This is a genomic window from Enhygromyxa salina, from assembly GCF_000737335.2.
Taxonomy (GTDB): Bacteria; Myxococcota_A; Polyangia; order Nannocystales; family Nannocystaceae; genus Plesiocystis; species Plesiocystis salina_C.
The window spans coordinates 1-56,505 of record NZ_JMCC02000034.1; the positions used below are offsets into that span (position 1 = coordinate 1).

Consider the following 56,505-nt stretch of genomic DNA (forward strand, 5'->3'; position numbering starts at 1 on the left):
CCTGCACCGGCAGTTTTAGTTGTCGTCGACCGGCAAAAATAAATGTCGTCGATCAGTCGGGTACAACACCGCATCGAGACCCCAGAGCCGGTCCTCACCGGGGATGCGGATGTATCCTTCGAGGGAAAACCAGCCCCAGTCTCGCGCGAGTTGGGAGACCATGGCGCGGTTGAAGTCCCCGGGTTCCGGCGATATGTCGATGCGGTCCTCATCGCATCGGCCTCCCTCGACGGACAGCTGCATCGCGGCCCCTTCACCGCGAAATCCGAAGTCGTAGTCCTCGACGAGCCGTTCGAGAGTCTCACCCAGGACCTCGAGCGCGGTGTCGAGTCGGGTCTTGGTGAGGACGATCGCGGTTGGGTGGTTCTCGGACATGTCAGTGCTGGCGATCGAATCTCGCGCTCGCAATCACGCGGATTTTCGGCATCGTCTACAGTTCCTGGTGTTGAGCCGGGCGGGTCCAGGCATCGAACACCGCCAAGCAGTCGTTCGAAGCTGGGTCATTCTCGTGCGGAAAGTGCCGGACGAAATCCATCGCGTCCCTCGCGCGTCCCTTCGATGAAGTCCCCACTATCCAACTGTGCGACACCGGTTTGCAGGGCAGCACGCAGCGAATCCACTCGCTCCTGTCGCTGACGAAGAACGGAAAACGCGTCTCGCAGGACCTCGGTTGCGTTGGCGTACCTGCCGCTCCGCAGTTGCTCGTCGACAAACTCCCGGAGGTCGTCGGGCAGCTCGACAGACAAAGGTTGGGCCGCGGTCATGCCACCGAGGCTAGCCTCGAGCGCCTTGGGTGGCCAGCGCCTGGGCAGCGCGATCCGTGCCCTCGGGCAGCGGCCGCCGATCCCAGGCGAGCTTAAAAAAGCAGCGCCCCGTCCCAGATCCCCAAATTTTTGGCGCCCTGGTTTTCGAGACGAGTTTGCAGGAGGTGGCGCCGGCGAGGGCAAGCAGGCATGGCTCGATCCAACGCGGCCCGGCGCGTTGATCGTGGCTTCGCTTGATCTCGCGGACTCGGAAGCTCGTGAAGGTCGAAGGGCGCGGCGATCCGCCGTATACTCCGCTCGCATGTACACGCTGACTCAGGCGCTGCCCTACATCGACGAGCTACTCCCGGCCGTCTCCGCGAGTCTCCGCGGCGCGACCCCCGTGCAGATTAGCGAACTCGAAGAGGCCGCCGAGCGCCCACTGCCGCCACCTCAACGGGAGCTCCTCGAGCTCATGGGCGTCGATCCGGGCCCATTCTTCGTGAGCATGGCCGCCGACATCCGCGCCGAGCGACTCCTCCGCTACTACCGTGAGGTCGGCTGGCGACCTCCCGAGCGCTTCAGCTTGCTCGGCCTCGACAAGAGCCTACCCCACTCGTTGTTCCTCGACGCCGAGAGCACGCCACCCTTCGCAGTGGTCGCGTTCGAGCTCCCGCTGCGGGACCTTGCCAACCGCGCCGAGCCCTGGCGACACGCCAACCGCTTCGCCATGTCCTTGCCCGAGCTCGTCATGCGCAACGCGTTCTCCGTGTTCGGGTGGGTGAACTTCGAGCTCGAGGGCTACGCGACGATCGAGCCCCAACCCGAGCTACTTGGCCGCCTCGATACTCTGCTGGTCGAGCTGGGCTACGGCCGGCATCCCTTGACCGGCGGCTTGACTGGCCTCTACGGCCGCGAGGGCGTGGCGACCGTGACAACATCACAACACGATGCCGACGAAATCGCACTGCTCCATGTACGGACCGACGACCGCAGCGAAGTCCAGCGGATCGTGAGCGCGCTGCAACGATCGATGGTCGTGCAACTACACTCGCTCGAGGATGCGCTGATCCAGCGACCCTATGTGCGTGAGCTTCGCGCCACATTCGTGTGAGTGATCAGGTCAAGTGCTCACCCGTACGAGGCTCAGATGATCATCGAGCAGCGCAAAGATCTGCTCCACACGCCCTTCATCTCGTCCGCCGATCTCGACGCCCAACCCGTGCCCTTCAGGTCGGTGCACGACAACCGAGACCGTGGGCGCATGAAAGTACAGATGATCCCCGGTCGACCGCGGGTGCTCGGGCAAGCCGAGTTTGCGCAAGAGGTCGACACTCTTCTCCAACATTCCCTCGAGATTGGTGGCCTTGCTGGCATCAATCACAATCGGTGAGCCTTTAATCTGACGCAGGAAAAAGAACATCATGAACACGAAATCGGGCAACGATGGCGCCTCGATCTCGTAGTCCTCTGGATTTTCGTTGACGAGGGTGGGAGGTCCACCCTTGTAGAACGACGCCACGACCGGCGGGTTGGTGCGTTCGTCCAAAAAGTACTCCGCTCCGAGCCCAGACACATCCATCCCGAGCATCGTGAACGGCAGCCGTGGACGCCAGCGAAACCCCTCGTAATAGTCGATGACGCGCTCGGCCCGGAAGTCCGTGTTGGGCATCGGGATACCCCAGGCATCGCCCATGAGCCGTAAAAACGTACGATACACTGCCGGCAACGGTCGGCCGCACAGCGCTTGCAATCGCTCAATCGTCCCCTCATCGACGCCTCGAATGTCGTTTCGGTAGCTGGGGTCGATCTGACAGATTTCGTCGATCACTTGGACGAGTGGGTCGATGGCGTTCATGATTCAGGAGGTTTTTCTGGGCAGAGCATCGCCGGTAGGAGTTTCTTGCACGTGTCGCATGATTCCGCGTGAACACCGTGCGCGTGCGATCGCCCGCTCGGCGGCGGCGCACCGTGCCACGACTCGGTCATGGCCACGGGGGTGAGGCCTCGGACACGAGCCTGGAACACCAATTTGGGGCCAGCGCAAGCGCCAAGTTTCGAGCTTCCCTTCACCTTCTTGACATTGTAGTCCTGACCCCCTCGGCTCTTGCCGACTCCACCTGGAGATTGGTGGTTGGGAATGCTGCCGCCGGTCGGCTTGCTCGAGTGTGCGGTCAGCATCACGATATCACCGTTCTTGTGGCGGCACTTCATCGCCCCGATCATGTAGCCGTAGGGATCGCCTGGTCGATGCAAGGGTTCGGTCGTGTGTAGTTCGGCGATTTGCGTCTCGGTGTCCTCGTCGGACGGCAGAGGGTGTCCATGCGGGGCGCCACATATTGGACACGGCGCATCACCGCCATAGCTCAGCCCTGGCGAGCCCGTGTTGGGCTGACCACCGGTATTGTCAGTGTTCCCGTTGTGCAAGCAAACATCGAGAAACCGAATGACCCCTTTGCCCTCGAACTTGACGTCCGCGCTGGCGCTCGCCCACTTCATCTTGCCCTTGGTCTTCGACGAGACCAAACCACCGCCAGCCGTCCCGGCCTCGTTGCCGGTGCTCGTCCTGATGTTGGCGCCCTCGATAGCTACGGACTCACCTGCGATCTTGACCTTCTTGGTGCCCTTGGCGAGGTCACTCGACTTGGCGACGTTGACGTAGGGCACCGGCACGGGCGGGCCTCCGGGGGATGGAGTCTTGCACGCGTCGGGGACCGGGCAGGTCTGGGCTCCGCCATCACCCGCATGGACGATCGCGCGCCCGTTGGCGAAGGCCTTACTCATGCGGTCACCTGTGACTGGGCGTGTGCATGGGCCGGATGCAGGACCTGCAGTTGTTCGACGATCGGCCAACACGTGCCGAGCCTCAACGACCATCGTGCGCGGACGCGCAGATCGAGCAGGGCGCGTCGCCGCCATGTCGAGGGCAGATCGGGATCGAGGATCTCTTCGATGAGAGCGAGGGGGCCAGCGAGGCGTCCGCGGCGATAGGCACGACCCGGATCGAAGCCGGAACCATGCGCTCGCCACCACGCGGCCCAGCGTTGTGGGTCGATGCTGACGCGCTCGATGACCTCTGGCGGTTCTTCGGGGTCGAGCGAGTTGCTGATTTGTTCGCGGAGGCCGGCCCCGCAGGTCTGCTCGAGCGCCGCGGCGATCACGACGGCCAGCTCCGCGTCGTTGGTCTCAGACAGGGCTGAGAGCAGAAGTGGCACGCTGCCGGCGAGCCCGATCCGGCCAAGGGCCTCGAACTCCTGCGCGCACAGACCCTCACTCGCCCGACTCGAGATCAGGGTGGCATCCTGAGCATCGCCGAGGACGCCCAGATAGGGGGCCAGCTCCCGAGCGAAGTCGTGGCGTCCTTGCAGGCAGCGACGCAGCGTCTGGAGCGGCGCGAGGTGACCGAGCCAGAGCGAGGCCTCGACGACGGGCCCACGCATGGTGAGGGAGGCGAGTCGCGCCAAGAGGGTGTCGGTCCGGTCTCCCCAGCGGGCAGCATGAAGTAGGGCGAAGTCATGCTCGGCGGAGCCGGCGGCCAGGCGGTCGAGCAAGTGAAGTGTACGAGCGGTGTCGCACTGGCAGCACTCGTCGAGCGCGCGGATCCCAAGCATGGCGACGGCGTCATCGGGGTGATCGAGCATGGATGCGAAACTCTGGAGAGCAACACCTGACCATCGCCCTCCCCACACGAGCCCGTCGCACCAGCGCGGACGCTCGTCGGCACCGACGCTCGAGAAAATGGCGATGAGTTCCTCGCAGTCCTCGGTCGTCGCAGCTCGGCTTGCGAGCAGGGTCGCACCCGCGGCGAGTTCGGCATCCGACCCGGTGAGCGCAGCTCGGGTGGCCACGTGTGCCAAATCCCCGTAGTGGGACAGCGCTTGCCTGTGAGCCTCGATTCGTTGCTCGAGGCTCTCTACCTCGTGCCAGCCGACTGGCTCGCGCAGCAGGTCGCTGCGAAGCCCGAGAAGGATGCCGATCTCTTCAAGATGCTCGTCGCAACGCTCACGATGAAAGTCCGGTGCGTGATGGTGCCGGTGAAGGGACGTTTCGGGGCGTTCGTAGTTTTTTGGGGCGAGATCGCCTGCACTGAGCACACAAGCGCCAGATTCACCCGTGTCGCTGACGCCAAGCACGAGGCTCCGTCGACCCCGGGCTTCGGCGCTCATCGAACGCGAGGCCAGGGCCACCGCGATCGCGCCAGCTGCAGCACCGGTATCGCCGAGGCCCATGGACACAGACTCGGGCTCGAAGGGCTCGGGACACAGGGTCGCGTTGCGCAGGTAGGCCCACGCAAGTTGTGTCGCCCAGCGTGTTTGGTTGGGCTGGCACGAGAGCAAGCCATCGACGCGAGCGCCATCAGGAGCTTCTTGGAGCCGAAGCTCACGGAGGACCTCGGATAGGTCGTCGGCGTGGGATGGATCCGCGCGAGCTCCATCGCTGGGCACATCTCGAGCCGCGAGCGTCCACAATCGGGGCGAGACGTGGCCTCGCTCGTGCATCGACGATTCTGGCGACAGCCACACAAAGCCCGCGGCCTCGCCAGCAATCCGACCGTCGATGTTGTCGCCACCCAGCAGTTGCCTGTTGGCGCTCGCCTGAACGAGGGAGGTGGTGTCGCATAGGCTGTCGACGCCACCGACGATCGCCATCTGTATGTTCCCATGGCGGAGTTGCTGTGCAGCGTCCCGGAGGGCCAGGAATACGGCCGCACGACCATGGGGGTAAACGCCGCGGGGAGGTAGCACGAGATCGAGGGGAGCCGCAGCGGCCCGCAGCTCGGCGAGCAGTCGTTCCACGGCGCTCGAGGGAAACTCGCCGAGCGGTGGAAGTCCAAGAAAAAGAGGGATCTGGCGGTGCCCGGAGCGTCGGATAGGCTCGCACAGCTCGCCGAGGGCTGTCCTTCCGAGGAGCGCCATTCGTCGACCGCGGCCCGCTCCTGAGGTCAGTATTGGGAGTCGAGCGGCACGTACGGCCTGATAGTCAGCTCCGAAGACCGGGGTGTCCTCGAACAGGCAAGTACCAGCATTGAGCTCGACAGCCGTCGCGTCGAGATCGAGACCAACACAGGTGCAGACCTCGGCCGCGAGCACAAAAATGGGCGGGGCGCTCATGACGGCGTGTCCTCCCAGGTCTCGAGCTCGCGGACGCAGGTGGAATGGTGATCTGCCGGCGTGCAGGGGATCGTTACGCGCCAGATCATCATTAACGAGCGACTTTCGAAATTTAGATCGACGACGTCGAGCACCATCCGCCGTCGTTCCAATCCTGCACGAGTGATTGTGCGGGCGAGCAGCCGGGTGTCGGGAAGTTCGAAGAGAAGATCGCCGTCGGGAGACCAACCGCTGGCGACGACCAGCTGCGGGCCTCGCAGCTCTCCGGTGGCCGTCAATCCGGGTGACGCGGAAGTGAACAGTCGCGGGTCGAAGTCCAGCGGCCAAAGCGGCGCGCGCGTCTCAATCCAGTCCTGGTCATAGGTGCCGGCCCACGAGACACGAGGCTGCCAGTGTCGCGGGATCGGGCCGAACCCGACGGGCCGAACCCGACTCGGGAACTCGGTGAGCGGCGCCTCGATGGACTCGATGTTCGGTAACGGTTGGTCCACGGCCTCGGCTTGGGTCGCGTAGAGCCCTCGGCCGACGGGGTTGTGGCCACAGATTTCCCGGTCGGTGGTTCCGCCGTAGCTGTGCTCGTAAGTGACGGGGAGCGACTCGAAGCGGGCAGGCCTGGACGGTCGCAGGCCGAGCGCGGCTCGTTGCCAAACGCGGGCGCCTGTGACGAGCGCGGTCTTCATGAGTGGGCCCACGCGGATTCCGAGCTGCATCACGTCCGTCGGCCTACCGCCGGGTGCCCACGCTCGGCCGGACACGTGCACGTCGGTGCCCACTCGCGTGTAGGCCGACTGTCCCTCGCTCCGCAGGCTCGACATTCCCGGTTCGCCCCAATGCAGGTCTTCTCGCGGCGGCGACGGCTGGGATTGTTGAACACGCAGAGGGCCGATCGAACTTCGACCCGCAGGCGGGAGCACGAAGGTCTTGGCCGCGAAGATGACCACCAGCGGTCTGCCGTGGTGATCGAAACTGGGGAGGCCAAAGGCACCCAACTGGCCGTAGAGGATGACGTGCATCGCTCTGCTAGTTGATGGCCACGCTGCCGCCCGCAATGCGCTGACGTCGTCGCGCTAGGCTCTTGATGTCACGTCCGCGGAGCTTGATCGTCCCGTCAGCGCGCAGCTCGATCGATGCGTCACCACAGCGCAGTTCAATGTGCTCACTGCCTTCGAGGATCAGCCGGCGACCGTCGACGCGCACCTCGAGCGGGTCGTCGGTCGACTCAGGCATCGGATCGCTGAGCTTCAGCGTAGGCTGGTCTGGGGTCTCGTCTGGAACCGGGCAGATGGAGAGGACCATGGGCAGCGCGGGATCGCCATTCTCGAACACGAGTACGACCGGCGAGCCGCTGCGCTCGGCCTGGCGGAGCATGTCGTCGGGGATGACGCCGATGCGCCGGGCACGAACCGGCCCAGACTCGTTGCCCGAAAACTCGACCGACAGGTCTCCGGCCGTAGTGATGCCAGCGATCCGACCGATCGTCGCGCCTTGGCGAAGGTCCGCGGGGCCAGCGAGGGTGTGAGCGACCAAGTTGACGGCGGTTTCCGACACCACCGGATGCTTGCATGTTGGGCCAATTTTGAAAAGTGGTCGCCACAGATTCGGATCGCACATGGTGATGAAGCGGGCCCGATCCGCCCCTTCGGGTGGACGGGATCTCGAATAGCGACTCGAATACGCGCATTGCACGCGAGATCTGACGCAGTGGGGGTACTCGAGCCTGGCTCTTGTCTGAACCAGATCACCGAGTCGCGCTCACCCGTGCTACCTGAGGTCGATGTCGCAGAAAGAACTCTGGGGGTTGCTTGCGCTTGGATGTCTGGCCGTGGCCGCGGGGATGGCCGCGTCTGCGATCGCCCCAAGTGAGCAATCAGAGAACGAGTTCGATTGGGAAGATCTATTCCGGCCTGGTCGCGCGCACGAGGTCCAAGTGCTACGGGTCTCGAAAGCAAAGCACCCGCGTTCAAGGGTGCTCGACAACCCATGGATCGAGTACAGGGACGGCAGCCGAGGGCGCCCGGATAACGTTGTCGTCGATCGGCTTGGTCGTGTCGAACGAGTCGTTGAGGCCAAGGATGTTCACCGCCTACAGTCCTCGCACGTCTTCCAGACGGCGAAGTATGACCGAGCTCTGGGTCCGACAAGGGGATCGATCGTTGCGATCGCCAGCCGTACCCAGGTGTCTGATCGCGTCGCATCGCTCGCCGAACTCATGGACATCAAGATTCGTCGGGTTTGACGTCGTCCATCGAACTCAAGCATGACGTCGAACGAATTCTCTCTCCATGGGATCGAGTTCGCTGGCGCTTCACGGATCGATGTTGAAGTCCTAGCGGGCGACGAAGATCTTCCCCTGCTTAGGGTCATTATCGAGCACCCGGACCGTGACGACGCCGCGCATGCTGTCTTCGCTGAACAATGAGGCTCGATCGGTGTTCGGCAACCTGTGCGAAGTGGTTTGGGAGCGCAGGCGATGAGCGGGGCTGGGTTCGGCCGTCATGTTCGCCCTTGCCGTCGCTTGTTGGTGACCACGAGAAAGCGCGGAATTCTGATCAGCGGGACGTCCGCCCCTTACCCCTCGGTTTCGCGGCCTTCCCCGTCACCTGCTCCTCGGCGTCAATCTTCGCCTCGCGCAGCCGATAGATCTTCCCCTTGATCGTGATGACGCTCGCGTGGTGGATGACCCGATCGATCAGCGCAGTCGTGCAGGCCGAGTTCGGAAAAATCGACGGCCAGTCCCGAAACGCCAAGTTCGTGGTCAGCACCAGGCTCCGGGGTTCGTAGCGACGGCTGACCACCTGAAACAGCAAGTCCGCGTTGCGAGCGTCGTAGGACAGGTATCCCAGATCATCAATATGTGGAGCTCCACACAAATTGATGATCTCGGACTGCGGCCGCTGACCGGCGATGAGCCTCTCAATCTCTACGAGGGTGATCCGCTGTCGCTACGAACGAGGCTCGATGATCATCACCTCGAACCAAGCGATCGAAGAGTGGTCGCCGCTCTTCAACGACGCCTTGCTCGCGGGGGCTACGATGGATCGGCTGCTCCATCACCGGCAGGTGATCGAGATCGAGGGTGACTCCTTCCGCAACCCGCCAGCGAAGGGCAAGCGGGCCGCGTGAGTGACGCGGGTGGGTCAGATGATCCGATCCGAACGCGAGTGCGGGGAGTGCTCCGATGCGGGGTCCCGGGAGCGCTCGTGGGGGGTGGACCAGATCATCCGATCTGAGGTGGACCACTTCGCCCGATCTTTGACACCCAGACGATCCCTTGGTCCCGAGCCCGCGATCCACGGGCGGCAACGGCTCGCACCGGCACCACAAGGCCGGCACGATCGTCGGCATCCCCCACCGCCGCTTCCACGACGCGCGCCGCACCTTCATCTCGCTGGGCCCAGGCCGCCGGCGCCCAGCGGAGGACCTGGTCCCCGTGACCCACTCCAGCGGCTGCCTTCGACCTCTAGACGACGATCCCCCGGGCCGCGCGCGAACGCGGTCGCCCTCTTCCGCCCGGCTCCGGCTTCCAACTACAAAGAGTTGGCAAGCTGGATCCTGGCAAAAGAGGGCTGCTACGCGAGTTGCTACGTAGCAAAGCAAGTCCCTGAAAATACAGGGGAAGTGGTAGTGGAGGCGCCGGGAGTCGAACCCGGGTCCGCGAGCCTTCCGATGAGACGTCTACATGCGTAGCTGGTATATTTGAGTTTAGCCCTCGAGCATGCCCGCCAGCAGGCCCTCTCGGAGGCGAGTCCCTATGTTTCACGAGCTGGCCGGGACTTCCGGCTCGCTAGCTCCCGTGTTGACGGCTACGTGCTACTAGAGCACCTCACACGCAGACGTGTCGCCCTTAGGCGGCAACGGCCATACGGCCGTAGTTGCTGTCGTTGGCAGCTGTGTTTTTCGAGCGTTTGTAACGCGGCGCAAGACCCGCGACACGCAGTCATCACCTTTCGTACCCACGTCGAAAGCCAGTGCACCCCCAGAGTTGGAATCGAGCGGCTTGAACGTGTTCCGGTCCCACATATGGCCTGTTTCCGGCGGGCGTGCAACCCCTGTCTGGGGAGCGAGATGCGCGGTGGGCGTGGCTGCGCGACAACGCGCGTGCGCTCGAAGTCGCGCGGTGACCACGGGTGGGTCGCGTCGCTCCCGTCCAAGCTGCGCGGCGGCAACCGTCCGAATTTGGGCGGCAGCGCGCGGGATGAGCGTCGCAGCGATTCTCTCTTTCGAATACCCAGCCAGCGCTTTAACGTGAGTGAGTGGCCCCGCAGGTAGGTGACGAGCTTCACGCCCGGATCGAGGTGCTCGCCAACCGCATCGCAACGTCACACGCCCGGCTGGACACGACGCGGGTCGAGTCGTCCGCGGCGGGGGTACGAGTCGAGCCAGCGCCGCGGCCAACGGCAGAGCTCGAGGCGCTCCAAGCCAAACTCCGGGCCGCGGAGTCCAGCGCCAGCCTGCAGGCGGCGCGCAGCTCGGCCCTCGAAGATCGCGTCGCCGAGCTCGAAGCGGCGCTGGTCGGCGCTCGGGATCAACGTGCCCGCGCCGAAGCCCAAGCGGAGAGCGCCCGCGCCGAGGCCGACCGCGCGCTCGACCAGCTCGAGCGCCAAAAGAGCGAGCGCTCGGGCAGCAGCGCGCCGATCGATCCAACCTTCACCGAGGCGTTCCAGGCCAAGCTGCTGGAGATCGATCGCCTCGTCAGCGAGCGCAACGCCCTGCGCCGATCCAGCGACGAGTGGCGCACGAAGGCGCGCACGCTCACGCGCGAGCGCGACGACTCGACGCTGGCGCTCGCCCGCACGGAGTCGCAGCTGCAAGACCTGCGCGAGCGCGAAGCGGCGGCAAAGCGAAAGCTGGCCGAGCTCGAGAAACTCGTCGGTGAGCAACAAAAAGAGCTGGAGATGGCCGAGCGCCGCGCGAAGCACCTGCGTCAGCACATCGGCGGCGCGGCCCGCTGAAGCTGTTTTCAGCTCGGGCGAGGGCTTCTCGCCCGCTTGCGGACACCTTCGTAGGCTGGTTCACCGAGGGCAGCGGACTGCTTTCAGCTCGGGCGAGGGCTTCTCGCCCGCTTGCGGACACCTTCGTAGACTGGTTCACCGAGGGCAGCGGACTGTTTTCAGCTCGGGCGAGGGCTTCTCGCCCGCTTGCGGACACCTTCGTAGACTGGTTCACCGAGGGCAGCGAACTCACTCGGGCACGCAGAACGCCAGCGCGCACTGCATGCCGGGGCAGCAGTCGTTGAACAGAATGTTGCAGGCCCCGAACAGGCCCACGCACTCGTCGACGGTGCAGCCGCTGGTGTTGATCTGGCAGCCCTGCGTGCACGACAGCACGCCGCCGTCGTAGCCAAGGCTCTGGCAGGTCTGGCCGCCCAGGTTGCCGCCGTCGCAGGCCTCGCCGACATCGAGCACCCCGTTGCCGCAGGTTGGCGCCTGCATGCAGCCGGCCTCGATCACATCGGAGCAATCGGGCGCGCACGCCAATACCCCGCCCACGTAGCCAAGATCGCTGCAGGTCAACCCACCAAAGTTGGTGCCGTCGCAGGCCTCGGTCGCGGCGAGCTGGCCGTCGCCGCAGGTCGAGCAGGCGTTGGTGAACAAGGTGCAGTCGTTGGCGCAGACCAAGACGCCGTCTTGGAACCCAAAGTCCGCGCAATTGAGGCCGCCGAGATCCGTGCCGTCGCACTCTTCGTCGCCTGCCTTGGTGCCGTCGCCACAGACGCTGGGTTGCCCGGTTGGGTCGCCGTCGCCGTCGCCAGGCTCGCCGTCGCCGTCGCCCATCCCCATGTCGGTGCCGGACTCGCCGGAGTCACCGTCGCCGTCGCCGTCGCCGGCCATGGTCATGGTGGCGCTGCTGCCGACGCTGGTGCTGAAGAAGTTGGTGTCCCCTTCGATGCTCTCACCCACCGCGCAGGCGCCAACGCCGACAAGGAGTGCCAAGCAAGCAATGCAGAGTCGAGCGCGCACGAGGGGATCGTGCAGCAATCCGTGCACGCCAGGCAATAGGCGTGGACGTCGTGCCGCTCACACCCGGTCGGACTGCGGCCGTGCTCGCAGCTTTGCTGCTACGCGCCGGGCCGAACCCGGAAGCTGTAGCTGAAGGTCGCCTCGCCGTCGCGCCGATCCGGCTCGGCGAGCTGCAGGCCATCGAGCGCCGTCATCACGCAGGTGGCCAGGAGCTCATCAACGGTGGTGCGGTTGTTGTCCCAGCTCAGGTCAATGATCTCGCCGGTCTTCTTCTCGACCGTGAAGGTCACGGTCAGCTTGCCTGCGAGGTTGGGGTTGCGGACCAGCGCGGCGTCGTAGCAGCCGCGCAGCTGGGCCTGGCGGGTGTCGAGCAGCGCGGAGGTGTCGCGCTCGTAGGTGGGCGTGTCACGGGCCATGAAGCTGCATCCAGCGCACCCGAGCGCCGCCCCCAGAGCGAGGAAGGTGACGAGCGAGTTCGAATTCTGGCGTGGCGTCACGGCTGGTCCTCGCTGGCTTGGAGCTTGTCCTCGGTCTCGACGCGCTCTTTGCCGGTCGCCGGATCGATCGTCCTGGTGGTCTGCTTGTACGCCTGCTCGAGGATCGTGAACTCGACGCGGCGGTTGGCCTCGCGGCCGGCTTCGGTCTCGTTGTCGGCGATCGGGCGATCGGGCCCGTAGCCCTCGGACTCGAGCCGCGCCGGGTCGACCTTGCCGCGCTTGACGAGATGATCGAGCACGGCCTTGGCGCGGCGCTGCGAGAGCTCGACGTTGTAGTCGTGGTCGCCCTCGGCGCTGGCGTGGCCCTCTACGCGGAGCTTCTTGATCCGCGGGGTCTCGTTGATGACCTTGGCCACCTCTGCGAGCAGCTCGTCGGACTCGGGCCGGATCTGGGCCTTGTTGTAGTCAAACTGGATCTTCTCGTGGATGACGATCTTGTCATCGGTGATCTCGACGCGGGGCGGATCGGGCGCGGCCTCGGCGACGGGCGGCGGCGGCCCGGTCTCAATCACCTTGGCGCTGCCGGCCTCGAACACCCGCGGGCCGCAGGCGCTCAACGCCAAGCCCAGCACCAGGCAGGTTGGAAGGTCTGGTCGCACGCCCCCTTTGTGCCATCACTAGAGCCGCCGCGCAGGGCCTGGCCGAAGTTTTCACGCAAAACCCGGCCAAGCTGCCAACATTGCCGGCCCACACACCAACATGTCCGACATGACGAGGCTGGTCTTCATCAGCGATACCCACGGCTTTCACGACATCGCCGTTCCGGCCGGCGACGTGCTGATCCACGCTGGCGATGGTTGCAGTCGCGGCACGCTCGACGAAGCCCAGCGGTGGGGCGCGTTCTTGGGGGCGCAGCCGCATCGGCGCAAGCTGGCGATCGTCGGGAACCATGATCGCATCTTCGAGAGCGACCTCGAGCTCGCTCGCCAAGCGCTGCCGGCCAGCGTCACCTTCTTGCACGACAGCGCCTGCGAGCTCGAAGGTGTGCGCTACTGGGGCGCGCCGTGGCAGCCATGGTTCTTGTCGTGGGCGTTCAACCTGCAGCGTGGGCCAGAGCTCGCGCAGAAGTGGGCGCTGATCCCCAACGACACCGACGTGCTCGTCACCCACGGACCGCCGCTCGGGATCCTGGATCGCACCGACGGGGATCTCGAGGTCGGCTGCGAGGATCTGCTGCAGGCGATCCAGCGCGTGCGACCCCGGATCCACGCGTTCGGCCACATCCACGAGGGCTACGGGGTCGCGGAACACGAGGGCACGATGTTCATCAACGCCAGCACCTGCACCCTGCGCTACCGGCCCACCAACGCGCCGATCGTGGTGGACCTCCCGAGCGATCGAGCCCGCCCGCCCCTGCTGATCTCGGGCGGCTGAGCGGCCGTCCACCCACGATGAGTGCGCTGCCCTTGGTGAACCAGTCTACGAAGGCGTCCGCAAGCGGGCGAGAAGCCCTCGCCCGAGCTGAAAACAGATGAGCCCCCTCCCAGGGGGCCAATCATGCCCTAGCGAACAAACGACCCCGAGGAGCGAAGCGACCAGACGCACCAGCGGCTGCAGTCGGCGAAGTTCAAGGTCTATGTGGGGGTCTTAGGGCGTTGGTTCGACGGCGCCTTCGCCCGGCTTGGGCGCGGGCGTGGGCTTGGTCGGGGCGTCGGCGGTTGCCTCGCCGGCACCTGCCGCGGTCCCAGGCGGGGGCGCGGTGGGGCTGTGGGCGTTACCGGGGCCACCCATTGGCGGGCCTCCCTGGGTCTGAGGCTTGTTGCCTGGCGGGTGCCCCTGCCGCTCGCGGTTTTGCTTGCGACGCTGCGCGCGGGGATCCGGGCCCAGGAGATCCTCCATGATGTTCTTGACCTCGTAAGCTTCCATGAGCTTCTCTTTGAGGTCGCGCCGGCCCTGGTGGAGCTTGCGGGCGCTGAGCCGCTCGACGATCTGGTCTTCCAAGGCCTCGCGCGGGAGATCGCCGGGCGGGTACTTGCCGTAGACCTTGATGATGTGGAAGCCGAACTTGGTCTTGATCGGCTTGCTGATCTCGCCGGGGTCGAGCGCGAACGCGGCGTCGGAGAACTCGTCGACCATGCGATCCGCAGAGAAGATGCCCAGGTCGCCGCCCTTGCGCGCGCTGGGGCCCTCGGACGCGTCGATCGCGAGTTGGTCGAAGTCAGCGCCCTCGGCGGTCGCCTTGGCGTAGAGCTCTTCGGCCTTGGCCAGGGCTTCGGCTTCCCACTGCTTCTTTTGAGCTTCGTCGGGCTCGGCGACGGGCTCGCCGGGGGCCGGGCGCTCATCGGGCCCAACGCGAACGAGGATGTGAGCGGCACGGACCCGCTCCTTGTCCTTGTTGTAGTTGGGCTTGACCTTCTCGTACTCCTCTTCGATCTCGGCCTCGCTGACGGCGAGCAAGCCGTCCGCCTCGAGCAGCGCGCGCTCGAGCAGCTCGGCGACGTAGAGCTGACGCAGGCTGTCTTCGCTCTCGCCGCGGCGGCGCAGGTGCTTGTCCCAGTCCTTGATGCCACGCTGCTGGGCCTCTTCGCGCTCGGCGAGGGCGGTCTTGTCGTAGTCGATCTTCCGCTTGGCGGCCTCTTGGCGCAGGATCTCTTGATAGATCAGGCGGTCGACGATCGACTTGCGGTAGCGACGGTCGGCGGTCTTGGGGATCTCGCGCCCGCGGTCGGCGTACTTTTGCAGCTTGAGATCGTAGATGCCGTGGAAGTCAGCGGAGGTGATGTCCTTGCCGTTGACGACCGCCACTGGGCCATCGGGGATCGCTGGGAGCGAGCTGCCGACGTTGCCAGCGCCGCCGCTGTCCGCGGCTTGGATCTCGCCGACGTCCTGGGCCTTGGTGACTTCGGGAGCCTTGGTGCACGAGGCGGACAAGGCGAGACAGGAAATGCTGAGGAAGATCGGACCGACGCGGCGCATGGGTGCTCCGTGGAATGGCGGGTGTGGCCCGCCCGGGCGCGCATTGTAGTGCGCGGGTCAGCACGTGACTACCCCGGCCGTGGGGATTCGCCAACGCGCTTCGCGCCGACCCGGGGTGCGTGAAGCTGGCACGATGGCTCGCACACCAGCTTTGGCGTAGGCTCGCGCGCCCATGGCTCGGCTGACAACAAAGGACCCGGCGGCGCCCGAATCCGGGGCAGCTGGACTGGTGCAGATCCGCCGCTCCGGGGCCGCTCACGCCGCGCAAGCCGGGATCGACGCCGCGGCGCCAGCCACCAGCGGCGACGGTCCCCGGATCTACATGGAGACCTTCGGCTGCCAGATGAACGAGGCCGACACGGCCCTGGTGCTCGGCCGGCTGGGCGCCGACGGCTGGGTCCACGTGAGTGAGCCCGCCTTGGCGGATCTGATCTTGGTCAACACCTGTGCAGTCCGGGAGAAGGCCGAGTCGCGGGTCTACGGGCGCACATCGCAGCTGCTCATGCACCGCGAGCAAAACCCGAACTTGGTGGTTGGCATCACCGGGTGCATGGCCGAGCACCTGCGCGACAAGCTCGAGACCCGGGCGCCGCACATCCAGCTCGTGGCCGGGCCCGACAGCTACCGCAACATCGCGGCGCTGGCTCGCAAGGCGCTCGCGGGCGAGCGAGCGGTCGACGTGGAGCTCGACAAGCACGAGACCTACGAAGGTCTGGACGGGGCGCTGGCCGGACCGCGCGAGGGCGACGGGATCAGCGGCTTCATCACGATCCAACGCGGCTGCGACAAGTTCTGCAGCTTCTGCGTGGTGCCCTTCACCCGCGGGCGCGAGCGCGGCGTGGCCCCGCGCGAGGTGCTTCGCCAAGCCCAGCGCATGGCGGCGGCGGGGATCCGCGAGCTGACCTTGCTGGGGCAGACGGTCAACTCCTACGTGTGGGAGGACGTCGACTTCGCCACGCTGGTGCGGGCGGTCGCCCAGATCGAGGGCATCGACCGGATCCGCTTCACCTCGCCCTACCCCGTCGACTTCTCGCCGGCGCTGATCGAGGTGATGGCGACCGAGCCCAAGGTCTGCCCCTACGTGCACTTGCCGGTCCAGGCTGGCTCCGACGTGGTGCTTGAGCGAATGCGGCGGGGCTACGACGTTGCTGGCTATAAATCGATCGTCTCGCAGCTGCGCGCGGCCGTGCCCGACATCGCAATCTCGACCGACATCATGGTTGGGTTCTGCGGCGAGACCGAAGAAGACCACGCGCAGACGCTCGCGCTGATGACGGAGATCGAGTTCGACTTTGCGTTCATGTTTGCGTACAGCGATCGCGAGATCACCTACGCAAGCAAGAAGCTGGTCGACGATGTGCCGCACGAGACCAAGCTCCGGCGGCTGCGCGAGGTGATCGAGATCCAAGAGCGACACACCCGCGCCAAGCACGACGCGCGGGTCGGCGTCGAAGAAGAGATTTTGGTGGTTCGGCCAACCAAGCGCGGCAATAAATTGATGGGCCGAACGCAGCGGTTTCAAAAGGTGATGCTGCCGCTGGACAGCGCGCGATCGGGGGACATCGTGACCCGAACGATCACGGGCTCGACGGGGCACTCGCTGATCGCAGATTGAAGTGCAGCGGCGCGGGATCAGGCTGTGCGCAATCGAGTCTGAGCGATTGGGGTATATTGGCGGCATGCGTCGCTACCTGTTCCCCTCGCTCGCGCTCGCGCTGTTCTCGCTCGCCGGTCTCGCTTGTGGCCCGCACGGTGAGACTGGGATCCCCGAGGGTCAAGCCAAGCCGTGGGCGGAGCTCGATGACGGCGAACGCATGGCGCACATGGGCGCGGTCGTGATGCCGCGGATGCAGGCGGTGTTTCAGGGTCACGATCCCAAGCGCTTCGCCGACTTTGGCTGCGTGACCTGTCACGGCGGCGGCGCGGCCAACGGTGACTTCACGATGCCCAACCCGGCCCTGCCAACCCTCGATGCTTCCAATCTGTACAAGAAGCACCGCAAAGAGTCGCCCGAGATGACCAAGCTGATGTGGAAAGAGGTCGAGCCGGCGATGGGCGAGTCGCTGGCGCTGACCTACGGGCTGGGCGACGCGCAGTTCTCTTGCGCGAATTGTCATATCGTCGAGAACGCGGACTAGAACACGCAAGGTAGAGCCACCAGCATGCGACAGCTTCACCGGAAGGATCTGTGGTCGTGGTCGGTGTTCGACCAGGCCCGAAATTTGGACTTCAACTCGCTCGCGTGGATCCGGGCAGATGGCAACGTGCTCGTCGATCCGCTGCCGATCTCGGACCACGATCTGCGCCACCTCGAGGAGCTTGGCGGGGCCGCGTGGATCGTGGTGACCAACTCGGATCACACGCGGGCGGCCGCCGAGCTGTCGCTGCGGTTCGGGGCCAAGCTGGCCGGGCCGGCCGGTGAGCGCGGGCAGCTCCCGTTCGCGTGCGCACGGTGGTTGAGCGAGGGCGACGAGCTGGTGCCGGGGCTCGCCGCGATCGAGCTGCACGGGTCCAAGACCCCGGGCGAGCTCGCGCTGGTGCTCGAGGACACCACGCTGATCACCGGGGATCTGGTCCGCGGCCAGGCGCTGGGCAAGCTCAATTTGTTGCCAGACGCGAAGCTGGCGGATCGGGCGGCGGCGCTGGCCTCGGTCCGGCGGCTGGCGGCGCTCGGCCAGGTCGAGGCGGTGCTGGTGGGTGATGGCTGGCCGATCGCCCACGGCGGCCACGCGCTGCTGCGGGCGCTGGTGGCCGAGCTCGATTGATTTCGGTTGAACGCCGTGATCAATCCACACGAAGTCGGCGCCGAGGCGGAGCTGGTGACGCCCAACCAACGGCGCCGTCGCTGACCTCACCCCAGCGCGTCAACCCAGGTTGCGATCGCCCGGATCGCCGTGGCCGCGGCCTCGACCATGGGGGTCGCCTGGAACACGTGGACCTGCTCCGCATAGACCTGCAGTTCAACAGCGACCCCGGCCGCGAGCGCTTTGTCAGCGGCCCTGCGCCCGTCGTCGAGCAAGACCTCGTGGCCGCCAACTTGGATCAGCATTGGCGGCAGGTCCTCGAACCGACCAAACAGCGGGGACACTCGCGGATCCCGGCGCGACAGACCGCCAGCGTAGCGCCCCGCCATCAGCTCGAGCCCGGGTCGCTGCAGCATCACTTCGTTCTCGGCCAGCGTGTCGATCGAGGCGCCCGACATGCTCAGATCCGTCCACGGCGACAGCAACACCACGCCCGCAGGCAGCTGCTCGCCCGCGTCGCGCAGCGCCATGCTCAGCGCCAAGGCCAACCCACCGCCGGCCGAGTCCCCCGCCAGGATCGCCTGCGCCTGCGTTGCGCGAGGGAGCGCGCGCCAGACCGCGAGCACGTCTTCGAGCGCGGCGGGGCACGGGTGCTCGGGCGCGAGCCGGTACGCGGGCATGATCGCTGGCGCGCCAACACGATGGGCGACGCGGGCCGCGAGCGGGCGATGGGCCTGCGGCGACCCGAGCGAGTAGCCACCACCGTGCACGTACACGAGCTCGCGCGCAGACCGGAGCTCGACCGGGGTCAGCCGCAGGCACGCGACGCCGCCAAGCTCGAGCTGCGCGACCTGGTGATCGGGCATGCCGATCTGCGTGAGCTCGAGCAGCTCCGAGAACGCCTCGCGCTGCTCGGTGACCGGTCGATCGAGCGCCATCCGCCCCCCGGTCCGCCGCCGGAGCTTGCCCAAGTTCGCCCGGCGCAGCTGGCCGAACACCGCTGGCCCGTGCGCCCCCGAGTTGTCTGGATCCTCGCTCACAGCTTGATCATCCACTTCAGCGCGGCGCGGACCAGCGCGGCGGGGGCGAGCTTGTCACCGCGATACGCGAGCGTGGCCTGGGGTCCGACCGGCCAGTGGGTGCGTCGGCGCGTGCTGGTCGCGGCCAGCCACACGACCTGCGCGACGTCGGCGGGCGTCAGCCGAACCCCGAGCACGTCCTCGGCGCTGAGCTTGTTGGTGCCGCTCAGCAGCTTGGTGTTCACGAACGCGGGCATCACGTCGCACACGCGGATGTCGTAGCTCGCCCACTCGAGCTCGAGCGCTTCGGTGAAGCCGCTGACGGCGTGCTTGGTCGCGCTGTAGCTCGCCATCTGTGGGACCCCGTGGATCGCGGCGACCGATGACATGTTGATGACCCGCGCGCCCGCGGTCTGGCGCAGCAGCTCGAAGCTCGCGTGGGTCAGCTCGATCACGCCCTGCAAGTTGACGGCGACCGTTCGCTGGTGCTCCGCGGCGCTGACCGACTCGAACCGCCCCACGTGCATGACCCCCGCGTTGTTCAGCAGCACGTCCATGCGACCGTTGGTGTGCGCGGCAAAGTCGGCGACAGCCGCGACGACCCGATCGTGATCGCGGACGTCGAGCAGGGCGTGGCAGCAGCGGTCCGCCCCCCAGCGATCAGCGATCTGCGCGGCCGCGGCCGCCAGCCCGACAGGCTCGAGATCGTAGAGCCCGACAAAGTAACCAGCGTCCGCGAACCGCTCGGCACACGCCAAGCCGATCCCGCGCGCGGCTCCGCTGATCAAGATGCAGGGACGATCTCGCCTCGACACGATCACGATTGTCGCACGCCAGCTCCCAACCGCGCTTCCTAGCGCATGGCGCCCGCCGGGCCGCGCGCGGCGCTGTCCAAGCCCGCGAACTCGGGGTAAGACCCGAGGAAGATGAGCACCCGCCGCATCGTCGCTGCGCTGGTTCGCCACGGCGACTACCACCAGCCAGACCAGGTCCCAAGCGCTCAGCTCCCCCACCCCCTGACCGAGCGCGGGGTTGAACAAGCGACGGCGCTGGGGCAAGCGCTGCGCGACCAGTGCGACGCGCTCGGCCTGACGCTCGACCCAGTAATCGACTGCTCGACCTTGCTGCGGGCCTCGCAGACCGCTTCGCTGGCGGCGGGCGTGCTGCATCGCCTCGACTCCGCGCAGAAATTTTCGATCGCGGAGTTTCCCGAGCTTGGCGAGCGCAGCGTTGGCGCGGGCGCCAACCTCACCGTCACTGCGATCGCGCAGGCGATCGAGGCGGACCCCCGCTACCCAGCCCTCCCCGACGGGTGGAAGGCCCACCCACGGTTTCGGCTGCCCTTGCCTGGCGCAGAGTCACTCATGATGGCCGGCGCCCGCGTGGCGGCGCACGTCGAGCAACGCGCACACGAATTGCGTGCCACCAGCGGGCCCAGCGTCCTCAAGATATTCATCAGCCACGGGGGTGCGCTGCGCCACGCGGCCGTGTGCATGGGCGCCCTGGCGCTCGATGAAGTTCCCGGCCTGTCGATGCACCATTGTGGCCATGTGTTGATCGAGCACGTGCCGGATGCTGACGGCGGCCCTGGGCGCTGGCAAAAAGTCGGCGGCGCCTGGAAGATCCGCCCTGCAACCAAAGCCGCCGATTGAGCGCAACCGAGTCAGCGACCATGCCCCACAACGCTCTGGCCTACACCCCGCCCACGGACCGACTTCGCAGCCGGTATGTGCCTGATTACCAGGGCGCGGCGTTTTGCGAGATGCCGCTGCCGGTGACCACGGAGCCGTGGCCCAAGTTTGGCGGCGCGCGGCTGCGCGACCTCGCCAACGATCACTACGACGCAGCCTGCGATCACCTGCGCGCGCGGATCGGCGCCAAGCCGTTCGTGTGGCCCAACCGGACCCTGTACTTCTTCTGTGACGTGCACGCCGACGCCGACGCGTGGCGGCGCTCGCTGATCGCCTCGGGTGGTGTCCGGTGGTTCGGGGCCGGCGACAACGACTACGAGCTGAGCGAGACCGGCCGCACCGCGCTGTTCGTGATCGCCGGCGACTGCTTTGACAAGGGCCCCAGCAACCTCCGGCTGCTGCGCGCGATCAAGCTGTTGATCGACAAGGGCGCCGACGTCGAGATCCTGGCCGGCAACCACGACATGCGCACGCTGGTCGGGCTCGCCTACCTTGGCCGCAAGGAGCCGCGCTTCGCCCACTTGTTCGTGCGCATGGGCAAGAAGACGATGCCGCTGTTTCAGGAGATCCGGGCCGAGTACCTCGAGCCCGGTGACACCAGCGAGCTGTCCGAGGCCGCCCTGCACAAGCTGTTGTTCCCCGACGAAGCGTGGTTCCGCGAGTTCCCCGAGGTCGCCAAGGGGCTGGTGCCCGACAAGAAGATCGGCAAAGAGCTCAACCGGATCCGCGAGAAGATGGTCGAGCTCCCGCGCAAGTGCGAGCAGCTGGGCATGACCCTGGGCGACATCCACCGCGCGGCCACCCGCGCGCTCGAGTTGTTCTTGCACCCCGACGGCGAGTTTCACTGGTACTTCGAGCGCATGGACGTCGCGCTGCGCTGGGGCTCGTTCTTGCTGGTCCACGCGGGGGTCGACGACGTCACGGCCAAGCTGCTCGCGCAGACCAACGTCTCGGGCGCGAACACCTGGTTTCACCGGCTGCTGGCCGAAGATCCCTTCGAGCTCTATCACGGGCCGGTCGGCAACATGTTTCGGACCAAGTACCGCGACTTCGACCACTCGTTCACCGACGTCGGCGTTCAACACATGTACGAGGCCGGCCTCTACGGGATCGTCCACGGTCACCAGAACATCCTGCGTGGCCAACGGGTGCTGATGCGCGAGGGGCTGTTGAACTTCGAGTGCGACGCCTCGGTCGACTGCAACACCCGCAAGCTCGAGGGCCTGCGCGGGCCGGGGGGCGCCGTCGTGGTGTTCCGGCCCGACGGCGTCGCGCTGGGGATCAGCGCGGACCATCCCCACGTGAAGGTGTTCGAGGCCGCGCGCGTGTTTCCGTGGCTGACGATCGCTTAGGGCGTACTGGAAGTTTCGGCGACGAAGAGCTCGGCGGAAAGACCAAGCGAGGCGGCGTGAGGCGTTGCACCACGGGCTCCTAGGTTAGACTGGGCGCAGATGCGCTCGCCCAAGTTGCTCAGCTGGTCTTCGCCGCGGTCGCTCACTCTGGCCTGCGCGCTCGCGTGCGGCGTTGGCCTGCTCGTGCCGACCAAGACCCAGGCGTTCTGCGGATTCTATGTCGCGGGCGCCGACGCCAAATTGTTGAACAACGCCACGGTGGTCGTGCTGATGCGCGACGGCACGCGGACCGTGCTGTCGATGCAAAACGACTACCAGGGCCCGCCCGAGGCGTTCGCGCTGGTGATCCCGGTCCCGGTCGTGCTGAAGGAGGCCGACGTCAAGACCCTGCGCCCCGAGCTGTTCGATCGGGTCGACCAGCTCGCCGCGCCGCGCTTGGTCGAGTACTGGGAGGAAGATCCCTGCATCCCCGACAGCGGCACGATCGGGCTGGGCAACATCGGCACGATCGGCAAGGGCGGCGGCGGCGGATCGGGCTATGGCCTTGGAAGCGGCTCGAGCACGGTCACGGTCGAGGCCGAATTCGCGGTCGGCGAGTACGAGATCGTGATCTTGTCAGCGACCGAGTCGAGCGGGCTCGACGACTGGCTGCGCGAGAACGGCTACAACATTCCCGCGGGCGCCGAGCCGCTGCTGCGCCCGTATGTCCAGCAAGACATGAAATTCTTCGTCGCCAAGGTCAACCCCAAGAAGGTGACCTTCGCTGGCAACGGCCGCGCCAAGCTGTCGCCGCTGCGGTTTCACTACGACAGCAAGGACTTCACGCTGCCGGTCCGGCTTGGGCTGATCAACGCGCCAGATCCCGCCAGCGGCGGCAAGCAGGATCTGCTGGTTCACGTGCTGGCGCCGGGGACTCGCTATCAGGTTGCGAACTATCCCAACGCGACGATTCCGACCAACCTCAACGTAAAAGCTGCGGTCAAAGATCGGTTTGGGGACTTTTATGTGTCGCTGTTCGATCACACCCTCGAGCAAAATCCGGGCGCGGTGGTGACCGAGTATGCGTGGGGGGCCGGATCCTGCGATCCCTGCCCTGGGCCCGAGGCGGCGCTGACCCAGCAAGAGCTGCTCGAGCTCGGCGGTGACGTGATCTCGAGCGGGTCGAGCACGCCTGGGGCGACCCGATCCACCGGAAGCCTGCCCCGGGTCGTTGTCGAGCCGCCGCGGGTTGGAGGCCCGCTCGACAAAGACGTCATCCGTCGAATCGTGCGCGCGCACATGAACGAGGTCAGCTCTTGTTACAACGCGGGGTTGGCCAAGAACCCGAGCCTGGCCGGCCGCGTGGTGGTTGACTTTGTCGTTGATGGTCAGGGACTGGTCTCGACCGCGAAGGTCAGCGACACCACCCTGGGCGATGCGACGGTCGGACAGTGCATCGCCCAAGCGGTCAAACGCTGGAAGTTTCCCAAGCCGCGCGGGGGCGGTCTGGTCACCGTCAGCTATCCCTTCGTACTGGCCCCAAGCGTCGGCTCACCGCGCGCCAGCGGTCCGGCAGGCGGCGGGCGAGGATCGTCGGCCAGCACGTTCGTGCTGACCCGGCTACACGCGCGCTACGATGCCAGCAGCCTCGCGGAAGACCTCGTATTCGAGGCCGCGCCCGCGATCACTGGCGGCCGCGAGACCCCCGGCCAGCTCGGGCGTGGCGCCACGCTCATCCAGGGTGGGCTCAATAGTTTTCAGGCCAGGTATGCGATTCGCCACGAGTGGGCGGGTGACATCGAATGTAGCGACCCCGTGCGCGGCCGCTGGGGGGGTCCGAGCGGTGGCGGTGCGACCCAACCCACGCTGGCCCAAGAGCTGACCCAAGTCACCCGCGGGACCTCGCTGAGCAGCTTCGTCACGGCGTCGGCAGGAGAACAGCTGGGGATTGGAGCCGTGGAGATCGGCGAGCCCCCACCGGCCGCCCGGCCGGTGAAGGATGCTACACCCGCGCCCACCCAGCCGCAGGCCGCACCAGCATCCACATCCACATCCACACCCGCTCCGGCACCCAGCAGCGGCTGCGCGTGCGCGAGCACGTCACAACCCGATCGGCTCGCGGCGCCCTTTGCTTTGCTCGCGCTGCTCGGGCTACGCCGTCGGCGGTGACCCGTTCACGACGCCGTCGGTTGCAGGCACGAACCCTCCCCGACTGAAAGTGTCAAACTCGGGCGCGTGGAAGCGCGCGACGTGGTATGGCATGACCGTGCACAGCCGTACCGGAACATTGGTGGGAACCCTCGGTATGTCCCTCGTCGCGGCCTTCGTCGGCGCCTCGGGCTGCTCGAAGACCATCGAGTGTTTGGATCTCCCCGGCGGGTGTGCAGACGACGGTTACACGCACAGCGAGACCGTTGGCGAGACCGTTGGCGAGACCGAGGGCGACCCAACCAACCAAGAGCCCGGCCTCACCGTGCTGACGGTCAACAAAGACGTCGATATCCTGTTCGTGATCGACAATTCAGGGTCCATGGGTGAGGAACAGGCGCTCCTCGCGACCAGCGTGGGGGCGATCATCGACGTCCTCGAGGATCCCGACGTCGGCGCCAACTACCGCATTGGCATCACGACCACGGACAACGGGAACCCCTGGTGTCCGTCCGGCGCGACCACGCCCGAGGCTGGCAAGCTGGTCGCGAGTTCATGCAAGAGCCGGCTTGGCGACTTCTCGTTCAACAACAGCGTCGATGTCCAGGATCTGGCGTGCAACGACATCTGCCCGCTCTCGCAGGCCGAGCTCGAGATCCTGCCAACCACCACGGACGTCGACGCCAACGCCAAGCCGCGGCCCTGGCTCGAGAGCATCGCGGGCGCCAAGAACATCCCCGACGCAATCAGCATGTCCGACGCGTTCGCCTGCATTGCGCCGCAGGGCATCAACGGCTGCGGGTTCGAGTCCCAGCTCGAGTCCATGTACCTCGCCCTCATTCGGACCCAGAACGCCGACGAGGCCAGCTACGGGTTCCTGCGCAGCTCGGCGATCCTGGCCGTGATCTTTTTGACCGACGAGGCCGACTGCTCATACAACAAGTCGTACAGCGAGATCTTCGAGCAAGACGGCAACAAGGTGTTTTGGTCCGACCCGGCCGCCAGCTTCCCGACCTCGGCGGTGTGCTGGAACGCTGGCGTCGAGTGCTCCGGTGATCCAAGCAACTACGCCAGCTGCGACGCGGTCAACAAAGACGTGAACGGCCAGAGCAACGTGAGCGACGCAAACGCCGTGCTCCACCCCCTCAGTCGCTACATTGGCCTGCTCGATGATTTCGAGCAACAAAAGCAGGAGTTGAACGCCGAGCAAGAGATCATCGTCGGGCTGATCGGCGGCGTCGACAACACGGGTGAGCCCTACTACGCCGACGTGGGTGGTACGAATCCGGTGTTCCAAAACACCTTTGGGATCGGCCCCGGCTGCGAAGCGCCCAACCCCTCCAACCCTAACGAGCCGGCCCAGGCCGTCCCGCCCGTGCGGCTCCGCGACGTGGTCGAGGCGTTCACGCCGGGCAACATGTTCTCGATCTGCGAGTCGGACTACTCGGGCGCGCTCGACAGCATCGTCGATCGCATCCGGGACCAGCTCCAGCCGGCCTGCTACACCCAGTGCGTGCTCGACAGCGATCCGGCCACGCCGCTCGTCGAGCCCACCTGCACGGTCGAAGAGGATCCACCTGGAAACGCCAACACCACCGCGATCGAGGAGTGCCTCCGCGACGCCAACGGCTACGTGATCGATCCGCAGACCAACGACTACACCATGCCCGGCGGGCAGGCGAACGTCTGCTACGCGCTGCTCAGCGACAAGACCGGGCTGACGCCCAGCGCTCACGACGACATGTCCGCGCAGTGCATCGACGCTGCGTTCAACCTCGAGTTCAAGATCGCCCGCCGCCCTGGGTTTCCGGCGGTTGGGGGCACCTCGATCACGGCGACCTGTTCGGTTGCCGAGTTTCCAGAGGTCGACTGCCCTGGCATTGGCGGATAGCGGGCTAGCGGGCTAGCGGGCTGACGCTCCGCCGCCGCGGCGGCCCGCGAGCGTCCAGACGAGCCCCCCAACGATCATCGCCGCGGCGACGCCCGCGACCCCCACCGCCGCGAGCTTCGAATACCGCACGACGTGAGCCCGCGTCTCGCTGCCGAGCTCGTCGAGGTCGGACGCCAGCAGCCGCTCCCTCGCCTCGAGCTGCCGCTGCAGCTGAGCTCGTGTGGGCTCGCGCGTAGGCTCGTGGTCGGGTGGTCCGGCTGCCGCCGAGCCGGCAGACACTGCCCGTGGAGGTTCTCGACCCTGCGTGATCGGCAGCGCCTGCGCGCGCTTGGACTCGACTTCGGGCGGCTTGTCGCCAAAGCTGACCAGCTTCGGACGAACCCGCGCAAACAGTCCACCAAGCCCGATTACGGCGACACCCACGATCAGCATCCCCAAGCTGAGGTGCCCGAGCGCCGCCCCGATCGCCAGCGCGGCGGCGATCAACGTGAACAAGCCGCCAACACCGACCAGGCACGCGGCGACCACCTTGCAGATCGCGGGGTTGAGCGTTTTTTCGACATAGGACAGCAACTCGAGCTTGAGCAGCTCGGCTCGCAGCGAGACGACATCGCCAGCGACCTGGGCGATCTCGGCGGGCAGCGAAGGCGCAGCGGCCGAGCCCCGGTCGCGGGTGCTTGGGCGAGGCATCAGCCCTTGCCCGCTTGGATCACGCCGCACGCGATCCGGGGCTCGGGTTTGGCTGGGTCAGGATCATCGGTTTGTTGGTGGATCACCAGCGCGGTCCCTTTGTCGCTGAGCAACGATCGGGGCCCCTTCTCATCGAGGTTGGCGCCCTTCACCATCGCCTCATACTTCACGGTGCCGTCGGCTGCGACTTGCAGGTATGGCAAGAAGCCGACCTCGTCCGGGCCGGGGCTCGCGTTCGTTGGGTTGAAGTGTTCGCCCGCCGAATCAAAGCTAGGCGGGTCACATTTTCCAACCTCGTGAATGTGAAACCCGTGGCTGCCAGGCGTCAGGCCATGACCGTTGAATTCGATCTTGACACCCGTCGCCCCCATCTCGAATGTGGCCTCGCCGACCCCCTTCCCGTTCGAGTCGGTCAGCTTGGCCACCGCCTCACGGGGTTTGGCGTCATCGTCCTTGGTGCAGGCGCCAAGCGCCATCAGACACAAGGTGACGGCGGCACAGCAGATCTTGGATGCTCGCGGCTTGCTCATGATTGTCTGGGTCTAATCGCAAACGCGAGGCGCTACCCTCGACCCAGGATCCAGGCCGAAGAACGCCCGTGCGCTGACTTGGCCGATCCGTGCCCAGCACTCGCGCATCCGGCGCAAAGCCCGAGTCAATCCGCGTCAACAACACAATGGATGCCCACCCTGCCGAATCTTCGCCCACACCACGACGGATCGAGTCAACGTTGCGCGGTGGGGCTTCATCATGAGGGCGTCATGGACCGCTGGGCCCGACTGTAGGCGTACGCACCCGCGATCAGGATCACCCCGATCCCAGCGAAGCCCAGCGCCCGCCAGACCACGTCCGCGTCCGCCAGGTCAAACCCAACGATCTTCACGGCCGCGAAGGCGAAGCCCGCGAGCGCGAGGTGGCGCCAGCTGCCCTGGCGCAGTCGCAGCCCAGCGACCAGCAACACCAGGCTCGTCGCGGCGATGCACAGCGTGTAGCACAGCTGCGCGAAGCCTGGCCCGGCCCCAACCACATCCATGACGACCGAGGTCACCAGCGCGAGCGACAGCCCAAGCGAGAGCGCGACCAGGATCCCGAGCGGGCCGGCCTCCGCGTCGTCTTCGAGCCGCTCGAGCTGCTTGGCTTGGATCACCCGCCAGATCAACGCACCCCCGAGCCCGGCGAGGGTGAGCAGCGCGACGACGAGCAGCGCCTGCGGGCCCGCCTGTTCGGCCTTGAACAGTCCCTCTGCCTCACACCCGGCGATTGCCACGAGCGCGCCGATCAGGCCAACCCCGAGCCCCGCGGTCGCCAGCCACACGCCGTGGCGCGTCAACCGAGCGCACACCCAGCCGCCAAGCACGACCACCGGCACCAGCGCCCAGAGCAGGGCGACGTGCGGGGCCTTGGGGCCAAGCTCCACCACGACGCCCGTCCACCCAACCATCGCCGCAGTCCACAACACGACGTTGGGGCTCGCGTTTTTCACCGCGTCGTCCGAGCGATCGCGCGACCACAAGCTCGCCCCCAGCGGCACCGCGGCCGCGAACAACCCCAGCGGCAGCGCGGGCGGTTCATGAAGATCGACCGCCGCGATCACGGCGGCGAGCGAAGGCAGCAGGATCATCGCAATGCGCAGGGGCCGAAGCACCGACCACGGCAGCGCGACCGCGACCACGCTCATGCCGATCCACCACGAGACCAGCGCGGCGTCGCCAACCAACAGCGGCCCGGCGACCATCGCCTGCACCCACGCGAAGCCGATGAAGACCCGACTGACCGTCGAGCCCTCGGCCGCGTCCGCGCGCCTGAGCAGGAGCACGGCCAAGACCACGTGCCAGCCGCCCAGACACAGGGTCGCCAGCGCCAGCGTCTTGGGCGTCTGCGAGAACGCAGCCGTCGCCGCGGCCCAACTCAGGATCCCCGCGACGATCAGCCGGGCCTGGGCGTGCAGCTGATCCGCCGCGTCAACGCTGGCCTGCAACAACCGCCACCCCGAGGCCGCGCTCGCAACCAGCAAGACCACCGACCACAACATGAACACGTCGCCGTTGTCGGGCCCAAGGTTCATCGCCGCCCAGCGCCCACCCAACATCCACGTGGCCACCAGCGCGATCGTGGGCAGCTCGGGCCAGCTTCGCCGCCAGTCGACGAACATCAACACGCCCACGACGACCAGCTGGTAGATCATCAGCTCGACCAGGTGCCCGCCCACGTTGGCGACCAGCACCGGCGTCGCGCAGGCAGCTAGCGTGGCCAGCACGGCCATCAGCCGCAGCCGCAGCCGATCGGCGATCAACAGACACGCCGCCGCGCCGACCCCCAACGCCACGAACACCTGCGGCCCGCTGACGAGCTCGTGCGTGTGCCGAGCCAGCAGCCACGCAGCAAACCAGCCGCCAAGGCCCGCGCCGCCGACCGCCCCTGCGACCGACTCGTACCGCTTGCGAGCCAGCGGCCACGCAGCCACGGTCAGCAGCGCCGACAGCAAGGCCGCGCCCGCAAACCGAACACCCGGCGAGAGCCACTCTTGCTCGATCGCGTAGACGACAAACGAGACCAAACCAAGCAACAGCGCCGCGCCGCCGGTCGCCGCCAACACTTGCGCTGGACTGCGCTTGGTCTCCGGCTCGACATGCGCGTCGAGGGCTGCGGCGAAGCGCGCGGCGTTGGCCGAGGGTTCGCGCTCAGCGGAGCTCGCCGGCGGCGCGGAAGGTGGTGGGAGCGTGGCTTGTGGTGGCCAGGTTTGTTGATATTGGGGGTGTTCGGGGTGCGCCGCGGGGGGTGGCGTCACCGTTGGCTGCGCTTGTCCGCCAACCTGCTGCTCGAGCGCGTGCACGCGCGCGAGCAGCTGCTGGACTTGCGCATTGACAGCTTCGAGCCGCCGCTCGATCGCTGGATCATCGTCAGGTGAAGTCATGGTGCCGCGAACTTCCGCGTCCCGAGATTAGTTCACCCGCGCATGACCGTACACGGACGACACGGGCGCCATACGAGCGCCCGCGAGGCCTGCATGGCAACGCCTGTCCACACTTGGCGTCGATGAGGGCCGGATCACAGCGAAGCCACCCGCACGCCTGATTCTCGCGCTGATGCGCAACAGAGACATCCAAGCACCCTACTCGATCACGCCCGTCCAGATCCCAATCTTCACCCCACCTTGTTCGGTGGTCAGCTGGCGCTCGAGCCCAAGCTTTGTCGCACCCGCCAGCGCAGCTTCGCTCGTCACCAAGCCGACCCGCGTTGGCCTTGGCAGCTGCAGCGCCAGTTTTCCCAGGCTGGCATAGAGGTTGCGCAGCCGGCTTGGATCCCCGGTTCGCAAGCCCCACGGCGGGTTGGCCACCAGCGCGACGCCGTCGCCAACGAGCTCGGGCAGCTGCTTGTCGCCAACGGATCGCTGAATGAATTGCGCCAAGCTCCCCGCGCCCGATCGCGCCGCGTTAGCCTGCGCGGCCTCGACCGCGCCTGCGTCACGATCACAGCCGAGCAAGCTCGCGACCGGCTGCGCGCCGCGACTGAGCTCGTCGCGGATCGCGTTGAAGCGCGCCGCGTCAAATCGCGGCTGTCGCATGCACGAGAACGCTCGGCTCGCACCTGGCGGCAAGCCGGCGGCGATCGTCGCGGCCTCGATGATCGTCGTGCCCGCGCCCGCGACCGGATCAAACAAGGCCATGCCCGGCTGCCAGCCGGTCACCCGCAGCAGCGCCTGGGCGATGTCCTCGCGCAGCGGGGCCTTGGCGGTCTGCTGACGCCACCCACGCTTGTGCAGCAGCCTGCCAGTTGTATCAACGCTGATCGTGCAGCGATCTCGCATGATCCGAACCTGAACGAGCGTGGGCTCGACCCCCTCGTCGCCAAGCTCGCCGCCACCGGGGCCCTTGCCAACGTCAGCCCGGACCCGCACCTCGCCTTTGAGCCGACGCGCGATGCTTCGCTCGATCCGCTCTACGATCGCCTTGGTGTGATACAGCCGCGAGCGCTTGGCGTGGGCCCGGACCCGCACGCTCAGCTGCCCGCTCGGGCCGCGGATCAGCCAGCGCTCCCACTCGAGCGCCTTGGTGACACGCTCGAGCTTCGCGAAGTCGCGAACCAAGAAGTCCGCCATGCGCACGAGCACGCGCAAGCCAAGCGCCGAGCCAAGGTTGATCCGGTAGATCGCGTCGCGATCGCCGAAGCAGCTGACGCCGCCCTGGGTGACGGCGCACTCCTCAACGCCGAGCTCATCGAGCTCTTGCGCGAGCAGGTCCTCGAGCCCGGGTGCGCAGGCGACAAATAGGCGCAGTCGATCAGTCATGCTCGTGGGGGGCCGGCTCTGGTGTAGCCGCGCCGGGCTCAGTGTCCCACGGTCGCAGCTGCTCGCCGAATCGCTTGCGCCGCTCGGCCTGGCGGGCCATGCGTTCGGCCTCGTCGGGGTCTTGGGACCAGTCAAACTGAAGCTCGACGCGGGTCGTGCCCGGCCCCGCGGCGCCGCGCCGCGCGACCGTCAGCGTCTTGCGCGAATCGCCGCGCCGCACCGCCGCGAGCAGCTGGGCGAGGGTCGAGACCGGCTCCCCCGCGACCTCGAGGATCCGATCACCCACCGCGAGCCCCGCTCCGGCGGCCAGCGAGCCCTCGAGGATCGAGACGACCCTGGTGTCGTGAAGCGCTGCCCCGAGCTTGCGCCCCGGCAGCGCGACCAGGTTGTGGCGCTCGAGCGGCGCGGGCAGCTGCGCCAGCTGCCAAGCGGCGATCGCCACGACCAAGGCCGAGTGACGTTGATACGCGTCGATCACCGCGTCGGCGTGGTCGTACTGGGTGTGGTGATAGTGGTCGTAGTCCGAGCGCCCCGACTGCCCCCAGAAAAACGCCGGCACCCCCTCGCGCAAGAACGAGGTGCTGTCAGAGGGCTCGAAGGGCAGGCCCTCGACCAGCTCCAAGCTAAACGGCATGTCCGCGGGCGAGAGCTTGGTGACCGGCTCGAACACGGCCTGCATGATCGCGTGAAGCTCCGGGGTGACGGGCAGCGCGGAGATGTAGTTTGTGCCGTTGTCGTGGACCAGCGCCGCGCTGATCCCCGCGAGTTGATCTGCGTGGGCGGCCACCCAAGCTGTGGAGCCGAGCAAGCCCTGCTCCTCGCCCGACCACAGCTGGAAGCTGATCGTCCGGCGCGGGCGCTGGCCAGTGCGGGCGCACGCCGCCGCGATCAGGCGCGCGGCCTCCATCGTCGTCGCCACTCCGGCCGCGTTGTCGATCGCCCCGCTGCCGCCGTCCCACGAGTCGAGGTGGCCGCCAACGATCACGCGCTGATCCGGCAGGCTCGCCCCGGGGAGCTCGGCGATCACGTTGTAGACCGGCACAGGACCCGGCAGCAGCCGATTCGCCACGCCAAACTCGAGCTCGACGTAGTCACCCGCGTCGATCCGCTGAAGCAGCGCGTGGTGTTGATCACCGCGCAGCTGGATCTCGACTCGGGTCGGCAGCTTGTCTGGATCGAGGCGATGGTCGCCGTGGGTCGAGATCCGCGGATCGTCCGAGTCGCCCGCGGCGAACACCAGCCCGGCGATCTTCCCACGCTCGAAGGCCCGCTCGATCTGCTGGCCCAGCTTGCCGCTTGGTCGCTCGAACCCATAGGGAACCATGATCCACGCGTCGCGCAGGTATGGCTTGCGCGCGCGCAGCTGGGCCGCGTCTTCGGGGTAGCGCAGCGCCTGGCCACGCACGGGGCCGCCGGCTTCGAGCCCGTCTTGACCGCGGGTTCCGGGCGTCCACGCCCAGGTCCCAAACTCGAGGGGCTCGCGCTCGGGTCGGACCACGGCGCCGGTCGCCTTGCCGCGATCGAAGGCGACCGGGTAGCTGCCCCACTGCTCGTGGGTCGCCGTCAGGCCCCAGCCCTCGAATTGATCGACGGCCCACAGCTCGGCCTCGAGCAGCTGCGGCGAGCCGGTCAGGCGCGGCCCGATCTCGACGGCGACCGCCGCGAGCAGATCGCCGACTTGGCTGTCTCGATCTGCGATCGCCACAATCGCCTGGATCACCGCGTCGTCCGAGATCGGCGCGCGCTCGACCGGAGGCTCGGGGTTGGACGCCACGTCGACCTCGACGCTGGCCGGTCGCTCCACGCTGACCCGCGCGGGCGCCTCGGACCCACGACAGCCAATGAGCAACGCCACCGCGCCAAGCTGGGCGAATCCCCTGAACAGTCCGAGCGGCGCGCGAACAGGCACGTGTTCCACATCATCGCACGTACTTTCATGCGTGGGGCAGCGACCCATACCCAGCTGAATCTTTTTCAGCTCGGGCGAGGGCTTCTCGCCCGCTTGCGGACGCTTTCGTCGACCGGTTCCCCCTGAGAAGCGAACGATGCCCAGGTTCACCTGCCAGAACTCACCAGCCTCGGGGTTTCGCACCCGCCGTGGACCCACCATCCGGGCGCGCTGCTCGGTGCGCTGTGCGATTGACGACTGCGCGAAGATGTCCGCACTCATCAATCAGCAAGATACGCGCACCCAGCTGGACTTGAATCAGCGCTGGCCTGCTCGTCCACCGTGATAGAAGCGCCCACCATGCCGCGCCTGCTCCTCGTGCGTCACGCTCAATCCGAGAACAACCTGAGCAACGCTCGCATCCGCGAGCAATTCCGTTCAGATCCCGAGCGAATGCAGCTCGAGGCCAACCGCGCCCGCCAAGCCGATCCCGAGCTCACCGAGACCGGTCGCGAGCAGGCGTCGTTGCTGGCCAAGACCCTCGCTCCAATCCTTGCAAGCTCACGCAGCTTGCTCGTGAGCAGCCCGATGCGACGGGCGCTTCGCACAGCGGCGGCGAGCGCAGAACGTGCTGGCATCGACCGCTTTACTTGTGAGGGTGAACTATTCGAGGTTGGCGGGTGCCACTATTGTGACGAGGCCCGGCCGTCCTCGACCACCGCCCAGATCGAGGCCGAGTTTCCGGTCGCGTGCCGCAACATTGGCCCCGAAGGTTGGTACGGCGGTCGGGCTGTCAGCGAGCGCGCCAATGAGGTGAGCGCGCGCGTGGATCGGGTGATCACCTGGGCCAACACCATCCTCGCCAGTGGCGACCACGACACGATCGTGGTCGTCACCCACGGCGATCTGCTGTCCCGCTGGCTGCGTCGCTGGCTTCACGTTCCGGCCTCGCGCGGCCTGGCGTTCGTCCACGGCAACACGGGCGTCACGACCCTGAGCTGGGACCCAAGCGACGGCCTGTTGCTCGAGGGCCTCAACGCGGTCGAGCACCTGCCCGCGCCGCTGCGGACCGGAGCCGACAGCGAGTTTTGGTGGCGCTACGCGTGGCCGGAGTCCAACGCCATTCACAGTTGATCCGACTCGGGGATCTCGTCACGCACGCGACGGTCAGCGGGTCTCCCGCGTTTGGCATCGAGGCTGTCGCCGGACCGCTCGCCACCGGTAGGCGTGAGAATCCGGGCGCGGGATCAAGCGGCCGCGCGCGCCGGAGTTCTTGGCCTATCCTCGCCTGCATGAGCGTGCTCGATCTCTCGAAGACCCCTGTTCACCTCGGCCTTGGCGCCACCGTGCTGCCGCAGCCCCCTCACGACGGCAGCATGGAGTGGTACCAGCGCTACGGCGCCGCGCATGCCGACGACGGCGCCGAGGGTCGGCTCGTCGCCGTCCACAGCTTCGACGCCGACTGGGCGACCTGGGAGGTCCACCCGAACGGCGAAGAGCTGGTCTACATAATCTCCGGCAAGATGACGCTAATTCAGGATATCGATGGCGAGCACCGCGAGGTGCAGATGGCAGCCGGCGAGGCCGCGATCAACCCGCGTGGGGTGTGGCACACCGCGAAGGTGGTCGAGCCAGTCACCGCGCTGTTCATCACCGCAGGCGAGGGCACGCGCAACGAAGTGCGCTAATTCGTGGCGCAGGTCGTGGGCCACGCGCTTGCGCGCTTTTACCCAGCGTCTACACTCCGCGCTCCGATGGACGCCCGGCGACTCACGCACCTGCGCCAGCTCGAGGCCGAGAGCATTTTCATCATCCGCGAAGTCGTGGCCGAGTTCGAGAAGCCAGTGATGCTGTTCTCGATCGGCAAGGACTCGATGGTGATGCTGCGCCTCGCTCAGAAGGCGTTTTGGCCCGGCAAGCTGCCGTTCCCGTTGATGCACGTCAACACCACGTGGAAATTCCGCGAGATGATCGACTTTCGCGATCGGCTGTGCAGCGAGAGCGGCTACGAGCTGCTCTCGCACACCAACCCCGACGGGGTCCGCGACGGCATCAACCCCTTCGATCACGGCGCCGCGTACACGGACATCATGAAGACCGACGCGCTCAAGCAAGCGCTGAGCAAGCACGGCTTCGACGCGGCGTTCGGCGGGGCCCGGCGCGACGAAGAGCGCTCGCGTGCCAAGGAGCGGGTCTACAGCTTTCGTGATCGCAACCACGCCTGGGACCCCAAGAACCAGCGGCCGGAGCTGTGGCGGCTCTACAACGGGCGTCACTTCAAGGGCGAGAGCATCCGCGTGTTCCCTCTGTCGAACTGGACGGAGCTCGACGTGTGGCAATACATCCACCTCGAGCACATCCCGATCGTGCCGCTCTACTACGCGGCCCCGCGCCCGGTGGTCGAGCGCGACGGCACGCTGATCATGGTCGACGACGAGCGCATGCCGCTCGAGCCCGGCGAGGTCCCCGAGCAAAAAATGGTCCGGTTCCGCACGCTGGGTTGCTACCCGCTGACCGGCGCCGTCGAGTCCACGGCGACCACCGTCCCGCAGATCATCCACGAGATGCTGACCACCCGCGTCAGCGAGCGCTCCGGCCGGGTCATCGACCGCGACGCCGACGGCTCGATGGAGAAGAAGAAGCGCGAGGGGTACTTCTGATGGCCATTGATCATCGCAGCCCGCCATTTCCCAGCCAGCGCCCTGCCGACGCCGAGCGCCCGGTCAGCAGCCTGGTCCAGACCATCCCGCCGCCCGATCGGGCCGACGCCGAGATCCTCGAGTTCCTGGGTGACTACGAGCGCCGCAGCCTGCTGCGCTTCGTCACGATCGGCTCGGTCGACGACGGCAAGTCAACCCTGATCGGCCGGCTCTTGTACGAGACCGGCGGCGTGTTCGAAGATCAGCTGGCCTCGGTCACCAGCACCGAGCAAGACGGCAGCGAGGTCATCAACTTCGCCAACCTGACCGACGGCTTGGTCGCCGAGCGCGAGCAGGGCATCACGATCGACGTCGCGTACCGCTACTTCGCGACCAAGCGGCGCAAGTTCATCATCGCCGACACCCCCGGCCACGTTCAGTACACCCGCAACATGGCGACCGGGGCCAGCACGGCCGACGCCGCGGTGATCCTGATCGACGCGCGGCTTGGGGTCTTGCAGCAGTCGCGGCGCCACGCCTACATCGCCGCGCTGCTCCGCATCCCCAGCCTGCTGGTCGCGGTCAACAAGATGGACCTCGTCAACTTCGAGCGCAGCACCTACGACGCGATCGTGGCGGAGTTCCGGGCGTTCACGGACCAGCTCGAGTTTGGCAACGTGGAGTTCTTCCCGGTCAGCGCGCTCGCGGGCGACAACGTGGTCGAGCCGAGCGCGCGCACCCCATGGTTTCGCGAAGCTGGCGGCAAGCCGCTGCTCGAGCACCTCGAGTCCATGGAGGTCGCCAGCACCGGCGACGACGAGCGACTGATCTTCCCGGTCCAGCTGGTCTCGCGGCCCGACCTGGATTTTCGTGGCTACGCGGGCACGATCGCCGCGGGCCGGATCCGGCGTGGTGATCTGATCAAGGTGCTGCCCTCGGGCAAGACCAGCCGGGTCGAGCGAATCGTGACCTGGGACGGCGACCTCGCCGAGGCGTTCGCGCCGATGTCGGTCACGCTCACGCTCGCCGACGAGATCGACATCAGCCGCGGCGACGTGCTGACCCAGGTCGAGAACGACCTGCACATCAGCCGCCGGCTAGAAGCCACGCTGGTGTGGATGCACGACATCCCGCTCGAGACCGGGCGCCAGTACCTGCTCAAGCACATGACCACGCTGGTCTCGGGCACGATCGTCAAGGTCGACCACAAGGTCGACATGGACACGCTCGCGCACGTCAGCGCCAACAGCTTGGCGCTCAACGAGATCGGCGACGTCAGCCTCAGCCTCAACCGGCCGCTGATCCTCGACGACTACACCCAGGACAAGACCGCTGGGTCGTTCGTGATCATCGATCGGGTCAGCAACGTCACCGTCGCCGCCGGAATGATCCGCGGGCACGGCGAGGACTACCAAGACGATGGCCGCGCGGTGGCGCGGGCGATCGTTGCGACCGAGCGTGCGGCCCGGTTCAATCAAAAGCCCGCCGTGCTGTGGATGACCGGGCGCTCGGGCACCGGGAAGATCGTGGTCGCGCGGGCCCTGGAGCGGCGGCTGTTCGACGCGGGGCACATGGCCTACGTGTTTGATCCGCAGCAGCTCACGCGCATTGACCGGCAGGCCCAGGCTGCCCAGTTTCGTGCGCTGGTCAACGCCGCGGAGCTGGTCGCGGATGCGGGGATGATCGTGATCGTTGCCTACACGTCGCCCTCGCGGGCGGACCGGGCGAACGCGCAGGCGCACTTTCAGGATCGCTTCGCGTTCCTCGAGGCCTTCTTCGACGCGGACCTGCCCACCTGCCGCAGCCGGCTCGAGGCGCTTGGCCGCGAGCCGGACGAGGCGAGCTTGGCCTACGAGCCGCCGGATGATCCGGACATCATGATCGACGGGGACGAGCTGAACATTGCTCGCGAGGTTGATCGGCTGGTCCGCGCGCTGGAGCGGCGGGGCGTGATCAAGGGCTAGCAGCCCGAGTACGGGCGCACCGCGAAGGGCGTGAGGGCTAGCAGCCCCTCGCGGCGGAGGGCCCGAGCGAAGCTGGGGTCCTTCGGCCCGCACGCAGGCCGCAGGCCGAGTACGGGCGCACCGCGAAGGGCGTGAGGGCTAGCAGCCCCTCGCGGCGGAGGGCCCGAGCGAAGCTGGGGTCCTTCGGCCCGCACGCAGGCCGCAGGCCGAGTACGGGCGCACCGCGAAGGGCGTGAGGGCTAACAGCCCCTCGCGGCGGAGGGCCCGAGCGAAGCTGGGGTCCTTCGGCCCGCACGCAGGCCGCAGGCCGAGTACGGGCGCACCGCGAAGGGCGTGAGGACTAACAGCCCCTCGCGGCGGAGGGCCCGAGCGAAGCTGGGGTCCTTCGGCCCGCACGCAGGCCGCAGGCCGAGTACGGGCGCACCGCGAAGGGCGTGAGGACTAACAGCCCTCGGGTTCTGGGTCGGTGAGAAGCCGTCTCCAGCATGTCTCCAACGCCGGGGATCCCGGCGTGGGGACGCCCAACCTACCGTCGACCAAGTGCGTATCGTATTTCTTGGTGTATCCCTCGCCGTTCTCGTCGCGTGCGACTCGAGCCAGACTGCCCCCACGCAGCGTCCCGAGCCGCAGTCACAAGCAACCGTCGCCGCCCCGGCGGAGCAAGCGGAGCCACTCGTCAGCGTCCCAGGTACCGCGATTCGTCTCACCCCTCCGCCAGGCTTCGCGGCCATGTCCAGCTACGACGGCTTTCGCAACGAACAAACGGGTGGGATGATCATGGTCACGCGCATCGATCGTCCATACGAGGACGTGCGCGCGGCGATGGAGGCCAACCTCGCCGCCGATGGCGTCACCCCTGACTACGCCGAGGATCTCGCCCAGGGCGACCTGCCCGGGCGATTGGTGCTCGTGTCTCAGGCGCGCGGGGGTGAGTTCACGTCGAGCTGGCAACGGCTGCTGGGCAGCGGCGAGGAGACCATCGTCATCTCGGGAATCTGTTCGCAGGCGCCCTGTGACGAGCAGCTCGAGCAGCTCGAGGCGGCGCTGCGCTCGGCGGTGTGGGACAGCGACGCGCCGCAACAGCTCGGTGTGCATCTGGTCGACACTGGCGGGCTGCAAGCGATCATGGAGGACGAGCGCGAGCTGATGTACTCCAGCGATGGCACCCTCGCCGGCGACGTGGTGTTTCACGTGAGCTTGGTGCCGGGCTCGATCTCCGACGAGCAGCGTCAGCGCGCGCTCGACAGGTTCGAGGCTCTGCACGGGTTCGAGGCCCAGGACGTCAAGCCGGTCACGATCGACGGGCTCGAGGGCCGCGTGTCCGTGGGCGCGAGCAAGGCCGCCGCGAACGGCAAGCTCTTCTACGACGTGGTCTTGTTCGACCGAGAGGGCATCTGGTACCTGTCGGGAAACGCCAGGAAGGACTCGCCGGCGACGCGCGAGGTGTTCGAGCGCATGGCCAGCAGCTTCGCGCGCGGGTCTGCGGCACGATTTAGTGGTGGATGAGTCAGGGCTCGAGCCCGATCTCCGAGGGCATTGTCGCCGAAATTTCCAGTAAGCCCGCGCGAGGCCGGCGAATCGCCAGACCCGCCTCGGCCAAATGGTAGGCCGTCCGCGATGCACATCGCCGGCCAACAAGCACGTCGAGCGCGGGGCGGCGCGATGTTCAGGTATCCCACGACCCCGCATCGGAAATCTCATCCGCACGGTAGACTCCCCACATGCAGCGCTTGGCCGTCTTGATCTGCGCGACGCTGACCCTGGCCTGGGCGAGCCCGGCGCTCGCGTCCCCGTGCGATGACCCTCAGCCCGCGTGGCTGATGTGCGAGGACTTCGAGCAGGGCGGGCTCGGCTGGCAGCAGTGGTTTGATCAATCGGCCTTCGTCGAGTGCGACGGCTGCCCCGACGGCGTCAACGACCCGGATCGCATCCAGCTGCTCGCAGATCCTGCCGCGGCCCACGACGGCGACTGGTCCCTGCACCTGCCCGCCGCTGCGGCGGCCAACTACAGGGGCGCGTCGCTGGCCTATCGGACTTGCAACGGCAGCGGCGAGCAGGGCTGTCTCCTGACCGGGCACGACGAGCTCTACTTTCGTAGCTGGGTGCGCCTCGCCGACGACCATCAATACGTGCATCACTTTCTCTCGATCGCCGGCACCCAACCAGACGAGTATTGGGGCGCCGATGGCAACGCCGGCTGCCGCCCCAACGGCTACCGCGCGGCGGGCACAACCCTCGACTTCAACACCGATCACGAGCTGTTTTTCTATACATACTTTCCCGAGATGAACTGCGACATGGGCGGCTACTGCGATGGTGTGTACGCGCAGGGCATCTGTGACGGCTGCGCGCAAAAGGACATGCCCTGCGAGAACGGGCTCGAGTGCTGCTGGGGCAACCTGTTCGCGCCTGATCCGCCCAAGGTGCTGGCCACCGGTGAGTGGACCTGTCTCGAATTGCACATGCAGATCAACACGCCCGGGCAAGCTGATGGCGCGATGTCGTTTTGGGTCGATGACGAGCTCTCGCTCGAGCAGACGGGCATGCACTGGCGTGACGTCGAGGAGCTCGCGCTCAACAAGGCCTGGCTTCAGCACTACATCGCAGGCGGGGACGCGGATCAGCCCAACGAGGTGTGGTTCGACGACGTCGTCGTCAGCACCGAGCGCATCGGGTGTATGGCGACGGGGGACGGAGACGGGGACCCGGGTGATGGAGACGGCGACCCGGGTGACGGCGACGGAGACGGCGACCCGGGTGACGGCGACGGAGACGGAGACAGCGGCTCCGGTGATGGCGACGCGGGCGAGGCTACGGGCACCAGCGAAAGTGCTGACGGCCCTGGCGCAGACGACCCCGCCGGCTGCTCGTGCAACACAGCCAATCCGTCGCCGATGCGGCTGTGGTGGTCGTGCCTGATCTTGCTGGGGCTCGGCGCCGCGCCCCGGTCAACGCGGCGCCTTCGCTCCGGCACGCCTCTCTAGTACCAGCTTGTTGCTGCCCGACCTCGGCGACTGGTCTCCCGCGAGTTCGATCCGAACAGCATCCTGAGCGCCATGCCAACGCGCAAGCGAGTCCATGCAGGACGAGCGGCATTTCTCGTACCGCGATGGTCTTGCGGATCTGATCGTGTTGTTCGATCTTGCCAAATCATCGAGCCTCGGGACCGTCGCTGCAGTCGAGGTCCTGACCCTGCAACATCTCGGGTGAGGCCGGTTCAGGCTTGCCGAATGTGCTGGCGGACCCGCCATAGTGGGGCGAGCGCGCCCAGGCAGACAACCGCGCTGACCAAGGCGGCCACGGCAAACCCGGTCTGCACGGCGGCCGAGATCTCGGCGTTCAGAGGCACACCGTCGGCCCGTCCGAGCACCTCGCGGATGCGCTCGACATCCCCCATGAGGGTGCCCACCACGAAGAGCAGGACCGAGCCAACCAGGGCGTTGCCCATGGCAAACCCAAGGTTGCGGAGGAACTGGTGGGCGGCGGTGGCCCGCCCGAGCTCGTCGTCGGTGACCAAGTCGCGGAGCAGGGTGAGCCCAGCGTTGGTGCTGCCGCCGATGCCCGAGCCGGCCAAGACGAGCAGCACGAACAGCGCTGGCAGCGGTGCCCCGGAGGCAGCGATGCCGGCGATCGCGAACAGAGCGCACGACAGCAGCACGGTGCCGCCCAGCATCACGTTGAGAGGGCTGACACGCTCGCTGAGTCGGCTGACGATGTTGGCGCCTCCGGTCCAGCCGAGCACGAAGAAGACGACCGACCAGGCCGTGAGCGCCGTACCGCCCCCGTGTCCGGCGCTGACGAACAGGGGCACGAAGGTCTGGACGCCGATGCCGGCCATGAGCATGAGCGCGATGCCCCACGCGAGCGGACCCAACGGGGCGTCGAGGGCGTGCCGTGGAGCGATCACGGCGTCCTCGCGCCCGCGATTGCGTCGTACGACGGCGATCCCACAGACGACAGCGGCGCCTAGGGCGAGCAGCGAGCGGCCGTCGAGGGCGTCCACGGCGAACAGCACGAAGAAAGTGAAGCCTGCGAGGAGCCCCAGATCCACGGTCCGCAGCGCAGCACCTCGGCCTTCGTGGGCCGGCGGAGGCAGGGCGTTCCAACCGGCCACCAGCGCGATCGCTCCAAGAGGTAGATTGACCAGGAAGATCCAGCGCCACGAGGCGAACGTGAGCAGCACGGACGCCAGGGCAGGCCCCCCAACGCTCATCGCACCCCAGACGTTCGTGTTGGCGGCGAAGGCTCGTCCGATTAGATGCCGTGGGAAGACCAGCCCGACGGCGCTCAGCCCGACAGCGTTCACCGCACCTGCACCCGCGCCGTGGATCGCCCGGGCCAAGACGAGTGTCGCCATCGATGGTGCGAGGCCCGCAAGCACCCCGCCGATGATCAGCAGGATGACGGAGCCTCGGAAGACCTTCGCAATGCCGATCCGGTCGATCAGCGAGCCCGCGGCGACCGTGGAGACGCCGGCGGTCAGCAGGTAGCTCGTGATGACCCAGGGGAGCATCTCGACATGGCCGAGGGACGCGGCGACCTGGGGCAGCGCTGCGGCCACCGAGAGACCTTCGAACGCGGACAGCGCGACCAGCAGCAGCACTGCGAAGGCGACCCGGCGAAACCGGCGGTCGAAGATGCTGGTGGCGTTGGCGACGCTGCTGGGCTCGTCCAGCGCGATGCTGTCAGACATGGGGCCGCCTAGCCTCCACTACGGCGTCGTGATCACGGGCATTGTTCGAGCGCAGAGAAGGCGGATGCACGCTCATGCCCGCAGACACTACCCAGATCCGTCCTCCCGAACAAACGGGCGCTCCGGCGAACAGGCCCCCGCAACTCGACACGCGGCCGCGGCTCACGAAGGCCGTTGACTTACTGACACGGCAGGTGCACGTCGACGACCTCACCGACATGCAGCTGCCCGCCACTGTGAAATTCGAAGCGTGACCGCTCGCGCCCGCAGTTGGATCGCTCGTCGCAGTGCTCGCGCACGAAGTAGTCGAGGTTGATCGACTCGACGCCGGCCTCTGCGAGTGTGCTCAGCTCGCCGGGCAGCGAGGTCTTGTCGCCGTCTTCGTCGCGCCAGACCAGGATCTCGCCAAACTGGGCGTCACGCATGTCGATGCTGCCGTCGTGGTTGCTGTCGAGGGTGGCGAGGGCGATGAAGCCATTGTCGGCCCGCCGGCCCGAGCCGAGCACCGAGCCCGAGCCAAACAGCTCGTGACCACCGTCGATAAATCCGTTGTGGTCGAGGTCGATCGCCAACCAGGGGTTGTCCGTCGCGGGCCAGTCGGTGTTGAGGCACATTCCGGCGCCGTCCATGTCGAACGATGCTGCGTTGCTCGCGAGCGCGACTGGCCCGGCGTCGAAGCTGAGCACGAGCGGCGTGAACGGACACGCGGGGAAATAGGGGACCCCGGCCTTGTCGAGTTGGCACCGGACCGTGCCAGCGAGACCGCAGTCGCGCTCTTCGTCGGGGAGGCACTCGTAGCTGGTCAGGCACTCGCCCCAGTGGCCGCTGAAGTCGCTGTCAAACGTGCAGAACTGGGTGCCTTCCGCTGCCGCTTCGGTCTCGCAGGACTGGGCCTCGCCGTGGTCCGCACATGGCTCGTCCTCCGGCTCGATCGGAACGTCGGAGAGCGGATCGCCGTCGCCATCTCCCTCCTCGACCTCATCCGCGCCGTCTTCGACGACCACGGTCTCGCTGTCACAACCTGCTGAAAACACCGTGATGCAGAGCACTGATCCGGCTGAGATGAATCGTCGAAGATCAAGCATGTGGCCTCTGTGGATGATTCTGGCATGAACTAACAAATCAAACAACAGCTTTGTTGTTTTTAAAATTACCCCCGAATTCGCGTGAAATGCGTTCAGGCCGCGACCTCGAGGGTCTGCATCCACACAGGTGAGGTCAGTGCAGCCGTATGCTGCGCAGCTTGTCCGGGTTGCGCGTGATGTAGATCCGGGTGATGCGCTCGCCGTCAATCTCGAGCGCGGTGGTCTGCAACGCATCATCGATCCTGCTGACGAAGCCGGGGAGACCATCGATCACCACGCTCGAGATCATCTGAACGCCAGAGCCGAGCTTGCGTGCCAGCCCCGCGTAGAGCCGGACCACACGTTCCGCACCGCGAATGACGTTGAACGACCGGATCTTGCCGCCGCCATCTGAGTGCAGGGTCACGTCATCCGCCAAAATGGCGCCAAGCGCCTGGGTGTCGCCGCTGCTGCAGGCGTTGAAGAACGCCTTGGTCAGCGCGGCCCCGGTCTCCCGCGACACCGGGTTGCGCGGTCGGTCGACTTGCACATGTGCGCGGGCGCGAGAGGCGAGCTGTCGCGTTGCGGCCGGGCTGCGGTCGATGGTGGAGGCGACCTCGCCGAGAGGCTGGCCAAACACATCGTGCAGCAGGAAGGCCGCACGCTCTAGCGGCGACAACCGCTCCAGCGCCATCATCAGGGTCAAGGTCAGATGGTCGAGCCGCAGATCATCATCCGGTTCGGGCTCGATCAACGGCTCGGGCAGCCAGGTGCCGGGATAGGTCTCGTGTCGGGCGCGCGCCGCGTTCATGCGGTTGAGACACAGCCGTGTCACGATGCGCGTGAGCCATGCGGCCGGCTTCCGAATGCCCGCATGATCGGTGCCATACCAGCGCAGCCAGGCGTCTTGAACAACATCCTCGGCTTCGGCGTGCGAGCCGAGCATCCGGTACGCGATGCGCAGCAGCCGGGGCCGCTGCGCTTCGAAGCTCTCGGTCACCCAGTCGAGCATTCCGCTGGATCCCTACTAGATCGCGACCGGGTGGGCGGCGCGGAAGCCGACCTGAATCCGGTTCCAGGTGTTGATCGCCCCGACGGCCAGAGACAACCAAGCCCTTTCGTCCGCGGTGAAGGCCGCTTCGACGGCGGCCCAGTCCTCGTCGGGGGCGCCGGTCTCCGCGACAAGGGTCAGCGCCTCTGTCCAGGCTAGCGCCGCCCGCTCGCGGTCCAAGTAGAGCGAGCTCTCACGCCAGGCAGTCAGCATATGGAGCCGCAGCGCTTCCTCCCCATCCCGCAACGCCTCGGAGGTGTGCATGTGGATGCAGTAGGCGCAGCTATTGATCTGCGAGGCCCGCAGCTTCACCAGATGCAGCAGACTGGCCTCGAGCGGGCTGGCCTTCAACGCCGCTTCCAGTGCGAGAAGCGCCTTGAACCCGGCGTCGGCGCGTTCGAAGTAGTCGGTCATGCGAGGCGTCATTGTACGTTGTTCTCCTGTTTTGCTGTCACGCTGACTCGACCGCGCGGACCACCTGAATGTGACATCCAGAACAAGATTTTTTTCTGGTGCTGGTCGCGGCCAGTCTGGGCCGGCAGTCGTGCACGGCGTGCGTGCGCGCTGCCCTGAGCTGGACTTGGCAAGGACCCATGCGCGCGGTAGTCAAGCGCGGCTTTGGAGGCCCCGATCGCTACAGCGCTCACGCGTCCTCTCGCCCCGCTCACGCTCGCCGTCGCTGTCACGCTCGCGGCCGCGTGCAGTCGACCGCCGCCCCTTCAGACCGAGGGCTTCGCCGCCGAGCGCTCGCTGTATCTGAGCGTCGCGGACGAAGTGGACATCGTCGAGTCGCTGCGCCCGCTGGTCGCGGCCCTCGACGCCCACGCCCCGGATGACCTGACGTGGTGGTTCGAGCCCATGCCCGACGAGCACCACCACACGATCTACCACCCCGCCACGCTTCGAGCCTTGCGCCTGATCTTCGGTGACGATGGTCGCGAGTGAGCGTCGCTTGGACGGAAAAGGGCCCAGGAGCGTCGCTCCTGAGCCACACATGCGGTCGCGTACAAAGGCCCCCGAGGAGCGAAGCGACCGGACGCATCAGCAGCCCGTGGCTGCTTACAGCTCGCGCACCCAGATGTGCCAGGCGCCGTCGGCGACGCCCGAGGTGCCGCACTTCTTCGTGCTGTCGTCCTCGCCCCAGTCGGTCCCGTCGCCTTGGTTGCTGTCCATGCCGCGATCGTCGAAGTCGACGGTGAAGTCGCCCGTGTCGCTGCAGCTGTCCTCACCCTCGAGGTAGCCGCCGGCGTTCCACTGATCGTTGGCCATCAAGCTCGCGTTGTTGATGTTGTTCTTGCGCGCCGGGGTGGGTTGATCGTCGGCGAAGCCGTTGTTTTCGCTAAAGCAGCTGTCGGTGTCGGTGCCAGTGGTGATCTCGTCGTACCAGATGATGTCGTAGAACGAGAGGTCCACGGTCGGCGCGTCGCCGTCGGGGTCCGGCATGCAAGTGAAGCGGATGTCGCTGTTGCCACCGTCGATCAGCGGACGCATCCCGTCCCAGATACCTGGGTGTGGGGCCGCCGGGTTGATGGTCTGCAGATCGTCGTGATAGGCGATCGCTGCGTCGTCCATGGTCGTGGTGCGGGTCGACGCGACCATGGTCCAGCCACCGTTGTCGGTGGTCATGTCGCACAGCACCTGCTGTGGGTCGTTGCCACCGGGGCCGTCAGGATCGATCGCGTAGACGCCGTCGGCAGCGTTGGGATCAGCGGCGAGGATCGACTTGCACGACAGCGCGGATTCGGTGACGCAGTCCGAGTCGCAGCCATCGTCGTTGTCTAGGTTGCCGTCATCGCACTCTTCGACGCCGGCCTGGACGAAGCCGTCACCGCAGACCGCGGTCACGCAGATGCCGACGCAGTCGTCGGTGTCATCCATGTTGGCGTCGTCGCACTCCTCGACCATGTCCTGGACGAAGCCGTCACCGCAGGTCGCCGCCACGCACATGCCGACGCAGTCGTCGGTGTCTTCCATGTTGGCGTCGTCGCACTCCTCGACGCCAGCCTGGACGAAGCCGTCGCCACAGAACGCCACGGTGCACATGGAGGTGCACTCGTCGGTGTCGTCCATGTTGCCGTCGTCGCACTCCTCGTCCATGTCGACGTTGCCGTCGCCGCAGACCGGATCTGGGTCGCCGTCTCCGTCGCCGTCTCCGTCCCCGTCCCCGTCACCGTCGCCGTCCCCGTCTCCGTCGCCGTCTCCGTCCCCGTCTCCGTCTCCGTCTCCGTCGCCGTCTCCGTCTCCGTCGCCTGGGTCACCGTCGCCGTCGCCGTCCCCGTCTCCGTCCCCGTCGCCATCGCCGTCGCCGTCCCCGTCGCCGGTCTCGGCCGTGCCAGTGCCTTCTTCCGCCATTGGTACGTCGTCACTGCAGGCGAAGCTCGTCACGAGCGCGAGCCCACACAGGGCAGTCAATGTTGTTTTACGCATGCCGCATCGTACTCAACTCGGCTTGGGTCCACGACTGATCAAAATCGCTCAGTGGAAGACCGTGATCGAGAGCGTTGGCCGCAGCTCGGGGTCGTACCAGCGCGACCCTGCGATGAAGGGGGTGTCGTCACCCCGGGAGCCCACGGAGCGGAGCAAGAAGTCGAGGTGGTCGGCGCCGTCGATTGCGCTGTCTACGATCTTGGTCGCGTCTAGCTCGATCCTGGTTCCGCTCGGGATCAAGCCGTCCTTCGCCACGTAGCGGGCGGCGTCGTCGGCAGGGATCGCCCGGGCCTCGGTGTCGTCGAGGTCGATCAGCGAGGTGGCGCCTCCGTTCCACGGCTTGGCCGCGTAGCCGTCTGTGGCCTTCCAGTCGACGAGGAGCTGGTGGACCGCGAACGCCCCCCCCTCCGCGTACTGGTAGTTGCTGGGCAGGTGGAGGGTGAGGGTCGCGTGCGCGATCGGGGTGCCGCGCGCGAGCTGCCTCGGTCCATCACCAAACACATCGGAGAAGCGCAGCACCGCCTGGAACTCGCCGGCCTCGTAGCGTCCCGTTCGCATCAATACGCTGTCGGGATTTTGAGCCTCGCCGGGGCGCGAGCTAAACCAGTGATCGCGGGCGCCCTCGTAGTCGTGCAGGCCCTGACGAAACACGTAGACGCCTGGCTGGCTGGTCGACGCCGCGCGATCGAGCGGGACCGCGCTCAACGAGACGACTAATCCGGCGGCGACGGGGACCAGCGCGGCGGCCCAGCGACGCCGTCGCGTTCGACGCTGGACGCCAACCAAGGCGCGGCCCATCTCGGCGGCGTCGGCGTAGCGAGCCCAGGGGCTGACGGCGGTCGCACGACGGATGACACGGGCGAGATCAGGCCGGATCTGGTGGATCTGCTGGCTTTGTTCGCGCCCGCAGGTCATGTCGAGCAGCAAGACCCCGATCGCGTAGACATCCATGCGTGGGTTCAGCGGTGCCCCTGCCCAGACCTCGGGTGCGGCGTATCCGGGCGTGCACACGACGACGCGAGACTGGGTCACGGCCGGGTCCGTGCACTCGACGTCGCGGGCGAGGCCAAAATCCGTGACCTTCACCCGCCCGCCGGGCTCGACGAGGATGTTCGAGGGTTTGATGTCGCGGTGGACGATGCCGCGGGCATGGGCATGCGCGAGCGCGAGGCAGACCTGTCGCGCAACATCGACCGCTCGCTCGAAGGACAGGGGAATGAGCGCCGAGACAGGGACGCCCCGGACGAGCTCCATGATGATGTAGTGGACGCAGTCGATCTCCGCGGCCTCCTGCACCCGCACGATGTTGGGGTGGGTCAGGTCGGCCAGCATGCGACCCTCACGCGCGAGGCGCCGAGTCAGCTCCCCGTCCGAGGCCGTGAGCAGCTTGACCGCGACGTCGCGGTCGACGGATTCGTCGTGGCCGCGGTAGACCGTGCCCATCCCGCCGCGTCCGATCTCCTCGAGGATGCGCACCGAGCCGACGTACTCCGGCAGCAGCGGCCCGAACATGCAGGTCGGGCAGAGCGCGAGGTTCGACGGAAGCTGACCGGAGCAGCGGGAGCAAGTTTGCATGAGCCTTGGCGGTCGGACCCAGACACCCAGTGACACACGAGGGCCCTCGCAGATTATTTTTGGGTTGGCCACAACCTACGCTGGCCAACTCGGTTGTGTCCAATGTGCAACAATTCACCGGAAACTACCAACAAAAGCCCACCCCCTGGTTGGTCGCCCCGCTGTCGATCTTGGGTGCGCTGTTGCTGAGCGCGTGCGATCCCGAGCTCGCCAACGATGACAGCGACGCGAGCGAAGACGACCAGTTTCGGGTCGTGCAAGTCCCTCCCTCGCCCACGGGCTCCTGCCTCGCCGACGAGATCTACCTCGCGGACGATCTGTGCGTCCCCAAGCCCTTTACGATCGCGATCATCGGCGACACCCAGGAGCTCGTCGACACACAAGATCCTCACGCAGATGTGTTTCCTGCGATGACAGAATGGATCGTCAACAACGCCGAGGCGCGGAACATTCGCTTCGTCGCACATGTGGGCGACATCGTTCAGCACGGCGACAGCGCTCAGGAGTGGGCGTCGGCGACCGACTCGCTGTACCTGCTCGACGGCCTGCCGGAGCTCGCCTGGTCCGCCAACCTCGGCAACCATGACTACGACGACCTCGCGACCGGAGACGCGAGCTCGTTCCTCGCCAACTTGGGCCCGGACCACTTCGTCGATCGCCCGTGGTTTGGCGGGTCGGATCTGGGCTTCGTCGCCGCGGATCAGTCCGTCGGTGAGGGCCACAACAGCTACCAGTTCATCGACGTGTCGGGGCGTCGCTTCCTCCACTTGAACCTCGAGTTCCAGGGCGATGTCGAGTGGGCCCAGACGATCATCGATCGCTACCCAGGCGTGCCGACCATCGTCACGACCCACGAGCTCCTCAACGACCAGCGCCCGGGGACACATCCGCAGTCCTCGGCGACGACGGCGGAGATCGTCGATGGGTCCCGGCACCTGTGGGACAGCCTGATTCGATCGAATTCGCAGATTTTCATGACCTTCAACGGGCACTTTTGCTGCGAGCGCCAGCTCGTCCAGGTCAACGACGCTGGCGAGGAGGTGCTGCATGTGCAGGCCAACTACTCCGTCTCGTTCAAGGGCGAGATCGACGAGAACGACAGCTGGCTGCGCCTGGTCACCATCGACATCGCCGCCGGTAGCGTGCGGCTCTCGACCGTCGCCCCGCCGACCCCCTTCGACCCGAACACCCGCAGCAATCCGTTCCCAGGCGCGACCGACCTCGCCAGCGCCTACACCTGGCCGATCGACTTCGAGCGCCGCTTTGGCGAGATGCGGCGGTTTCAGACCGGCTACCGTGGCTACGCCGGCACCCACGACACCTGGTTCAGCCCGCGCGCGTTCGAAGGTGAGCAGCTCGGTCGGCCGCAGGATCCCTATGTCCGAACCGGTCGCTGGAACGCCGACGGCGAGGACATCAACCAGCAGGCGCTGCTGCGCTTCGACGAGATCATTGGCGACGGGCCCGACCAGCTCGACAGCGCCACGCAGGTCACCGCCGCGAGCTTGAACTTGCTCCCGCCAAAGGACATCCAATGGTCGGACGGCGAAGCGAACGCCGTGTACCCGATGCTGGTCGCGTGGGCCGAGAACACCGCCTCCTACGGCGCGGCCGCGTGGGCCGGGGGTGCGACGCCGTCGATCGACACGGACAACCTCGAGGCCGGTCAGGATCCGGTCAGCGACAGTCGGCTATTCACGGATGGACTCGGGCTGATCCCCTCGGGTACCCAGATCGCCTACAACGTCGTCCCGATCGTGCAGACCTGGGTCGACGGCGCGAACAACTATGGGTTCTTGCTCCAATCCCTCGGTCTCGCCGAAGGCAACGCCCTGTTCATGGCCAGCTCGGACTACACACCTGGCGATCCGGCCGGCGCGCCCGTGCTGCGTGTCGCCTCGACCCGGGCGTTCAACCTGCGCACCTTCAGGCAGGGCCAGCTCAACGAAGGCCACGTCTACCAGTCGGCGCGCGACACCTATATCTCGCCCGGGCAGGGAGATCTGTCCGAGTTCCACCAGCTGCGCGTGATCGACTACGCCGGCGCCAACCAACAGACCCTCGTTCGCTTCGACGACCTCATCGGCGCGGCCGCCTGGCAGATCCCGGCGGACGCCAAGGTGCGCTTCGCAGCGCTCGTGCTCACGGCCGACGGCGATCTCTGGTCCGGAACCGGGGCCGTCCATCGGGCCCACCGGATGCAGGTTGACTGGGACGACAGCGGGACCTGGGATGGCACGTGGGGCGGCGTTGGGGTCAGCGTCGCTGGCGGTGACGCGGCCGCGACCCCCGACGACGCGTCCGATCGCTTCTTGGCCGACGCGAGCCCGGGGGTGTTCGACGTGACGTCGAGTGTTCGCAAGTGGATCGACGGCGAGCCCAACTACGGGTGGGTGATCCTGCAGGAAACCATGGGCGACAACCGGTGGTACATGGGCTCGAGCGAGAGCCCCGTCGAGGCCGTCCGACCGGCGCTCTACGTTCAGTTCGAGTGATGTTGCCGATAGCGATCAGCGCATGAGGTCCATCAGCTCGAGGGCCTCGTCGGTGATCATCGGCCCGCCGACCACCGTGTCCGCGACCTCGGCCAGCACGAGCTGGCGATAGCGGACGCGGGCCCGGTGCGCAAACGACTTCAGCTGCGAGAGGCTCATGTCGTGGGCGAGCGCGATCTCCTCGTAGGACCCAGCGGCTTGCAGCCCAAACAACGCACGAAGCAGCGCGGACGGCCCCGCGCGCTGCCCGTGTTTGTACTCGGCCTCGAGCGTGTCGAGGCAGCGCGAGAGCAGCTTGCCCGCCCACGCGCGATCGTACGCTTCGTCTGGATCGTGGGGCGCCGTCGACAGCTCGGCCTCGGCCGCCTCGAGCGACGTACGATCCAAGCGCCCGCCCCGGCGCTGACTGTTCTGGCGTTCCCAGCGGTGCGCCAGGTGGTTGCGCAGACACACCCGCAAGTATGTCCGCAGGCGACCGCGATCGGGATGGACACGCTGCAGCACGTCGCGCTCGAGCATCGCCGCGATGAAGTCCTGGACCGCGTCGGCGGCCGCTTCGGTGTCCAGACCCTGGCGCCGGCAAAACAAATAGAGGGGCCGCCAATATTCGGTCAGCAGCTCGCCCAGCAGGATCCGCCGCTGCTCGGCGTCCGCTCGCGCTCCGAGGATCGAGCTCCAGCGCGTGGTTGGATAGCGCACGTGTGGTGTAGTCGCGGGCGGGTCGGCACGGTTCACAGCGCTGGCCGATCACACACAGACGACCTGCATTTGGCACGGGGTGATCGAAGCATGAGTTTGACGAGCGCCCTGCACTCCAGGCTCGTTACGTACCTGTAGATCGGGGCGCCGTCGAGCACTTCGCATGCAAGCGGGTGAGGAGCCCTCGCCCGAGCTGAAGTCAGATCGCCAAGACCTCAGGGCATCCCGCCCGGCATCCCGCCAGCGTTCATCGTTGGCGTGCCAGCGTAGCAGCCAAGGATATACGGGAAGCCCTCGGTCGCGTGGTAGTGGTAGTCGCCCGCCGGGCCGACGTGGCCGTTGCAGGGATCGAGCACGCTGGGATCGGCGCTGGCCTCGTAGGTGTAGTTGTCCCACGCGTTGGTCGTGGGGTCGCCGGTCTGCACCCAGCCCGACTGGTACTCGACGACGTCGCTGCAGTCGGCGTCGACGCAGCCGACCGCGCCGTAGATCGGGAAGCCGTCGAAGCCATAGCCAACCACCGGCGAGGGCTCGTCGGGGCCGACCGCGGCGGTCAGGCACGCGACCAGCAGCGCGTGGTGGTGGTAGTCCTCGGTCGGGCCGGTGTGGCCCCCACACATGTCGACGATCATGTTGTAGACGGGGTCGCCAAACGGGTCCGGGAACGGGCCCTCGTTGGGACCGTAAAACGGCAGCCCGTTGACGGCCGTGCCGACTGGTCCAAGCAGCGGAACCTCGGTGGTCTGGGCCGCGAGGGTGGGAAACTGCGGGAAGTGCCACGCCCAGTCCTGCTCACCGAGGGGGTTGGGGGTCAGCTCGACAAACTCGAAGGCGGGGATGCCGTTGGACTCGACGATGACCTCGTCGCCCTCGCAGTGGACCGCGAGGGTCGGGTCCGGGTAGGCGGCGTTGGCTGGGTGGGCGCTGACGGGGGGGAAGTTCTCGTCTGGGCAGTCGTCGGTGGGGTCTGGGGGGTCGGTGGGGTCCGTCGGGTCCGTCGTGTCCGTCGGATCCGTCGTGTCCGTCGGATCCGTCGTGTCCGTCGGATCCGTCGTGTCCGTGTCGGTGTCGGACTCCGAGCCCGCGTCAGCGACGTCGGTGCCGTCGCCATCGGGTGAGCAAGCGGTGAGAGGGAGCAAGCACAAGGTAGGAACAAGCAGGAAATTCGTGCGCACGAAGCCGCCGCACAGCAAGCCACGTACCAGCGTCGATCTCGAGGTCCAGGCTGGCTGGCAATCGAATTTTCGGTTGCGCGCCGAGGGGGCGTGCGGGTCCTGCAGTCAGGTGCTGCCAAGTCTGCACGGTTCGGTCGGGGCCACGCCGGTCCGCTCATGAGTCACGAGGACCGGGTTTGGGCCAACTGGCACGATGTTGGTCATGAGCTGGTCCGCGACAGTGGCACGGGTCCTGCTTCGGGGCGCGGCGTGGTCTGCTCGCTGCGCCCTCTCGTGTTACTGCTCTCGTGCTCGATGTCGCTCGTCTGGGGCTGTGGGGTCGATGACGAACCCGCCGGGCAGATCACCGACGAGGCGGGCGAGGACACCGGGGAGCCCGCGTCATCGCTCGCGCCGGCCTCGGTCCGCTGGGTGCTCGAGTGGGAGCGTGCGCTGGAACCCGGGTGGAGCAGCGTCAATGATCGCGGGTATACGATCACCGTCGAGGCTGGCTGGATCGGCAACTGGGGCGCGACGCTGATCCCCTGCACCGAGGACGACGAGCAGGCCGCCGACGCGCGACAGCCCGAGACGAGCGAGCTGGGCTTGGCCTCACCTTGGCTGCCCGCGCGGGGCCACTCGAGCGGCGTCGACGATCTCTCGGCGGAGGTGTTTGATCTCGTCGAGTCCCTGACCGATCCAAGTGGGCCGCCCCGTGCCGCCCTCGAGCTCGAAGGCACCCGCTACTGCGGCGCCCACTACCTGCTCGCGCCGATCAGCGAGTTCAGCGAGGGGGTCGAGCAGGCCGCCACCGCGCTCGAGCAGCTCGCGCCCGAGCTCGAGCTCGAGGGCGCGAGCGCGCTGATCCTCGGCACGTGGACCCACACCTCGGGCGCGGCCGGGTCGTTTGTGTTCCGCGCTGATCAGGCCTACGGCAAGATCCTCGAGCTCGAGATCGACGCCGAGGTCGGCCAGCTCGACGGCGTGGGCGTCGACCTGCACGTGCGCCGGCCGCCCGACGGCATGTTCGACGGCGTCGACTTCGAGCTCGACCCGGCCGACGAGGCGGCCTGGACCGTGCTTGGCAACCTCGCACGCGGGACCCGCGTCGAAGCGCGCGCGAGTGAGCTCTGAAGCTCTGCGAGCGAGTCGCCCCGGTCTCGCCTCTATTCGCAGAACCCCTCGTCAGCCTTCCCACTGCAGCTCACCTGCGCGACGCCGTTGGGATTCATCGGTAGGCTGAAGCTACAGCTGTCGACCGAGGCGACCTCCATGCGGCCGTTCGTGCGCCTATAGCCGTAGTCGCAGGCGGTCTCGCAGCCGATCGTTTCGCGGCTGAGCAGTCCGTAGTCGGTCACGATTTCGTCGAGCTGTTCGGGGGTGAGCGACTCGTCGATCGTGAACGGCTCTGGCGTTGGGCAGTTCGTGCTCGCGCATGCCGTTGGCAGGATCGATGCGAGCACGATGGCGAACAGCGTGCGACGGGCAGCCATGCGGAGATCATACGCCCATGCGAGAAGACCGGACTGAGAGTGCCCACCACCTGGTCCGCGTCCATGCCCACCTCCTCGACAAACCGCGCGAGTGTCGGAAGCTCGGGGCCGACTGACGAGACAGTCCAGAGCAGTCAGCCTCGACAGTCGATGGGCCGTACTCGGGCCCTGGTGGCCTCTGAGCGGCAATTCATGGTTGGCACGCGTCGTGCTCTAGCAGCCCGTCATGATCACCAATCGAAGCGCACTGTGTACCGTCGCCACCGCCGTCACCTTGTTGACCGCGAGCCAAGCTCGAGCTGCCGTGGAGTCGCAAGAGGTCCTGACCCCGACCGACACCGTGTTGCTTGGCGGCATGCCCTACACCAGCTCGACCGACGGCGAGTACCTGTTTAGCGGCGAGGTCTACCAGGGCGCTCCGGTCTACGTGCACGCGACCTCGGGATGGTCGCTCTACCGCCGCGCCAACGGCAAATGGCACCTCGACTTCGACGACATCTCGGAGGACTGGGCGGGGACTGTCGCCTACACCACCGACAGCGCCCAGACTCCCTGGGACGCGACCTGGAGCGGTGCGAACCAAGTAGCGACCCGCGTCGCTGGTGTCTACATGGAGATCCAGCATGGCATGAGTGGGACCTACCTGTTCGAGGGGACGACCCACGACGGCATGCCGGTCTATACCCGCGGCGACAAGTTCATCTACTACCGAAGCGCGAACGACAGGTGGTACGTCTACGATCAGCTCGGGTCATCCACAGCCTGGTTCATCTCGGACGCGGGCTGCTCGTCCCCCGGCGGGTGCGGTGGCTTCAGCACCAACGACTATGAGGTGGTGATCACCAGTGACGTCGAGCTCGAGCTCGAGATCGCGCATGGCATGGCCGGGACCTTCACCTTCGACGGCACGGTCAGCGACGACGAGCCGGTCTACCAGCGGGCCGACAAGTTCATCTACAACCGCGACGCCAACGACCGCTGGTACATCTACGACGTGCTGGCTTCGACCACGGCATGGTTCAGGTCCGACGCGGGCTGCGACAGCGCCTGGAACTGCGACGGCTACTCGACCGCGCAGTACGACATCTCGCTGCTCCACGGCGGCATCGTGTCGAGCACCTCGGTCGCGCTCGAGACCAAATTCGGGACCTACGTCAAGGTCAACAACGCCGGTGACACCTTCTCGGCCGACACCACGAGCACCGGGACCAAGAAGACCTTCGAGCTCATCGAGCTCAGCACCGGCTACACGCTGCTGCGCGCCCACAACGGCAATTTCGTGTGTGAGAGCGGCGACGCCCTCGAGGCGACCCGCAACCAACCCGACGAGGACTGCTACTTCACGGCGTTCTATATCGACGACAAGGTCGCGTTCATGGCTCCCTCCGGTGAGTACATCGACGCCAACGGAACCAAGAACGTCCTCTTCACGGACATCGACGTCCGCGCCAATCAGACCAGCATCGGCGGGCACGAGAAGTTCACGCTCGTGAACATGTAGACTGGTTCATTGAGCGCAGCGAGCTGTTCGGCCCCCTCACTCCACGTGGCCGCGAGCCCGACGCGGTCGCCGAGGCGGCCGCCCCCGGCGTGACAGCAGCAGCTGACGCAAGGCCGCCGCCGCCGGAGGCAGACGCTCGACCCCGAGGTGGACCAGCTCGAGCGGTCGGGGGATCGGCGTGAGCTCGGTCGCGACTTGGACGAGCGTGCCTTCGGCGAGATCACGAACCACGGCGTGGCGACTGACCAGCGCGAGGCCAATGCCCGCGCGGACGTTGCCCTTGACCGTGGCGATTGACCCGAGCTCCATGACGATGTCGGCGTCTGGCACCGCGGCGTCGAGCAGCGCGCGACTGGTCGTGCCTCGGCGGAACGCGACGAAGGGGGCGCGGGCGATCGTGGCCGGCTCGCCAAGCTCGAAGTCCGGCGCGGCCACGATGATCAGCTCGTCGACAAACCACGGCTCACCGTCGGCCCCGCTGACGATCGCAATGTCGATCTCCCCCGCATGGAGGGCGTCGAGCGACTCGTGGGTGTTGGTCTCACGCAGCAGGAATCGTATGTCCGGGTGGGCGCGGCGATAGACGGCGAGGATCTCCGGAAGCAGATAGGTGCACGCGGTCGCCCCGGCGCCAACCCGAACCTCGCCGGCCCGCAGCCCCTCGACCTCGGCAACTGCCCGCTCGCCGGCTTCGAGGGCTGCGATCGCAGCGAGGGCGTGGGGCAGGAGCGCCTCACCAGCGGCGGTCAGCGAGGCCCCGCTGCGGCCACGATGCAGCAACCGCGCGCCCATGTGGCGCTCGAGCCGACGGATCGCCGCGCTCAACGCCGGCT

General features: G+C 66.9%; 52 protein-coding genes, 1 other RNA gene and 1 pseudogene (1 of these 54 only partly in view). 23 read left to right on the forward strand and 31 right to left on the reverse strand.

Annotated elements, in window-relative coordinates; genetic code table 11:
* Positions 1 to 15 precede the first annotated feature (15 nt).
* Complete coding sequence (locus DB30_RS14655; protein WP_052549242.1) at positions 16 to 375, reverse strand: hypothetical protein; 360 nt, start codon at positions 373 to 375, stop codon at positions 16 to 18.
* Between the two features lie 125 nt (positions 376 to 500).
* Positions 501 to 764, reverse strand: a complete 264-nt coding sequence (locus DB30_RS14660; RefSeq protein WP_052549244.1) for a type II toxin-antitoxin system ParD family antitoxin — start codon at positions 762 to 764, stop codon at positions 501 to 503.
* A gap of 301 nt (positions 765 to 1,065) precedes the next feature.
* Here DB30_RS14660 and DB30_RS14665 point away from each other — a divergent pair, with 301 nt between their 5' ends.
* Positions 1,066 to 1,857, forward strand: a complete 792-nt coding sequence (locus DB30_RS14665; RefSeq protein ID WP_052549246.1) for a hypothetical protein — start codon at positions 1,066 to 1,068, stop codon at positions 1,855 to 1,857.
* 9 nt (positions 1,858 to 1,866) lie between these two features.
* On the opposite strand, the gene DB30_RS14670 is transcribed toward DB30_RS14665, so the two are convergent.
* The 6 genes and pseudogenes from DB30_RS14670 to DB30_RS14690 form a co-directional block, all read right to left on the reverse strand.
* Positions 1,867 to 2,601, reverse strand: a complete 735-nt coding sequence (locus DB30_RS14670) for an SMI1/KNR4 family protein (RefSeq protein ID WP_052549249.1) — start codon at positions 2,599 to 2,601, stop codon at positions 1,867 to 1,869.
* Positions 2,598 to 3,527, reverse strand: coding sequence for a PAAR-like domain-containing protein (locus DB30_RS42270; RefSeq protein ID WP_146658931.1), 930 nt, complete (start codon positions 3,525 to 3,527; stop codon positions 2,598 to 2,600). The genes DB30_RS14670 and DB30_RS42270 overlap by 4 nt, the downstream gene beginning before the upstream one ends.
* Positions 3,524 to 4,384, reverse strand: a complete 861-nt coding sequence (locus tag DB30_RS14680; protein ID WP_146658933.1) for a hypothetical protein — start codon at positions 4,382 to 4,384, stop codon at positions 3,524 to 3,526. Before DB30_RS14680 ends, DB30_RS42270 begins: the two co-directional genes overlap by 4 nt.
* A gap of 888 nt (positions 4,385 to 5,272) precedes the next feature.
* A pseudogene (locus DB30_RS43100) lies at positions 5,273 to 5,854 on the reverse strand (beta-ketoacyl synthase N-terminal-like domain-containing protein); the annotation flags it as partial.
* Positions 5,851 to 6,867, reverse strand: a complete 1,017-nt coding sequence (locus tag DB30_RS14685) for a DUF2169 family type VI secretion system accessory protein (protein ID WP_052549255.1) — start codon at positions 6,865 to 6,867, stop codon at positions 5,851 to 5,853. The pseudogene DB30_RS43100 and the gene DB30_RS14685, both read right to left, overlap by 4 nt.
* Positions 6,868 to 6,874: 7 nt before the next feature.
* Entirely contained in the window at positions 6,875 to 7,402 is a 528-nt protein-coding gene (locus tag DB30_RS14690; RefSeq protein ID WP_146658935.1) for a DUF6484 domain-containing protein, read from the reverse strand.
* A 226-nt stretch (positions 7,403 to 7,628) separates the two neighbouring features.
* Here DB30_RS14690 and DB30_RS14695 point away from each other — a divergent pair, with 226 nt between their 5' ends.
* Positions 7,629 to 8,090 (forward strand): hypothetical protein, encoded by a 462-nt coding sequence (locus DB30_RS14695; RefSeq protein ID WP_052549259.1) that lies wholly within the window; start codon positions 7,629 to 7,631, stop codon positions 8,088 to 8,090.
* 313 nt (positions 8,091 to 8,403) lie between these two features.
* Here the strand turns inward: DB30_RS14695 and DB30_RS14700 are convergent, their stop codons facing one another.
* A complete protein-coding gene (locus DB30_RS14700; RefSeq protein WP_240480235.1) occupies positions 8,404 to 8,724 on the reverse strand; it encodes an ATP-binding protein in 321 nt (106 codons plus the stop codon).
* Between the two features lie 34 nt (positions 8,725 to 8,758).
* Between DB30_RS14700 and DB30_RS14705 the strand changes: the two genes are divergently transcribed.
* Positions 8,759 to 8,977, forward strand: coding sequence for an ATP-binding protein (locus tag DB30_RS14705; protein ID WP_146658939.1), 219 nt, complete (start codon positions 8,759 to 8,761; stop codon positions 8,975 to 8,977).
* 499 nt (positions 8,978 to 9,476) lie between these two features.
* On the opposite strand, the gene ssrA is transcribed toward DB30_RS14705, so the two are convergent.
* Positions 9,477 to 9,832: a transfer-messenger RNA gene (gene ssrA, locus DB30_RS14710) on the reverse strand.
* Between the two features lie 275 nt (positions 9,833 to 10,107).
* Here ssrA and DB30_RS14715 point away from each other — a divergent pair.
* Positions 10,108 to 10,806 (forward strand): coiled-coil domain-containing protein, encoded by a 699-nt coding sequence (locus DB30_RS14715; RefSeq protein WP_052549263.1) that lies wholly within the window; start codon positions 10,108 to 10,110, stop codon positions 10,804 to 10,806.
* Between the two features lie 228 nt (positions 10,807 to 11,034).
* On the opposite strand, the gene DB30_RS14720 is transcribed toward DB30_RS14715, so the two are convergent.
* The 3 genes from DB30_RS14720 to DB30_RS14730 all read right to left on the reverse strand — a co-directional run bounded on the left by DB30_RS14720 (position 11,035) and on the right by DB30_RS14730 (position 12,910).
* Entirely contained in the window at positions 11,035 to 11,787 is a 753-nt protein-coding gene (locus DB30_RS14720; protein ID WP_052549265.1) for a hypothetical protein, read from the reverse strand.
* A 125-nt stretch (positions 11,788 to 11,912) separates the two neighbouring features.
* Positions 11,913 to 12,311, reverse strand: coding sequence for an AgmX/PglI C-terminal domain-containing protein (locus tag DB30_RS14725; protein ID WP_052549267.1), 399 nt, complete (start codon positions 12,309 to 12,311; stop codon positions 11,913 to 11,915).
* Positions 12,308 to 12,910, reverse strand: a complete 603-nt coding sequence (locus DB30_RS14730; protein ID WP_146658941.1) for an OmpA family protein — start codon at positions 12,908 to 12,910, stop codon at positions 12,308 to 12,310. The genes DB30_RS14725 and DB30_RS14730 overlap by 4 nt, the downstream gene beginning before the upstream one ends.
* 109 nt (positions 12,911 to 13,019) lie before the next feature.
* Between DB30_RS14730 and DB30_RS14735 the strand changes: the two genes are divergently transcribed.
* The gene (locus DB30_RS14735) at positions 13,020 to 13,685 is read left to right on the forward strand and encodes a metallophosphatase domain-containing protein (protein WP_052549270.1); all 666 of its coding nucleotides are present in this window, start codon (positions 13,020 to 13,022) and stop codon (positions 13,683 to 13,685) included.
* Between the two features lie 213 nt (positions 13,686 to 13,898).
* Here the strand turns inward: DB30_RS14735 and DB30_RS14740 are convergent, their stop codons facing one another.
* Entirely contained in the window at positions 13,899 to 15,227 is a 1,329-nt protein-coding gene (locus tag DB30_RS14740) for a peptidylprolyl isomerase (RefSeq protein ID WP_052549273.1), read from the reverse strand.
* A 172-nt stretch (positions 15,228 to 15,399) separates the two neighbouring features.
* Between DB30_RS14740 and miaB the strand changes: the two genes are divergently transcribed.
* From miaB to DB30_RS14755, 3 genes are all read left to right on the forward strand, one after another.
* A complete protein-coding gene (gene miaB / locus DB30_RS14745; protein ID WP_052549276.1) occupies positions 15,400 to 16,842 on the forward strand; it encodes a tRNA (N6-isopentenyl adenosine(37)-C2)-methylthiotransferase MiaB in 1,443 nt (480 codons plus the stop codon).
* Between the two features lie 64 nt (positions 16,843 to 16,906).
* Positions 16,907 to 17,365, forward strand: coding sequence for a hypothetical protein (locus DB30_RS14750; RefSeq protein ID WP_052549278.1), 459 nt, complete (start codon positions 16,907 to 16,909; stop codon positions 17,363 to 17,365).
* A 24-nt stretch (positions 17,366 to 17,389) separates the two neighbouring features.
* On the forward strand, positions 17,390 to 17,992 hold the full coding sequence (locus DB30_RS14755; protein ID WP_052549282.1) for an MBL fold metallo-hydrolase: 603 nt from the start codon (positions 17,390 to 17,392) through the stop codon (positions 17,990 to 17,992).
* Between the two features lie 86 nt (positions 17,993 to 18,078).
* On the opposite strand, the gene DB30_RS14760 is transcribed toward DB30_RS14755, so the two are convergent.
* Both DB30_RS14760 and DB30_RS14765 read right to left on the reverse strand, forming a co-directional pair.
* The gene (locus DB30_RS14760; RefSeq protein ID WP_146658944.1) at positions 18,079 to 19,011 is read right to left on the reverse strand and encodes an alpha/beta hydrolase; all 933 of its coding nucleotides are present in this window, start codon (positions 19,009 to 19,011) and stop codon (positions 18,079 to 18,081) included.
* Entirely contained in the window at positions 19,008 to 19,805 is a 798-nt protein-coding gene (locus DB30_RS14765; protein ID WP_165703766.1) for an SDR family oxidoreductase, read from the reverse strand. The genes DB30_RS14760 and DB30_RS14765 overlap by 4 nt, the downstream gene beginning before the upstream one ends.
* Before the next feature lie 111 nt (positions 19,806 to 19,916).
* Here DB30_RS14765 and DB30_RS14770 point away from each other — a divergent pair, with 111 nt between their 5' ends.
* The 4 genes from DB30_RS14770 (at position 19,917) to DB30_RS14785 (ending at position 26,051) form a co-directional block, all read left to right on the forward strand.
* On the forward strand, positions 19,917 to 20,642 hold the full coding sequence (locus DB30_RS14770) for a histidine phosphatase family protein (protein ID WP_146658947.1): 726 nt from the start codon (positions 19,917 to 19,919) through the stop codon (positions 20,640 to 20,642).
* Between the two features lie 20 nt (positions 20,643 to 20,662).
* Positions 20,663 to 22,033 carry a metallophosphoesterase gene (locus DB30_RS14775; protein WP_052549288.1) on the forward strand — a complete coding sequence of 457 codons (1,371 nt, stop codon included), beginning with the start codon at positions 20,663 to 20,665 and terminating at the stop codon, positions 22,031 to 22,033.
* Between the two features lie 99 nt (positions 22,034 to 22,132).
* A complete protein-coding gene (locus DB30_RS14780; RefSeq protein ID WP_052549290.1) occupies positions 22,133 to 24,181 on the forward strand; it encodes a TonB family protein in 2,049 nt (682 codons plus the stop codon).
* A 136-nt stretch (positions 24,182 to 24,317) separates the two neighbouring features.
* On the forward strand, positions 24,318 to 26,051 hold the full coding sequence (locus tag DB30_RS14785; protein WP_052549292.1) for a VWA domain-containing protein: 1,734 nt from the start codon (positions 24,318 to 24,320) through the stop codon (positions 26,049 to 26,051).
* Positions 26,052 to 26,063: 12 nt separating this feature from the next.
* Here the strand turns inward: DB30_RS14785 and DB30_RS14790 are convergent, their stop codons facing one another.
* From DB30_RS14790 to DB30_RS14810, 5 genes are all read right to left on the reverse strand, one after another.
* The gene (locus tag DB30_RS14790) at positions 26,064 to 26,741 is read right to left on the reverse strand and encodes a phage holin family protein (RefSeq protein WP_052549295.1); all 678 of its coding nucleotides are present in this window, start codon (positions 26,739 to 26,741) and stop codon (positions 26,064 to 26,066) included.
* Positions 26,741 to 27,271, reverse strand: a complete 531-nt coding sequence (locus tag DB30_RS14795; protein ID WP_052549297.1) for a superoxide dismutase family protein — start codon at positions 27,269 to 27,271, stop codon at positions 26,741 to 26,743. Before DB30_RS14795 ends, DB30_RS14790 begins: the two co-directional genes overlap by 1 nt.
* Positions 27,272 to 27,489: 218 nt before the next feature.
* Entirely contained in the window at positions 27,490 to 29,655 is a 2,166-nt protein-coding gene (locus tag DB30_RS14800; RefSeq protein ID WP_146658949.1) for a DUF2339 domain-containing protein, read from the reverse strand.
* Positions 29,656 to 29,853: 198 nt separating this feature from the next.
* A complete protein-coding gene (locus DB30_RS14805) occupies positions 29,854 to 31,029 on the reverse strand; it encodes a THUMP domain-containing class I SAM-dependent RNA methyltransferase (protein ID WP_052549301.1) in 1,176 nt (391 codons plus the stop codon).
* Positions 31,022 to 32,938 (reverse strand): M28 family peptidase, encoded by a 1,917-nt coding sequence (locus DB30_RS14810; protein WP_165703767.1) that lies wholly within the window; start codon positions 32,936 to 32,938, stop codon positions 31,022 to 31,024. Before DB30_RS14810 ends, DB30_RS14805 begins: the two co-directional genes overlap by 8 nt.
* A 339-nt stretch (positions 32,939 to 33,277) precedes the next feature.
* Here DB30_RS14810 and DB30_RS14815 point away from each other — a divergent pair, with 339 nt between their 5' ends.
* The 7 genes from DB30_RS14815 to DB30_RS42770 all read left to right on the forward strand — a co-directional run bounded on the left by DB30_RS14815 (position 33,278) and on the right by DB30_RS42770 (position 40,730).
* Positions 33,278 to 34,051, forward strand: coding sequence for a histidine phosphatase family protein (locus DB30_RS14815; protein ID WP_052549304.1), 774 nt, complete (start codon positions 33,278 to 33,280; stop codon positions 34,049 to 34,051).
* Positions 34,052 to 34,209: 158 nt separating this feature from the next.
* Entirely contained in the window at positions 34,210 to 34,605 is a 396-nt protein-coding gene (locus tag DB30_RS14820) for a cupin domain-containing protein (protein ID WP_052549306.1), read from the forward strand.
* A 66-nt stretch (positions 34,606 to 34,671) separates the two neighbouring features.
* The gene (gene cysD, locus DB30_RS14825; RefSeq protein ID WP_052549308.1) at positions 34,672 to 35,577 is read left to right on the forward strand and encodes a sulfate adenylyltransferase subunit CysD; all 906 of its coding nucleotides are present in this window, start codon (positions 34,672 to 34,674) and stop codon (positions 35,575 to 35,577) included.
* Positions 35,577 to 37,520 carry a bifunctional sulfate adenylyltransferase subunit 1/adenylylsulfate kinase gene (locus tag DB30_RS14830; RefSeq protein WP_052549310.1) on the forward strand — a complete coding sequence of 648 codons (1,944 nt, stop codon included), beginning with the start codon at positions 35,577 to 35,579 and terminating at the stop codon, positions 37,518 to 37,520. The genes cysD and DB30_RS14830 overlap by 1 nt, the downstream gene beginning before the upstream one ends.
* A gap of 729 nt (positions 37,521 to 38,249) precedes the next feature.
* Entirely contained in the window at positions 38,250 to 39,026 is a 777-nt protein-coding gene (locus DB30_RS14835; RefSeq protein WP_052549312.1) for a hypothetical protein, read from the forward strand.
* 215 nt (positions 39,027 to 39,241) lie between these two features.
* Positions 39,242 to 40,504: a dickkopf-related protein gene (locus tag DB30_RS14840; protein ID WP_052549313.1), complete on the forward strand. Its 1,263-nt coding sequence runs from the start codon at positions 39,242 to 39,244 to the stop codon at positions 40,502 to 40,504.
* A 94-nt stretch (positions 40,505 to 40,598) separates the two neighbouring features.
* Complete coding sequence (locus DB30_RS42770; protein WP_276204357.1) at positions 40,599 to 40,730, forward strand: hypothetical protein; 132 nt, start codon at positions 40,599 to 40,601, stop codon at positions 40,728 to 40,730.
* A gap of 7 nt (positions 40,731 to 40,737) precedes the next feature.
* Here the strand turns inward: DB30_RS42770 and DB30_RS14845 are convergent, their stop codons facing one another.
* From DB30_RS14845 to DB30_RS14860, 4 genes are all read right to left on the reverse strand, one after another.
* The gene (locus DB30_RS14845; RefSeq protein WP_165703768.1) at positions 40,738 to 42,123 is read right to left on the reverse strand and encodes an MFS transporter; all 1,386 of its coding nucleotides are present in this window, start codon (positions 42,121 to 42,123) and stop codon (positions 40,738 to 40,740) included.
* A gap of 269 nt (positions 42,124 to 42,392) precedes the next feature.
* On the reverse strand, positions 42,393 to 43,247 hold the full coding sequence (locus DB30_RS14850; protein ID WP_240480236.1) for a calcium-binding protein: 855 nt from the start codon (positions 43,245 to 43,247) through the stop codon (positions 42,393 to 42,395).
* A gap of 184 nt (positions 43,248 to 43,431) precedes the next feature.
* The gene (locus tag DB30_RS14855) at positions 43,432 to 44,289 is read right to left on the reverse strand and encodes a sigma-70 family RNA polymerase sigma factor (RefSeq protein ID WP_052549319.1); all 858 of its coding nucleotides are present in this window, start codon (positions 44,287 to 44,289) and stop codon (positions 43,432 to 43,434) included.
* Positions 44,290 to 44,304: 15 nt separating this feature from the next.
* The gene (locus tag DB30_RS14860; RefSeq protein ID WP_052549321.1) at positions 44,305 to 44,754 is read right to left on the reverse strand and encodes a carboxymuconolactone decarboxylase family protein; all 450 of its coding nucleotides are present in this window, start codon (positions 44,752 to 44,754) and stop codon (positions 44,305 to 44,307) included.
* Positions 44,755 to 44,946: 192 nt separating this feature from the next.
* Here DB30_RS14860 and DB30_RS14865 point away from each other — a divergent pair, with 192 nt between their 5' ends.
* Entirely contained in the window at positions 44,947 to 45,273 is a 327-nt protein-coding gene (locus DB30_RS14865; RefSeq protein WP_052549323.1) for an alpha/beta hydrolase, read from the forward strand.
* Positions 45,274 to 45,387: 114 nt separating this feature from the next.
* Here the strand turns inward: DB30_RS14865 and DB30_RS14870 are convergent, their stop codons facing one another.
* Both DB30_RS14870 and DB30_RS14875 read right to left on the reverse strand, forming a co-directional pair.
* Complete coding sequence (locus DB30_RS14870) at positions 45,388 to 46,755, reverse strand: fibrinogen-like YCDxxxxGGGW domain-containing protein (RefSeq protein WP_146658954.1); 1,368 nt, start codon at positions 46,753 to 46,755, stop codon at positions 45,388 to 45,390.
* Between the two features lie 48 nt (positions 46,756 to 46,803).
* Positions 46,804 to 48,330 carry a serine/threonine-protein kinase gene (locus DB30_RS14875; protein ID WP_146658956.1) on the reverse strand — a complete coding sequence of 509 codons (1,527 nt, stop codon included), beginning with the start codon at positions 48,328 to 48,330 and terminating at the stop codon, positions 46,804 to 46,806.
* Positions 48,331 to 48,425: 95 nt separating this feature from the next.
* Here DB30_RS14875 and DB30_RS14880 point away from each other — a divergent pair, with 95 nt between their 5' ends.
* Entirely contained in the window at positions 48,426 to 50,825 is a 2,400-nt protein-coding gene (locus DB30_RS14880; RefSeq protein WP_165703769.1) for a DNRLRE domain-containing protein, read from the forward strand.
* Positions 50,826 to 50,840: 15 nt separating this feature from the next.
* Here the strand turns inward: DB30_RS14880 and DB30_RS14885 are convergent, their stop codons facing one another.
* Together DB30_RS14885 and DB30_RS14890 are read right to left on the reverse strand one after the other, a co-directional pair.
* Positions 50,841 to 51,560 carry an RNA polymerase sigma factor gene (locus tag DB30_RS14885; RefSeq protein ID WP_146658960.1) on the reverse strand — a complete coding sequence of 240 codons (720 nt, stop codon included), beginning with the start codon at positions 51,558 to 51,560 and terminating at the stop codon, positions 50,841 to 50,843.
* Positions 51,561 to 51,739: 179 nt separating this feature from the next.
* Positions 51,740 to 52,663, reverse strand: a complete 924-nt coding sequence (locus tag DB30_RS14890) for a YHYH protein (protein WP_205632984.1) — start codon at positions 52,661 to 52,663, stop codon at positions 51,740 to 51,742.
* A gap of 192 nt (positions 52,664 to 52,855) precedes the next feature.
* Here DB30_RS14890 and DB30_RS14895 point away from each other — a divergent pair, with 192 nt between their 5' ends.
* The gene (locus DB30_RS14895) at positions 52,856 to 53,812 is read left to right on the forward strand and encodes a hypothetical protein (protein WP_052549335.1); all 957 of its coding nucleotides are present in this window, start codon (positions 52,856 to 52,858) and stop codon (positions 53,810 to 53,812) included.
* Positions 53,813 to 53,844: 32 nt separating this feature from the next.
* Here DB30_RS14895 and DB30_RS14900 read toward each other — a convergent pair whose 3' ends face one another.
* Positions 53,845 to 54,171 carry a hypothetical protein gene (locus tag DB30_RS14900; protein ID WP_052549337.1) on the reverse strand — a complete coding sequence of 109 codons (327 nt, stop codon included), beginning with the start codon at positions 54,169 to 54,171 and terminating at the stop codon, positions 53,845 to 53,847.
* Between the two features lie 226 nt (positions 54,172 to 54,397).
* On the opposite strand from DB30_RS14900, the gene DB30_RS14905 reads away from it, so the two are divergent.
* Positions 54,398 to 55,672: a fascin domain-containing protein gene (locus tag DB30_RS14905; protein ID WP_052549340.1), complete on the forward strand. Its 1,275-nt coding sequence runs from the start codon at positions 54,398 to 54,400 to the stop codon at positions 55,670 to 55,672.
* A 36-nt stretch (positions 55,673 to 55,708) separates the two neighbouring features.
* Here the strand turns inward: DB30_RS14905 and DB30_RS14910 are convergent, their stop codons facing one another.
* Positions 55,709 to 56,505, reverse strand: partial view of a LysR family transcriptional regulator gene (locus DB30_RS14910; protein WP_052549341.1) — the 3' portion only. 82 nt of this gene lie beyond the right edge of the window; 797 of the gene's 879 nt are visible here — the last part of the coding sequence; its start codon lies beyond the right edge, outside the window; it ends in the stop codon at positions 55,709 to 55,711.

Bases quoted from the DNA above. Each gene is read 5' to 3' on its own strand.
- DB30_RS14655 (WP_052549242.1), bottom strand. From the start codon at position 375: ATGTCCGAGAACCACCCAACCGCGATCGTCCTCACCAAGACCCGACTC.
- DB30_RS14660 (WP_052549244.1), bottom strand. From the start codon at position 764: ATGACCGCGGCCCAACCTTTGTCTGTCGAGCTGCCCGACGACCTCCGG.
- DB30_RS14665 (WP_052549246.1), top strand. From the start codon at position 1,066: ATGTACACGCTGACTCAGGCGCTGCCCTACATCGACGAGCTACTCCCG.
- DB30_RS14670 (WP_052549249.1), bottom strand. From the start codon at position 2,601: ATGAACGCCATCGACCCACTCGTCCAAGTGATCGACGAAATCTGTCAG.
- DB30_RS42270 (WP_146658931.1), bottom strand. From the start codon at position 3,527: ATGAGTAAGGCCTTCGCCAACGGGCGCGCGATCGTCCATGCGGGTGAT.
- DB30_RS14680 (WP_146658933.1), bottom strand. From the start codon at position 4,384: ATGCTCGATCACCCCGATGACGCCGTCGCCATGCTTGGGATCCGCGCG.
- DB30_RS14685 (WP_052549255.1), bottom strand. From the start codon at position 6,867: ATGCACGTCATCCTCTACGGCCAGTTGGGTGCCTTTGGCCTCCCCAGT.
- DB30_RS14695 (WP_052549259.1), top strand. From the start codon at position 7,629: ATGTCGCAGAAAGAACTCTGGGGGTTGCTTGCGCTTGGATGTCTGGCC.
- DB30_RS14705 (WP_146658939.1), top strand. From the start codon at position 8,759: ATGAGCCTCTCAATCTCTACGAGGGTGATCCGCTGTCGCTACGAACGA.
- DB30_RS14735 (WP_052549270.1), top strand. From the start codon at position 13,020: ATGACGAGGCTGGTCTTCATCAGCGATACCCACGGCTTTCACGACATC.
- DB30_RS14740 (WP_052549273.1), bottom strand. From the start codon at position 15,227: ATGCGCCGCGTCGGTCCGATCTTCCTCAGCATTTCCTGTCTCGCCTTG.
- miaB (WP_052549276.1), top strand. From the start codon at position 15,400: ATGGCTCGGCTGACAACAAAGGACCCGGCGGCGCCCGAATCCGGGGCA.
- DB30_RS14750 (WP_052549278.1), top strand. From the start codon at position 16,907: ATGCGTCGCTACCTGTTCCCCTCGCTCGCGCTCGCGCTGTTCTCGCTC.
- DB30_RS14755 (WP_052549282.1), top strand. From the start codon at position 17,390: ATGCGACAGCTTCACCGGAAGGATCTGTGGTCGTGGTCGGTGTTCGAC.
- DB30_RS14770 (WP_146658947.1), top strand. From the start codon at position 19,917: ATGAGCACCCGCCGCATCGTCGCTGCGCTGGTTCGCCACGGCGACTAC.
- DB30_RS14775 (WP_052549288.1), top strand. From the start codon at position 20,663: ATGCCCCACAACGCTCTGGCCTACACCCCGCCCACGGACCGACTTCGC.
- DB30_RS14780 (WP_052549290.1), top strand. From the start codon at position 22,133: ATGCGCTCGCCCAAGTTGCTCAGCTGGTCTTCGCCGCGGTCGCTCACT.
- DB30_RS14785 (WP_052549292.1), top strand. From the start codon at position 24,318: ATGTCCCTCGTCGCGGCCTTCGTCGGCGCCTCGGGCTGCTCGAAGACC.
- DB30_RS14790 (WP_052549295.1), bottom strand. From the start codon at position 26,741: ATGCCTCGCCCAAGCACCCGCGACCGGGGCTCGGCCGCTGCGCCTTCG.
- DB30_RS14795 (WP_052549297.1), bottom strand. From the start codon at position 27,271: ATGAGCAAGCCGCGAGCATCCAAGATCTGCTGTGCCGCCGTCACCTTG.
- DB30_RS14800 (WP_146658949.1), bottom strand. From the start codon at position 29,655: ATGACTTCACCTGACGATGATCCAGCGATCGAGCGGCGGCTCGAAGCT.
- DB30_RS14805 (WP_052549301.1), bottom strand. From the start codon at position 31,029: ATGACTGATCGACTGCGCCTATTTGTCGCCTGCGCACCCGGGCTCGAG.
- DB30_RS14815 (WP_052549304.1), top strand. From the start codon at position 33,278: ATGCCGCGCCTGCTCCTCGTGCGTCACGCTCAATCCGAGAACAACCTG.
- DB30_RS14820 (WP_052549306.1), top strand. From the start codon at position 34,210: ATGAGCGTGCTCGATCTCTCGAAGACCCCTGTTCACCTCGGCCTTGGC.
- cysD (WP_052549308.1), top strand. From the start codon at position 34,672: ATGGACGCCCGGCGACTCACGCACCTGCGCCAGCTCGAGGCCGAGAGC.
- DB30_RS14830 (WP_052549310.1), top strand. From the start codon at position 35,577: ATGGCCATTGATCATCGCAGCCCGCCATTTCCCAGCCAGCGCCCTGCC.
- DB30_RS14835 (WP_052549312.1), top strand. From the start codon at position 38,250: ATGTCCAGCTACGACGGCTTTCGCAACGAACAAACGGGTGGGATGATC.
- DB30_RS14840 (WP_052549313.1), top strand. From the start codon at position 39,242: ATGCAGCGCTTGGCCGTCTTGATCTGCGCGACGCTGACCCTGGCCTGG.
- DB30_RS42770 (WP_276204357.1), top strand. From the start codon at position 40,599: ATGCAGGACGAGCGGCATTTCTCGTACCGCGATGGTCTTGCGGATCTG.
- DB30_RS14855 (WP_052549319.1), bottom strand. From the start codon at position 44,289: ATGCTCGACTGGGTGACCGAGAGCTTCGAAGCGCAGCGGCCCCGGCTG.
- DB30_RS14860 (WP_052549321.1), bottom strand. From the start codon at position 44,754: ATGACGCCTCGCATGACCGACTACTTCGAACGCGCCGACGCCGGGTTC.
- DB30_RS14870 (WP_146658954.1), bottom strand. From the start codon at position 46,755: ATGCGTAAAACAACATTGACTGCCCTGTGTGGGCTCGCGCTCGTGACG.
- DB30_RS14875 (WP_146658956.1), bottom strand. From the start codon at position 48,330: ATGCAAACTTGCTCCCGCTGCTCCGGTCAGCTTCCGTCGAACCTCGCG.
- DB30_RS14895 (WP_052549335.1), top strand. From the start codon at position 52,856: ATGAGTCACGAGGACCGGGTTTGGGCCAACTGGCACGATGTTGGTCAT.
- DB30_RS14900 (WP_052549337.1), bottom strand. From the start codon at position 54,171: ATGGCTGCCCGTCGCACGCTGTTCGCCATCGTGCTCGCATCGATCCTG.
- DB30_RS14905 (WP_052549340.1), top strand. From the start codon at position 54,398: ATGATCACCAATCGAAGCGCACTGTGTACCGTCGCCACCGCCGTCACC.